At 63.0% G+C, this 55416-nt stretch carries 54 protein-coding genes, 5 tRNA genes, 1 pseudogene and 2 riboswitches (1 of these 62 only partly in view); of the genes and pseudogenes, 34 read left to right on the forward strand and 26 right to left on the reverse strand.

What is annotated here, in order from left to right; all coding sequences use genetic code 11:
* The first annotated feature begins 248 nt into the window (after window positions 1-248).
* Window positions 249-395, forward strand: a complete 147-nt coding sequence (locus tag J7E82_RS06965; RefSeq protein WP_214861905.1) for a hypothetical protein — start codon at window positions 249-251, stop codon at window positions 393-395.
* Between the two features lie 322 nt (window positions 396-717).
* Here the strand turns inward: J7E82_RS06965 and J7E82_RS06970 are convergent, their stop codons facing one another.
* Together J7E82_RS06970 and J7E82_RS06975 are read right to left on the reverse strand one after the other, a co-directional pair.
* Window positions 718-1323, reverse strand: coding sequence for a dihydrofolate reductase family protein (locus J7E82_RS06970; RefSeq protein ID WP_308113664.1), 606 nt, complete (start codon window positions 1321-1323; stop codon window positions 718-720).
* A 219-nt stretch (window positions 1324-1542) separates the two neighbouring features.
* A tRNA-Ser gene (locus tag J7E82_RS06975) sits at window positions 1543-1632 on the reverse strand.
* Between the two features lie 96 nt (window positions 1633-1728).
* On the opposite strand from J7E82_RS06975, the gene J7E82_RS06980 reads away from it, so the two are divergent.
* From J7E82_RS06980 to J7E82_RS06990, 3 genes are read left to right on the forward strand one after another with little or no spacing between them, the layout of a single operon-like run.
* Window positions 1729-2745, forward strand: coding sequence for a zinc-binding alcohol dehydrogenase (locus J7E82_RS06980; protein ID WP_374223598.1), 1017 nt, complete (start codon window positions 1729-1731; stop codon window positions 2743-2745).
* A 3-nt stretch (window positions 2746-2748) separates the two neighbouring features.
* Window positions 2749-3147: a 6-carboxytetrahydropterin synthase gene (locus tag J7E82_RS06985; protein WP_214861907.1), complete on the forward strand. Its 399-nt coding sequence runs from the start codon at window positions 2749-2751 to the stop codon at window positions 3145-3147.
* 15 nt (window positions 3148-3162) lie between these two features.
* Complete coding sequence (locus J7E82_RS06990) at window positions 3163-4218, forward strand: glycosyltransferase family 4 protein (protein ID WP_214861908.1); 1056 nt, start codon at window positions 3163-3165, stop codon at window positions 4216-4218.
* Between the two features lie 19 nt (window positions 4219-4237).
* Here the strand turns inward: J7E82_RS06990 and J7E82_RS06995 are convergent, their stop codons facing one another.
* The 3 genes from J7E82_RS06995 to J7E82_RS07005 all read right to left on the reverse strand — a co-directional run bounded on the left by J7E82_RS06995 (window position 4238) and on the right by J7E82_RS07005 (window position 7036).
* Entirely contained in the window at window positions 4238-5275 is a 1038-nt protein-coding gene (locus J7E82_RS06995) for an NAD-dependent epimerase/dehydratase family protein (RefSeq protein WP_214861909.1), read from the reverse strand.
* Between the two features lie 75 nt (window positions 5276-5350).
* Window positions 5351-6508 (reverse strand): aromatic acid exporter family protein, encoded by a 1158-nt coding sequence (locus J7E82_RS07000; RefSeq protein ID WP_214861910.1) that lies wholly within the window; start codon window positions 6506-6508, stop codon window positions 5351-5353.
* A 15-nt stretch (window positions 6509-6523) separates the two neighbouring features.
* The gene (locus tag J7E82_RS07005) at window positions 6524-7036 is read right to left on the reverse strand and encodes a nucleoside deaminase (protein ID WP_214861911.1); all 513 of its coding nucleotides are present in this window, start codon (window positions 7034-7036) and stop codon (window positions 6524-6526) included.
* Window positions 7037-7150: 114 nt separating this feature from the next.
* On the opposite strand from J7E82_RS07005, the gene upp reads away from it, so the two are divergent.
* Entirely contained in the window at window positions 7151-7786 is a 636-nt protein-coding gene (gene upp, locus J7E82_RS07010; protein WP_214861912.1) for a uracil phosphoribosyltransferase, read from the forward strand.
* 53 nt (window positions 7787-7839) lie between these two features.
* A complete protein-coding gene (locus J7E82_RS07015) occupies window positions 7840-8301 on the forward strand; it encodes a glyoxalase superfamily protein (protein WP_214861913.1) in 462 nt (153 codons plus the stop codon).
* A gap of 203 nt (window positions 8302-8504) precedes the next feature.
* Here J7E82_RS07015 and J7E82_RS07020 read toward each other — a convergent pair whose 3' ends face one another.
* Entirely contained in the window at window positions 8505-9290 is a 786-nt protein-coding gene (locus tag J7E82_RS07020) for a hypothetical protein (protein ID WP_214861914.1), read from the reverse strand.
* A gap of 4 nt (window positions 9291-9294) precedes the next feature.
* Window positions 9295-9465: riboswitch (cyclic di-AMP (ydaO/yuaA leader) on the reverse strand.
* Window positions 9466-9850: 385 nt separating this feature from the next.
* Between J7E82_RS07020 and J7E82_RS07025 the strand changes: the two genes are divergently transcribed.
* From J7E82_RS07025 to J7E82_RS07030, 3 genes are all read left to right on the forward strand, one after another.
* Window positions 9851-10294 (forward strand): hypothetical protein, encoded by a 444-nt coding sequence (locus J7E82_RS07025; RefSeq protein WP_214861915.1) that lies wholly within the window; start codon window positions 9851-9853, stop codon window positions 10292-10294.
* A 53-nt stretch (window positions 10295-10347) separates the two neighbouring features.
* Window positions 10348-10470, forward strand: coding sequence for a hypothetical protein (locus tag J7E82_RS21000; RefSeq protein WP_285289706.1), 123 nt, complete (start codon window positions 10348-10350; stop codon window positions 10468-10470).
* A gap of 109 nt (window positions 10471-10579) precedes the next feature.
* Window positions 10580-10741, forward strand: a complete 162-nt coding sequence (locus tag J7E82_RS07030; protein WP_214861916.1) for a hypothetical protein — start codon at window positions 10580-10582, stop codon at window positions 10739-10741.
* A gap of 262 nt (window positions 10742-11003) precedes the next feature.
* Window positions 11004-11185: riboswitch (cyclic di-AMP (ydaO/yuaA leader) on the reverse strand.
* Window positions 11186-11273: 88 nt separating this feature from the next.
* On the opposite strand, the gene J7E82_RS07035 is transcribed toward J7E82_RS07030, so the two are convergent.
* Window positions 11274-12761 carry a HAMP domain-containing sensor histidine kinase gene (locus tag J7E82_RS07035; RefSeq protein ID WP_214861917.1) on the reverse strand — a complete coding sequence of 496 codons (1488 nt, stop codon included), beginning with the start codon at window positions 12759-12761 and terminating at the stop codon, window positions 11274-11276.
* Window positions 12762-12765: 4 nt separating this feature from the next.
* Window positions 12766-13506 carry a response regulator transcription factor gene (locus J7E82_RS07040; protein ID WP_214861918.1) on the reverse strand — a complete coding sequence of 247 codons (741 nt, stop codon included), beginning with the start codon at window positions 13504-13506 and terminating at the stop codon, window positions 12766-12768.
* A gap of 644 nt (window positions 13507-14150) precedes the next feature.
* On the opposite strand from J7E82_RS07040, the gene J7E82_RS07045 reads away from it, so the two are divergent.
* Window positions 14151-15023 carry a winged helix-turn-helix domain-containing protein gene (locus J7E82_RS07045; protein ID WP_214861919.1) on the forward strand — a complete coding sequence of 291 codons (873 nt, stop codon included), beginning with the start codon at window positions 14151-14153 and terminating at the stop codon, window positions 15021-15023.
* A 114-nt stretch (window positions 15024-15137) separates the two neighbouring features.
* Complete coding sequence (locus J7E82_RS07050) at window positions 15138-15668, forward strand: histidine phosphatase family protein (protein WP_214861920.1); 531 nt, start codon at window positions 15138-15140, stop codon at window positions 15666-15668.
* On the opposite strand, the gene J7E82_RS07055 is transcribed toward J7E82_RS07050, so the two are convergent.
* Window positions 15669-16577, reverse strand: coding sequence for a LysR family transcriptional regulator (locus J7E82_RS07055; RefSeq protein WP_214861921.1), 909 nt, complete (start codon window positions 16575-16577; stop codon window positions 15669-15671). It abuts the gene before it with no gap.
* A gap of 72 nt (window positions 16578-16649) precedes the next feature.
* Here J7E82_RS07055 and J7E82_RS07060 point away from each other — a divergent pair, with 72 nt between their 5' ends.
* The 4 genes from J7E82_RS07060 to J7E82_RS07075 all read left to right on the forward strand — a co-directional run bounded on the left by J7E82_RS07060 (window position 16650) and on the right by J7E82_RS07075 (window position 19040).
* Entirely contained in the window at window positions 16650-17657 is a 1008-nt protein-coding gene (locus tag J7E82_RS07060; protein ID WP_214861922.1) for an EamA family transporter, read from the forward strand.
* A gap of 120 nt (window positions 17658-17777) precedes the next feature.
* Window positions 17778-18035: a hypothetical protein gene (locus J7E82_RS07065; protein WP_214861923.1), complete on the forward strand. Its 258-nt coding sequence runs from the start codon at window positions 17778-17780 to the stop codon at window positions 18033-18035.
* A complete protein-coding gene (locus J7E82_RS07070; protein ID WP_214861924.1) occupies window positions 18032-18463 on the forward strand; it encodes a hypothetical protein in 432 nt (143 codons plus the stop codon). Before J7E82_RS07065 ends, J7E82_RS07070 begins: the two co-directional genes overlap by 4 nt.
* A 97-nt stretch (window positions 18464-18560) precedes the next feature.
* Window positions 18561-19040 (forward strand): hypothetical protein, encoded by a 480-nt coding sequence (locus tag J7E82_RS07075; RefSeq protein WP_214861925.1) that lies wholly within the window; start codon window positions 18561-18563, stop codon window positions 19038-19040.
* A 6-nt stretch (window positions 19041-19046) separates the two neighbouring features.
* Here J7E82_RS07075 and J7E82_RS07080 read toward each other — a convergent pair whose 3' ends face one another.
* Together J7E82_RS07080 and J7E82_RS07085 are read right to left on the reverse strand one after the other, a co-directional pair.
* Complete coding sequence (locus tag J7E82_RS07080) at window positions 19047-19628, reverse strand: hypothetical protein (RefSeq protein ID WP_214861926.1); 582 nt, start codon at window positions 19626-19628, stop codon at window positions 19047-19049.
* Window positions 19629-19758: 130 nt separating this feature from the next.
* Window positions 19759-21219: an NAD(P)/FAD-dependent oxidoreductase gene (locus tag J7E82_RS07085; protein WP_214861927.1), complete on the reverse strand. Its 1461-nt coding sequence runs from the start codon at window positions 21217-21219 to the stop codon at window positions 19759-19761.
* A gap of 152 nt (window positions 21220-21371) precedes the next feature.
* On the opposite strand from J7E82_RS07085, the gene J7E82_RS07090 reads away from it, so the two are divergent.
* A complete protein-coding gene (locus tag J7E82_RS07090; protein ID WP_214861928.1) occupies window positions 21372-22100 on the forward strand; it encodes a FadR/GntR family transcriptional regulator in 729 nt (242 codons plus the stop codon).
* Window positions 22101-22184: 84 nt separating this feature from the next.
* Here J7E82_RS07090 and J7E82_RS07095 read toward each other — a convergent pair.
* A tRNA-Arg gene (locus J7E82_RS07095) sits at window positions 22185-22258 on the reverse strand.
* A 278-nt stretch (window positions 22259-22536) separates the two neighbouring features.
* Between J7E82_RS07095 and J7E82_RS07100 the strand changes: the two genes are divergently transcribed.
* On the forward strand, window positions 22537-24363 hold the full coding sequence (locus J7E82_RS07100; RefSeq protein ID WP_214861929.1) for a phosphoenolpyruvate carboxykinase (GTP): 1827 nt from the start codon (window positions 22537-22539) through the stop codon (window positions 24361-24363).
* Between the two features lie 130 nt (window positions 24364-24493).
* Here the strand turns inward: J7E82_RS07100 and J7E82_RS07105 are convergent, their stop codons facing one another.
* The 3 genes from J7E82_RS07105 to J7E82_RS07115 are packed head-to-tail and all read right to left on the reverse strand — an operon-like array spanning window position 24494 to window position 26887.
* Window positions 24494-24943 carry an Rrf2 family transcriptional regulator gene (locus J7E82_RS07105; RefSeq protein WP_214861930.1) on the reverse strand — a complete coding sequence of 150 codons (450 nt, stop codon included), beginning with the start codon at window positions 24941-24943 and terminating at the stop codon, window positions 24494-24496.
* Between the two features lie 19 nt (window positions 24944-24962).
* A complete protein-coding gene (locus tag J7E82_RS07110; protein WP_214861931.1) occupies window positions 24963-25460 on the reverse strand; it encodes a hypothetical protein in 498 nt (165 codons plus the stop codon).
* A gap of 8 nt (window positions 25461-25468) precedes the next feature.
* Window positions 25469-26887 carry a phosphomannomutase/phosphoglucomutase gene (locus J7E82_RS07115; protein ID WP_214861932.1) on the reverse strand — a complete coding sequence of 473 codons (1419 nt, stop codon included), beginning with the start codon at window positions 26885-26887 and terminating at the stop codon, window positions 25469-25471.
* 157 nt (window positions 26888-27044) lie between these two features.
* On the opposite strand from J7E82_RS07115, the gene J7E82_RS07120 reads away from it, so the two are divergent.
* On the forward strand, window positions 27045-29207 hold the full coding sequence (locus J7E82_RS07120) for an ATP-dependent DNA helicase RecQ (RefSeq protein WP_214861933.1): 2163 nt from the start codon (window positions 27045-27047) through the stop codon (window positions 29205-29207).
* Between the two features lie 214 nt (window positions 29208-29421).
* A complete protein-coding gene (locus J7E82_RS07125; protein ID WP_214861934.1) occupies window positions 29422-30849 on the forward strand; it encodes an MFS transporter in 1428 nt (475 codons plus the stop codon).
* A gap of 60 nt (window positions 30850-30909) precedes the next feature.
* On the opposite strand, the gene J7E82_RS07130 is transcribed toward J7E82_RS07125, so the two are convergent.
* Together J7E82_RS07130 and J7E82_RS07135 are read right to left on the reverse strand one after the other, a co-directional pair.
* Window positions 30910-30998: transfer RNA gene (locus J7E82_RS07130), tRNA-Ser, on the reverse strand.
* 57 nt (window positions 30999-31055) lie between these two features.
* Window positions 31056-33308: a prolyl oligopeptidase family protein gene (locus tag J7E82_RS07135; RefSeq protein ID WP_214861935.1), complete on the reverse strand. Its 2253-nt coding sequence runs from the start codon at window positions 33306-33308 to the stop codon at window positions 31056-31058.
* Between the two features lie 62 nt (window positions 33309-33370).
* Here J7E82_RS07135 and J7E82_RS07140 point away from each other — a divergent pair, with 62 nt between their 5' ends.
* Window positions 33371-35308: an FAD/NAD(P)-binding domain-containing protein gene (locus J7E82_RS07140; RefSeq protein ID WP_214861936.1), complete on the forward strand. Its 1938-nt coding sequence runs from the start codon at window positions 33371-33373 to the stop codon at window positions 35306-35308.
* Window positions 35309-35349: 41 nt separating this feature from the next.
* Here J7E82_RS07140 and J7E82_RS07145 read toward each other — a convergent pair whose 3' ends face one another.
* Together J7E82_RS07145 and J7E82_RS07150 are read right to left on the reverse strand one after the other, a co-directional pair.
* Window positions 35350-36135, reverse strand: a complete 786-nt coding sequence (locus J7E82_RS07145; protein ID WP_214861937.1) for a VOC family protein — start codon at window positions 36133-36135, stop codon at window positions 35350-35352.
* 209 nt (window positions 36136-36344) lie between these two features.
* Window positions 36345-36432 (reverse strand) — tRNA-Ser (locus tag J7E82_RS07150).
* 110 nt (window positions 36433-36542) lie between these two features.
* Between J7E82_RS07150 and J7E82_RS07155 the strand changes: the two genes are divergently transcribed.
* The 8 genes and pseudogenes from J7E82_RS07155 to J7E82_RS07190 form a co-directional block, all read left to right on the forward strand.
* Complete coding sequence (locus J7E82_RS07155; RefSeq protein ID WP_214861938.1) at window positions 36543-37526, forward strand: NAD(P)H-quinone oxidoreductase; 984 nt, start codon at window positions 36543-36545, stop codon at window positions 37524-37526.
* A gap of 21 nt (window positions 37527-37547) precedes the next feature.
* Window positions 37548-38132 carry a PadR family transcriptional regulator gene (locus tag J7E82_RS07160; RefSeq protein WP_214861939.1) on the forward strand — a complete coding sequence of 195 codons (585 nt, stop codon included), beginning with the start codon at window positions 37548-37550 and terminating at the stop codon, window positions 38130-38132.
* A gap of 186 nt (window positions 38133-38318) precedes the next feature.
* Entirely contained in the window at window positions 38319-40607 is a 2289-nt protein-coding gene (locus J7E82_RS07165) for a carbon starvation CstA family protein (RefSeq protein ID WP_214861940.1), read from the forward strand.
* Window positions 40607-40798, forward strand: a complete 192-nt coding sequence (locus J7E82_RS07170) for a YbdD/YjiX family protein (protein WP_214861941.1) — start codon at window positions 40607-40609, stop codon at window positions 40796-40798. Before J7E82_RS07165 ends, J7E82_RS07170 begins: the two co-directional genes overlap by 1 nt.
* Window positions 40799-40859: 61 nt before the next feature.
* Window positions 40860-41318: a GNAT family N-acetyltransferase gene (locus tag J7E82_RS07175; RefSeq protein WP_214861942.1), complete on the forward strand. Its 459-nt coding sequence runs from the start codon at window positions 40860-40862 to the stop codon at window positions 41316-41318.
* Between the two features lie 25 nt (window positions 41319-41343).
* Window positions 41344-41994 carry a bacterial proteasome activator family protein gene (locus J7E82_RS07180; RefSeq protein ID WP_214861943.1) on the forward strand — a complete coding sequence of 217 codons (651 nt, stop codon included), beginning with the start codon at window positions 41344-41346 and terminating at the stop codon, window positions 41992-41994.
* Window positions 41995-42002: 8 nt separating this feature from the next.
* Entirely contained in the window at window positions 42003-42452 is a 450-nt protein-coding gene (locus J7E82_RS07185; RefSeq protein ID WP_214861944.1) for a hypothetical protein, read from the forward strand.
* Window positions 42453-42528: 76 nt separating this feature from the next.
* Window positions 42529-43089: pseudogene (locus J7E82_RS07190) on the forward strand (aldo/keto reductase); the annotation flags it as partial.
* A gap of 83 nt (window positions 43090-43172) precedes the next feature.
* On the opposite strand, the gene J7E82_RS07195 reads toward J7E82_RS07190, so the two are convergent.
* Window positions 43173-44876 (reverse strand): family 16 glycosylhydrolase, encoded by a 1704-nt coding sequence (locus J7E82_RS07195; protein ID WP_214861945.1) that lies wholly within the window; start codon window positions 44874-44876, stop codon window positions 43173-43175.
* A gap of 262 nt (window positions 44877-45138) precedes the next feature.
* Window positions 45139-45211: transfer RNA gene (locus J7E82_RS07200), tRNA-Thr, on the reverse strand.
* 208 nt (window positions 45212-45419) lie between these two features.
* Between J7E82_RS07200 and J7E82_RS07205 the strand changes: the two genes are divergently transcribed.
* Window positions 45420-46166, forward strand: coding sequence for an HAD-IA family hydrolase (locus tag J7E82_RS07205; protein ID WP_214861946.1), 747 nt, complete (start codon window positions 45420-45422; stop codon window positions 46164-46166).
* Window positions 46167-46195: 29 nt separating this feature from the next.
* On the opposite strand, the gene J7E82_RS07210 is transcribed toward J7E82_RS07205, so the two are convergent.
* From J7E82_RS07210 to tmk, 3 genes are read right to left on the reverse strand one after another with little or no spacing between them, the layout of a single operon-like run.
* Window positions 46196-47773: an alpha/beta hydrolase gene (locus J7E82_RS07210; RefSeq protein ID WP_214861947.1), complete on the reverse strand. Its 1578-nt coding sequence runs from the start codon at window positions 47771-47773 to the stop codon at window positions 46196-46198.
* 35 nt (window positions 47774-47808) lie between these two features.
* Entirely contained in the window at window positions 47809-48957 is a 1149-nt protein-coding gene (locus J7E82_RS07215; protein WP_214861948.1) for a DNA polymerase III subunit delta', read from the reverse strand.
* Complete coding sequence (gene tmk / locus J7E82_RS07220) at window positions 48954-49595, reverse strand: dTMP kinase (RefSeq protein WP_214861949.1); 642 nt, start codon at window positions 49593-49595, stop codon at window positions 48954-48956. Before tmk ends, J7E82_RS07215 begins: the two co-directional genes overlap by 4 nt.
* Before the next feature lie 71 nt (window positions 49596-49666).
* Between tmk and J7E82_RS07225 the strand changes: the two genes are divergently transcribed.
* Both J7E82_RS07225 and J7E82_RS07230 read left to right on the forward strand, forming a co-directional pair.
* Complete coding sequence (locus J7E82_RS07225; RefSeq protein ID WP_214861950.1) at window positions 49667-50851, forward strand: PLP-dependent aspartate aminotransferase family protein; 1185 nt, start codon at window positions 49667-49669, stop codon at window positions 50849-50851.
* Between the two features lie 10 nt (window positions 50852-50861).
* On the forward strand, window positions 50862-51203 hold the full coding sequence (locus J7E82_RS07230; protein WP_214861951.1) for a DUF2516 family protein: 342 nt from the start codon (window positions 50862-50864) through the stop codon (window positions 51201-51203).
* Between the two features lie 45 nt (window positions 51204-51248).
* Here the strand turns inward: J7E82_RS07230 and J7E82_RS07235 are convergent, their stop codons facing one another.
* Window positions 51249-52061 carry a class I SAM-dependent methyltransferase gene (locus J7E82_RS07235; RefSeq protein WP_214861952.1) on the reverse strand — a complete coding sequence of 271 codons (813 nt, stop codon included), beginning with the start codon at window positions 52059-52061 and terminating at the stop codon, window positions 51249-51251.
* Window positions 52062-52123: 62 nt separating this feature from the next.
* On the opposite strand from J7E82_RS07235, the gene J7E82_RS07240 reads away from it, so the two are divergent.
* A complete protein-coding gene (locus J7E82_RS07240; protein ID WP_214861953.1) occupies window positions 52124-52870 on the forward strand; it encodes a phosphoglyceromutase in 747 nt (248 codons plus the stop codon).
* 84 nt (window positions 52871-52954) lie between these two features.
* On the opposite strand, the gene phoU is transcribed toward J7E82_RS07240, so the two are convergent.
* A complete protein-coding gene (gene phoU / locus J7E82_RS07245) occupies window positions 52955-53617 on the reverse strand; it encodes a phosphate signaling complex protein PhoU (RefSeq protein WP_214861954.1) in 663 nt (220 codons plus the stop codon).
* A 192-nt stretch (window positions 53618-53809) separates the two neighbouring features.
* Between phoU and J7E82_RS07250 the strand changes: the two genes are divergently transcribed.
* Both J7E82_RS07250 and J7E82_RS07255 read left to right on the forward strand, forming a co-directional pair.
* The gene (locus J7E82_RS07250; RefSeq protein ID WP_214861955.1) at window positions 53810-55072 is read left to right on the forward strand and encodes a cell wall metabolism sensor histidine kinase WalK; all 1263 of its coding nucleotides are present in this window, start codon (window positions 53810-53812) and stop codon (window positions 55070-55072) included.
* Window positions 55069-55416, forward strand: the 5' portion of a protein-coding gene (locus J7E82_RS07255) for a response regulator transcription factor (RefSeq protein ID WP_214861956.1). It continues 333 nt past the right edge of the window; the window shows 348 of its 681 coding nt (coding positions 1-348); it begins with the start codon at window positions 55069-55071; its stop codon lies off the right edge, out of view. The genes J7E82_RS07250 and J7E82_RS07255 overlap by 4 nt, the downstream gene beginning before the upstream one ends.

The following is a 55416-nucleotide window of genomic DNA, read 5'->3' on the forward strand; positions in this document are numbered from 1 at the left end:
CCACGGATCGGTGGATCAAGGTTTAGTGCTCAGCCAGTCAACGATGCCGGTCCAGAGTTCCTGTGTCTCCATGGGGCGAATCTACGCCCCTTTGTCATCAATGGACACGACTCCGGGTGGGCTGCGGGAAAGGTCCTTTAGGGGGCGTTCGCCGGAAGAACCCTAAACGACCGTTCAGGTGCCCGAAACGGCTAACTAGGTCCGGCAGGACGGGGATCGGCATCGGCATACCCTCTCCGGACGGAGTAGTGAGGACAGACATCATCATCGATCCCACCTCAGGACTGGTGATCGGGGAACAGGACGTACTGCTGAAGGACTATCCGGGCTCTCCCGCCGGAACCGTCTCGACCTGGACATCCGTGAAGACATCTATAGTGAACTCCGCCCCCTAAGAAACTCCAAGAAACAAGAGCGGCCGCGTGGAAAGCTAACTTCCAAGCGGCCGCTACGCTCCTACGATTCACAGCTAGCCCCCGAAAACTATCCCGGTAGGGTTCCCCCATGGACCACCGCGGAGCTGTTCGCCACGACTGACCACATGACCAACGGGCGCATGGCAGGGCCCCAAATCTCACATGCCTCGAGCTCTAGTTCCGTCAGGCTGGACGACGACCCTGGGCGGACTGCCCTAGGCAGCAGACTCGACCTTGAAGGTCCTGCGCCAAGGACACAGTGACCGTCCTGCTGCGCAGGAGGCCGGCGGCGCCTGCGGAGTTAGCTGACGCGGCGATAGCGGATGTGGGTGGCCAGCGGTGCGTGAAGCACCTCGGCGGGTTCAAAGCCGAAGGATTCAACCCCGTCGAAGATGCGCTCGCCCGACCCAAGCAGGACCGGTGCGAAGTCGAGGGTGAGCTCGTCGATCACGCCGGCGATCAGTGCCTGTCGGACGGTTGAGGCCCCTCCGGCGATGTCCACGCCGTTGTCCCCGGCAGCCTGGCGTGCTGCGGAGTAGGCCGCGTCGAAGCCCTCGGTGACGAAGTGGAAGGTCGTCCCGCCATCCATCTGGATCGGGTCACGTCCGTGATGGGTCAGCACGAACACCGGCGCGTGGTACGGCGGTTCGGGGCCCCACCACCCGGTCCATTCCTCATTCCAGTCCCCGCGGATCGGGCCGAACATGTTCCGACCCATCACATACGCGCCCCGCGGGCGCATGAGCCACTCATTCGCGACCTTGTCGGCATCGTTGGCTCGCGGGTCGCCGATGTGCCAACGGTGCAGCTCCAGCCCCCGCTTGCCCAAGGGGTCCTCGCGGCTCTGGTCCGGACCGGCGACGAAGCCGTCCAGCGAGATCGACATGTGGCAGGTGGTGTCCGGCACCGCGAACCTCCTGAGTGATTGCGGCTTGCATGAGGTCGTATGGGTATTCTGGGGGCAGCGACAGGCCGCTGTCCAACAATGGGCCAGAAGCGGCCAGAGACTGGCCATAATCTGAGCCCATGCCTGGCCCAACAACCGCCCACACTGCGGAGCAAATTTCTGGGTAAAACAAAACCCCCGCTTCCCTTTGTTTGTAAGGGAAGCAGGGGCCTCGCTACGTGGCGGTGACGGTGGGATTTGAACCCACGTTGGCTTTTACACCAAACAACATTTCGAGTGTTGCACCTTCGGCCGCTCGGACACGTCACCAACCTCACTAGGGTACCGGAGCAAGGCCGACTTCCCCAAAACGAGACTGTGTGCTTCCCTCCCACAGTGCGCCCGGCTAGATTCATAAGCAGGATGATGAACTCAGGCAAAGACCACCCGCAGCAGACAGCGACCGCCTACTGGACCATTGGCCCGTGCAAGGGCGAACTGCGCCAAGAGGAGATCCGCCAGCCCGCCGAGGGGCAGGCCTTGGTGCGCGCACTCTATTCGGGGATCAGCAAGGGCACCGAGCTCGTAGTTCATGGGGCACACGTACCTGCGAGGGTGGCCGAGCAAATGCGTGCCCCCAACCAGGAGGGCAACTTCCCCGGACCCGTGAAGTTCGGCTATTTGTCCGTCGGCGTCGTCGAGGCCGGGCCCAGGGAGTGGTTCGGAAAGACCGTCTTCTGCCTGCACCCACACCAGGACCGCTACGTCGTCTCCGTTGAGTGCCTCACGCTCATTCCGGAGGGAGTGCCGGCACGCCGTGCCATCCTGACCGGCACCGTGGAGACAGCCATCAACGCCCTATGGGAGGGCGGGCCCCGCATTGGTGACCGCGTCGCCGTCGTCGGTTCCGGACTGGTGGGCGGCACAGTGGCGGCCCTCCTGCGGTCGTTTCCGCTGTCCCGCCTGCAGATCGTCGACGCCGACCCGGGCCGCTGGGAACTTGCGAACGCCTTGGGGGTGGACTTCGCGCTGCCCGACGACGCCGAAGCAGACTGCGATATTGTCTTCCACTGCTCGGCGTCGGAGGCTGGACTGTCCCGCAGCCTGCAGCTAGCAGGGGACGACGGTGAGATCATCGAGATGTCCTGGTACGCGGACAGGGCCGTGACGATCCCCCTCGGGGAGGATTTCCATGCCCGCCGGCTCTCCCTTCGGGCCAGCCAGGTAGGCTCCGTCGCGCTCTCCCGCCGGCACCGCCGCACCACCCGTCAACGCCTGGATCTTGCGGTCTCAGTGCTGCGCGATCCGGTGTTTGACCATTTCCTCACGGCTGAGTCGCCCTTCACAGACCTTCCCGATGTAGTGCAGGCCCTGTCCGACGGACAGATCGAGGATCTATGCCATGTCATCACCTATCCGCAAACCGACCACGAACAGGGGTAATACGTGTTCAGCCTTACTGTGCGCCGCCATTTCATGATCGCCCACAGCCTTCCCCGCGAAGCCTTTGGCCCTGCCCAGGGATTGCATGGCGCCACCTTCGTGGCCGAAGTGACTTTCCGACGTGCACGACTGAATGATGACGCAATCGTCCTGGACATCGGGGTGGCGGGGAAGGCCCTGGACGCCGTACTGGAGCGGTTGGACTACAGCAACCTGGACGAGCACCCCGACTTCGAAGGCAAGCTCACCACCACGGAGGCACTCGCACAGTACATCGCCGAGGCCGTCGCGGGCACTATCGGGGGGAGCGACGACGGGAGCGCGCTTGAGGGCATCGACGTCGTCCTCCGCGAGAATCCCGACGCCTGGGCAGGCTACTCCCTGCAGTTGCGAGCCGAGTAGCGGAACGGGGGAGTCATGACGGTCCTTCGCCTGATAGTTCCCGGGAACGTCCAGCACCGTTCCGGCGGCAACATCTACAACGCCAGGCTCGCCGAGCACGTGGCCGCCGCCGGGATCACCGTCAGGATTCAAGAGGTCGACGGCGATTGGCCGGTCGGCAGCGAGGAGGACCGACGGCGGCTGGGCGCCGTACTCAGCGACGCCGGGAACGACGTCGTCCTGGTGGACGGCCTCATCGGCAGTGGCGCGCCGAAGGAAATCGAGCAGGCGGCGGCACGCGGGAACCCGCCATGGATCCTGGTGCACATGGCCCTGGCCGACCACCCTGAACTGGAAAAGCGGGCACTAACGGCGGCAGCCGGCGTCATCTGCACCAGCTCCTCGGCGTGCCGGAACCTTCAGGAGCTGCATGGGCTCGACAACGCCCATGTTGTTGTTCCGGGTGTGGACCTTCTGGACATATCCAGCACAGGCGAGCCCTTGGACAAGCCGTCAGGCGCGCCCCCGCACCTGGTCGTCGTCGCGGCGCTTCTCCCGCACAAGGCCCAGCTGCTCGTGGTCGAGGCGTTCGCCAGGCTGCGTGACTTGCCGTGGACGGCGGCCCTCGTCGGGTCAACCACGGCAGATCCGGACTACGCGTTGGCGGTGATCGATGCCATCTCCCGGCACGGACTCCAGCATAGGATAGAAGTGACGGGCGAACGGTCCGGCGAAGGGCTGGAGCAGGAGTGGCGTAGGTCCGACCTCAGCCTGCTGGTGTCCACGGTCGAGTCATTCGGAATGGTCGTCACCGAATCGATTGCGCACGGCGTCCCCGTATTGGTCCGTGCGGGCATCGGAGCGGTCGAGGCCCTCGGGCCAACAGGTGCGGGAACCGCCGTCGAGCTTGACGATGATGGCCAAGGAACCGGAGCCGGCCCCGAACAGCTTGAAGCCGTGCTCCGCACCTGGCTCACTGATCCGAAGATGCGGCATTCCTGGCGGGCCGCCGCGCTCCAGTCCCGGGACTCCCTGCCGAGCTGGGAGGACGCAGCAGCGAAAGTCCTTTCGATTCTGGACTGCGGGGCCTGACGGAAGCCGGCTTGAGCGCCTAGCGCTCCCTGAGGGGCGGCGAACCCTCCACGCCCGCGCCGGAGCCGAGGCCGTAAATCACTTCCTTGATGGCCTGCAATGAGGAGCGGCTGGGGCTCCAGCCCAGTTCCTTGCGTGCCCTTGAGGTATCCATAAGAGGTGCGCCCGCCGCCATATCCACCCATCCCGGGTCTGTGGGCTGCAGCCGTAGACGCCAGCTGAGGTCGACGACGGCGCGCAGCAGGGCGACCGGTATGCGCAGTACCCGCCTGGCACCGAAGAGCCAGCCGAGGGCGTTCGGGTCCAGGACAGGTTCACCCGCAACATTGAACGGTCCCGACGCGCGCTGTTTCAGGACGCGCCAATAGGCGTCCGCGATATCGTCGGCGTGCGCGGCCTGGAAGACAAACTCGTTCGGAACGGGAAGCAGCGGCAGCCGCGGCCGTGACGGAATGAACCGTGGAATGATGCGGCCAAGGAAGAACTTGCCCACTTCGCTGCCGGCGTCACGCTGGAAGATCAGGCTGGGGCGAAGCCGGGCAACGGCAACATCCGGATGCTCGGCCGCGAACTGGTTCAGCAGCGCTTCCTGCCGTGCCTTGTGTTCGCTGTAGTGGGATCCAGGAATACCGTCTACCGGCCAGTCCTCGCCGACCCTTTCGTTCTTGTCAGCGGCCCTGGAGTAAGCGCCCACCGAGGAAGCGCAGACGAAATGGGGAACCCCCGCCCGCCCGGCTGCCTCCAAGGCATTTGCCGTGCCAGTGACGTTGGTCCGGAACAGCACGTCCGGCTTGCGGTTGGGTTGCACCACCCAGGCCAGGTGCACCACGGCGTCGGCGCCGGCGAAGGCGCTTTCAAGGCGCGGCAGCTCCTCAACGTCTCCCACATCGATGTCGTGCCACTCCACATTCAGGTAGGGCGGCACGAGCGATTCCGGGTGGCGCCGTGATATCCCCACGATCTGCAGGTCTTCGCCTTCCTCGGACTTGGCCGCTGCCAGCCGCCTCAGCAGGGCGGTCCCGGCGTTGCCCGTTGCCCCCGTAATTGCGATGCGCATACAAATTCCCCCGTGTCGGACGGATCCCTGTCACCTGACCGTAGCGTGGGCACCTCCCACTGTCACGGAACCCCGTCAGTCCGGGTCGCCGTCGTCCGCCCGATTGGACACCACACTGATGATCCGCCGCAGGCTCATGGCCACAGATGCCGCCGCATTGACCGGCGCCTGCCGGCTGGCGACATCGGCGACACTCTCGCTGAGTTTTTCGACGGCGTCCCTGGTCTGCTCGAGGAGCTCAGGAATTTGGTCCGGCTCATTCCATTGCCCGATGAGTCCAGCGGTACTGTCCAGAGCATCGGAGAGGTCATTGATCACGTCAGGTGGAATGAAGGTACCCGCATTTTTCTCCCAAATCACGCTGGCCAGGACATCGGTGATGTCTTGCACATGGAACGTAGCCCGTTCCACGTAGCGGAGATCGCGGAGGTCCCGCTGCAGGTCGATCCGGTGCCGCCTGCTCCTCGGATTGGCCTTGGCGCTGAGCTCGGCGTCATGGACGGCCTTCCGCACTTCGGAGGCCGTAGCTGCCAGGTCCTGGCTTCGGCCGGCCCAGTCTTCATGGTTTGGAGGCCAGGACTCGCGCATGGCGGCTGCCATGTCCGCGAGCTGGCGGGAGAGCGCCTGCCGATGCGCGGCTACGGAGCGTCCCACCCCGGCAAGATGAAGCGGAGGAAAGATCAGCCAGTTCACGGCAAAACCGATCGCTACGCCGGCAGCCATCTGGAGGATGTAGGCAAAGGAGAAGCTCTCGGCGTTGGCCCCGCCGATCACCAGGACGAAGAGTGCGGCCATGGGCACCCAGTCCGAGGCCGCACCCATCCGTGGGATGCCCCCGATCAGCACGCCAATTCCGACGACGGCGGCGACCGCCAGGGCGGTGGGAGGGGTGAAGCTGGTGAAGACAAAGGCCACACCGATGCCCAACCCCAGCCCGAGCAGGCTCTGCAGCCCGTGCCTGGCCGTGTCTGCCACCGTAGGATACATGCTGACCAGGGCCCCGAGCGGCGCATAGTAGGGATAGGATGCAGCAGGGCCAGGCATCAGGGGCGCGACGTACCACGCCAGGCCGGCGGCCAGCGCGGTCTTCGCGGCAAACATCAGCCGGTTGAGCGTGACCGCGTGGCGAACCGCACCGGCGCTCGCACGCACGGCCGTCCTGCTCGCGCGTGCTGCCGTCCTGGGCGAGCTCAGGTAGGCAAACTTCGGATCAGTTTCTTTCCCGGAACGCATATCCCCAGTGTTGCATCATGCGATGGTCGGCTGGCTGGTTCCTGGTCGGTGGGCGGCGAAGAAGTCCCTTAGTAAGGCGGCACACTCGGCTTCCCGGACCCCACCGTAAACCTCTACCCAGTGGTTGAGGCGGCGTTCCCTGAGGATGTCGAATACCGAGCCAGCCGCGCCGGCCTTCTCATCCCAAGCGCCGAACACCACGCGGGGGATCCGCGCCAGCACTGTCGCTCCGGCGCACATGGCGCAGGGTTCAAGCGTGACCACCAGTGTGCAGTCCGAGAGCCTCCAGCCGTCGCCGCCGGCCTCGCTCTGCTTCAGGAGGGCTGCGGCTTCCCGGATCGCGACCATCTCGGCGTGCGCCGTAGGGTCTCCCAAAGCCTCACGTTCGTTACGCCCGGAACCCAGGAGTTCGCCGTCGGGACCTATGACGACGGCGCCGATCGGCACGTCAGCTGTTTCCAGGGCCCGTCGGGCTTCAGCCAGGGCAAGGCCCATCCATTCGAGATGGCGGGGGTCGGCGGGTGTCATGCCTCAATGATAGTTTCGAAGAATTCGGCCGCTTCCTGAACCTGCTTCCTCAGGCCACTTCTGGACCGATTCCCCGACGGCGGGGCGCCACCTTGCGGGTGATAGTTTTGACAAATGCGCACATTCGTCGTGGACCACCCCCTGGTCGCCCACAAGCTCACTGTCCTGCGGGACAAGAAAACCTCCTCGCCGGTCTTCCGCCAACTGACCGAGGAGCTTGTGACCCTGCTGGCCTACGAGGCCACGCGGGACGTCCGCACCCAGCCTGTGGAAATCGAAACCCCGATCACGCGCGCTATCGGAACGGCCTTCACCAAACCCACCCCACTGGTGGTGCCCATCCTGCGCGCCGGGCTGGGCATGCTCGAGGGCATGACGAAGCTGGTTCCAACCGCTGAAGTGGGTTTTCTGGGAATGGCCCGGGACGAGGAAACCCTGGACATCATCACCTACGCCGAGCGCCTGCCCGAGAACCTGACGGGGCGGCAGATCTTCGTGCTTGACCCGATGCTCGCCACTGGCGGAACCCTGAGCGAAGCCATTAAGTTCCTGTTCCGGCGCGGCGCCTCGGACGTCACCTGCATCTGCCTGCTGGCGGCCCCGGAGGGCCTGGCCAAGCTGGAGGAGGAGCTCGCCGACGCCAACGTGAAAATCGTGCTGGCTTCCATTGATGAGAAACTCAACGACAAGGCCTACATTGTTCCAGGCCTTGGCGATGCGGGGGACAGGCTCTACGGCCTGGCCAAGTAGTTTTTCCGGCGCCATCTATCGCTGTGGCCTGGGCGCAGCTAGCCTGTGGTCCCATGGATTGGAAACTCGAACTTGTCTACGTCCCTGTGTCCGACGTCGACCGTGCCAAGGATTTCTACGTCAACAAGGTGGGCTTCAACGCAGACCACGACCACAGAGTCAATGACTCCCTGCGCTTCGTCCAACTGACTCCGCCGGGCTCCGGCTGCTCCATTGCCATCGGCGAAGGCATGAGTGATGCACCGCCCGGCACAGCGCCAAGCCTCCAGCTGGTGGTGAATGACATCCAGGCAGCCTATGAGCAGCTCAAGGGAAATGGTGTGGACGTCAGCGATATCGAGGTGCTGGACTGGGGACATTTCGTTTACTTCGCGGATCCGGACGGCAACAAGTGGGCCGTGCAGTACATACCGTACCGGGACTCCAAGGCTTCCGGTGACGAGCGCGGTGGCGCGTTCGACGTCGACTCTGCAGACATTCCCGAAGGGCATGGGCGTCCGGAAGATTACATGTAGCAGCCCGGCCTGCTTAAGACGCCGACTGCCCGTCCCTACAGACTACGGGCAGTCACGCTGGTGATGCTCTCTCACGTCTCGCGCGTTTTGAGGTGATGCTCTCTCACGTCTTGCGGGTAACCGAAAGCTCTCCCTTGCGGGATCTGCGAGAGGGTCGCCAAAGACGGCGCGGCAAGTGCGAGAGGGTCAGTACCGACTGTGGTTTAGTACCAGTTGTTGGCGTAGTGGAAGCCCAAGGCGTTGGCGGGGGAGCCGTAGCGTTCCTTGATGTAGTTCAGGCCCCACTCAATCTGGGTCCGGAAGTTGGTTTCCCAGTCTGGGGCAATCGTGGCCATCTTCGACGCGGGCAAGGACTGGACGATGCCGTAGGCCCCGCTGGAGGCGTTCACCGCGGTGGTGCGCCAGTTGGATTCCTTTTCCCAGAGGATGCTCAGCGACTGCATCTGGTCCTGGCCCCACCCGTAGCTGGCGAGCCTGCTGGCGGCGTAAGCCTTTGCGGCGGCAGGGTCGTCTACGGCCACCGGTGTCGGCGGGGCAGGCGGGGCAGCCGGAGCGGGTGCTGCCGCGGCGGGTTCCGGAGCGGGAGCTGCCGGCGCGGCGGGAGGAGCCTCCGCTGCGGCGGGCGGAGCTGCCGGAGCTGCCGGGGCTGGGGTTTCAGTCGCCGGGGGCTCCGGAGCCGCTTCCGGGGGAAGCGCCTGCCCAGGGCTCGCCTCGGTTGTTGCGGGGGAAGCATCTGACGCCTGCTGGACCGAAGATTCGCTGGAGATGGCCTGTTCGGCAGCCTGAGCGGCCGAGGCTACACCCAGCAGGACAGCAATCGCACCGGCCATTACTGCCATTCGCTGGCCCATAACGCGGACTGAAGTGGCCTTTTGCAGGGGGCCGTGCACTTTGGGGGGACGGTGGGACGTGGTGTTGAACGGCGCAACCGACTCGGCGCGGTGGCGCACAGCGCGCTCAGGGCGCGACTTATCCATGGAAGGGGACATGGTGATTGCCTCTCAACGCCTGCGGAGTTAGCTGTCGGGTTCGGATGAGGTCATCCGGCCGCACGTTGATCATTGGCGGCTTCACCCCAAGGGCCCATGCACTTTGTGCAACGGCCCGGAGACTCTGGGTCCCCCGTCTCTGCCTTCATGTTGGGGAATCCGGGATGCGGCAGAGCTCGGCGTCAGCCCGGACGTGGCCCGATAGAGATGGGCCACCCTTTCGACGGTACCGGAGCCAGGCCCTTAAGTCACATTTAGGTAACGGACATCACGACGACGGCGGGTCGCCTTGCGTCCCGAGTCGCAGCTCCCTTGGCGGTTACTGTGCCGCCAGGGCCGCCAAGGGAGCCGCAGTGCGTCAGTACCATTTGTTGGCATTGCGGAACTTCAAGGCATTGGCGGGGGAGCCGTAGCGTTGCTTGATGTAGCTCATTCCTCGGTCCACTTGGCCGGGGCGCCAGTTTTCCTCGCTGTTCCACAGAACATTCAAGGCATTCATCTGCTCTGCGCCCCATCCGTACGCTGCAAGGCGGTTACGGGCATAGGAACGGGTGTCGACGATGCCTCCCGCAGCGCCGCCCACAGATGCGGGTGGCGTTGTAGCAGTCGTGGGAGCGGGTGAGCTGGAAATGGGCGTCGAGCTGGGAGCAGGTGCCACCGTCGAGGTCGGGGCTGGCGCTGCCGAGCGGGTCGGCGCGGTGGCCGGTGCCGGAGGGGTCGATGAAGGGGCCGGCGCGGTTGAGGACGACGATGCCGGTGCTGATGACGCGGAGGCCGGAGCTGACGACGGCGAGGAGGGTCCGGCTATTTTTCCGGCCAGCGTGGGAACGTCAACCGGCTTGGGCAGGGCGGCGACCGATGGCAAGGCAGTGGCCTTGCGATCGGGAGTCGCCGGCTTACCGGGGGTGTTTGGGGCGGAGGCGGCAGCTGTCTGCGTTGGGGTTCCACTGGACGTGGCGGTGGGAGTAGCCGACACAGCGGACCTCGCCTGTCCCGCGCTGTAAGTGGGCACTGTTCCTGGCTTTGCGCCGGTCCCCTCCGACCCTCCAGTTCCATCATGCGCGGAGGATTCCTTGCCGAAAAATGGCAGTTCCGTGGCCTGGCTGGCGGTGCCGACACCCAACAGAACGGCGAGGGCACTGGCAACAACGGCCATTCGGTGGCTCATGACCCGAACTGAGGCCGCTTTCCTCAGGACGGCTTGGGGCTGCGAACTAAACGACGAAGCCAACTGAGGGCTGAATGAGGCACGGGCTTCACTGTTTGCGCCCGAGCCCTGGGTGGCTCCGGTGGGGTTTTCACCAGCAGCGGCCGGTGCACTGCGCCTGGACCTGGGGCGTAGTGGGGCTGTGGACGACGTTGCCGAGGCGGAGTTCTTCGGTTCCGTCACAGTGGCAACCGGAGCGGTGGGGGTCTCCGCCGTCGCACCCGGAGCGGTGGGAGCCGGCTGAGTCGGTGTGGCTGGGGAGGGATTTACCGGTGCCGCGCGCCGCGCCCTGGTGCGATGCGGGGCGGCGGGTGACGTGGCGGGGGAAGTGGGCGTCTCTTCGGCAGGAGTGGGCACCGCAGGTGCCACTTCGGTAGGAGCCGGGGCGGGCCTTGGCTTTTCCGCAAGCGAGTCCGCCGTCGCAAGTGGTTTGGTGGCGAATGGCACAGGTTCTGCACGGTGCCGCGCGCCCCGAAGAGGGCGCGACTGATCCAGGGAACGGGACATGGTTGCCTCTCAACGCCTGCGGAGTTAGCTGTCGGGTTCGGAAGAGGTCAACCGGCCGCACGTCAGACGTGACGGCTTCACCCCAAGGGCCGCTATCAAGCGGCCCGAAGACTCGTGGGTCCCCCGTCTCTGCCTCAGTGTTGGGGCTCCGGGATGTGGCAGAGCTCGGCGTCAGCCCGGACGCGGCCCGGTCAAGATGGGCCACCCCATGACCGTACCGGAACGCTCCCATTAAGTCACGTTTAGGTAACGGAGGCCAGCCGGTGCCGCTAGTTGGCCTCCGCCAGTGCCGGCAGGCGGAGTGCGAATTCGGTCCTGCCCGGGCGCGATGTCACCGCTATGCTGCCGCCGTGTGCCTGGACTATCGACTCCACGATCGACAGGCCCAATCCGGAAGTCCCCTCGCCGCCCGAGCGGGCGGCATCTGCACGCGCAAAGCGGGAGAAGATCATTTCCTGGAACCCGGATTCGATGCCAGGCCCGTTGTCCGTCACGCTCAAGACGGCTGCGCTGTCGGCGGAGCGCGTCACAGAAGTGATCACCGTAGTTCCCGGCTCGGTGTGCTTCCGTGCATTTGAAAGCAGGTTGGCCAGGACCTGGTGGAGCTGGGTGGCATCTCCACGGACACTAACGGGCTCGTCAGGCAACTGCAGCTGCCACACATGTTCAGGTGCCATGACTTTCTCGTCACTGACGGTCTCGATCACCAGTTGGGTGAGGTCGACGTCGGCCACCTTTAGCGGCTGCCCTTCGTCCAGTCGAGCCAGGAGCAGGAGGTCCTCGACGAGCGAAGTCATGCGTTCCGCCTGGCTCTGGACGCGGGCGAGCGACTTTTGCCCGTCCGGACTGAAGTCTTCAGTTATCCGCATGAGTTCCGTATAGCCGCGGATAGCTGTGAGCGGAGTACGGAGTTCATGGGACGCATCGGCGACGAACTGGCGGACCTTGGTTTCGCTTTTCTGGCGCGCCTCCAGCGCGCTGGAGACATTATTGAGCATCAGGTTCAGCGCATGGCCAACGCTTCCCACTTCCGTTTGGGGATTGGCTGCCGACGGCGGTACACGTACCGCAAGGGCCACCTCTCCGACCTCGAGCGGCAGGCGCGAGACGTTTGTGGCCACTTCCGAAAGTTTCTCGATGGGCTTCATGGTTCGCCGGATGAGGACTGTTCCGGCCAGGCCAATCAGGACCAGTCCGCAGAGGGAGACAATCACCATGGTCCATACCAACGAGGACAACGTGCCCTGCTTGGCCGCCAGCGGAAGTCCTGTGACGATCACATCGCCATAGGGAGTCTCCACTGCTATCAGCCGATAGGCACCGGTGGACAGCGTGCGGTCCACGGGCGTTGCGTTGTGTTCCAGGCTGAGAAGAACGGACTCGTCCTCTTGGGACAAAGCGGCCCGGCTTGCGCTGGGAGTGAGGACGCCCGCGCTGCTGATCTGCCCGTTAGTAAGCCTTGCCGTCAGGGTCCCGACGCCCTGGCCTTTGGCGTCAAGGGGGTCGGGCCTGCTGCGGGGGTTGCCGAGGGGCGGGCGCCCGGCTTCGTTGGAGATCCGGGAGGCCTGCCCAAGGCGCTCATCGAGTTGCCGTGTGAGGAAGGAATCCATGGACGCATAGCTGAACAGGCCGATTGCGCCGGAGATTGCCACCAGCAGTGCCATTGCAACGAGGATCAACTTAGTGCGGAGGTGCCACGTGGACGGGCTTAGCCAACGGGGGCGGATCTTGGGAGCGGCCCCGGAAAGTTCGGACATGATGCTAGTCCGCCGGCTTGATGACGTAGCCGGCGCCGCGGACGGTATGGATCATGGGCGGGTAGCTTGCGTCGATCTTTTTCCGCAGGTAGGAGATGTACAGTTCGACGATGTTGGCCTGGCCGCCAAAGTCGTAATTCCACACGCGATCCAGGATCTGGGCCTTGCTGACTACCCTCTTTGGGTTTTCCATGAGGTAGCGCAGGAGCTCGAACTGCGTTGCTGTGAGGGAGATGTCCTCCCCGGCACGGATGACTTCGCGCGTGTCCACATTCAGCCGCAGGTCGCCCACAACCAGCTCGGCTGAATCCATGGTCGCCACTCCGGAGCGCTGGACAAGGCGATGGAGACGTAAAAGGACCTCCTCCATGCTGAAGGGCTTGGTCACATAGTCGTCCCCGCCGGCCGCGAGCCCGGTGATACGGTCCTGCACGGCATCCTTTGCCGTCAGGAACAAGGCAGGCACCTCGGGCGCGAAGGCCCTGATCCTGCTGAGCAGCTCCACGCCGTCGAATCCGGGGAGCATAACGTCCAGTACCAGCACGTCCGGGCGGAAATCACGGGCCAGCTTCACAGCCTCGGGTCCGTCGCCGGCAACGGCTACTGACCACCCTGCCATCCGGAGTCCCATGCTCATGAGCTCTGCGAGGCTCGGCTCGTCATCCACCACAAGGGCACGGATGGGGGAGCCGTCCGGGTGGGTGAGTTCGGGAAGATTGTTGGTCATGGAGTGCGATGAGGCCATGGAACAACTCTCCGATCTGCCGGTATGCCGGCGCTTTGCCGACGCTGTGAACGAGCTGTGAGTTCCAGCGTAGTCAGGTGGAAGCCTTCAGCTCCTTGGAGAGGGCTCGGCCGGGCTTGTAGCAGATGCTTTACCCCAAAAAATCCACTCCGGGACGATTCAGAAGTGGACAGGAAGGTTTCCGGATGGCGGGATTTCAGGATCGGAACGATTGATGAATGCAAATTGAGTAATAGCCAGAACCAGGAAATTAAGTTCGAAAAAACAGTATCTTCGCCCGATCGTTCTATAACTCCATTCGAATTTTCTACTGTCGATAGAATTGTGATCCGCAGCACAATAGCCCTATTTGTCTCAGGATGTGGACTGTTCGACACTTTGTTACTTGCAAGTTCCCTTTGTTACGTTGCACACTTCAAATGTGAACAAGGACTCAACAGCAACTGCAGCCGCAGATTTCAGGCCCAGCACGCCAGCTGGCGTTCAAATGCGCTGTTGTCGAATGCAAGCCTAACTTCGTACCCCTAAGAGTTTCAGGCATTCGCCCCTGCCCAGTGTCGGGCGCCCCATCCCCAGCCTCATTGCGGGGACAATCAAGCATTCGAAGCCGCGATGACGGCCATTCACTTTGAGGTAAGCACTCCATGTCAGTTGCATCCGGATACGTCCACATCTCCGTCCGTAACGCCAACAAGGCCGCCTCCAATGCGGGACTTCGCCAAGGCTTCGGCGCCAGGCCGGCCTACGCTCCGCCTGTAACACCGGGCAACGGCTACCAGGCGCCCGGCTACGTGCCCCAGGGCTACAACCCCAACTCGTATGGCCAGCTGCGCGCTGTCCAACCGGCCGAGGCCGCCCCCGTCACGGCTCCCACTCCCGTCGTGGCTCCCGCAGACCGCTCCGTCCGTCCCGTGGCCAACGACAACGTCGCCCGCGGCTTCGTGCTGTACATGGGGATCGATGAGGACACGGCCGCGGCTGCCGGAACGTCCATTGCCAAGCTTGCCCAGGAGATTCGGGCCTACGCCCAGTCGCTGGTGGCCGGCGCTGAAAGCTACGCCGCCGTCGCTGTTGCGCCGGCCAGCGCCCAAGGTTCCGCGCTCGACGTCGTCCGTTCAACCTTTGGGGACCCGACCGTTGGAACCCGCCAGCGCACCGAGGCCGCCCGTCCGCAGCCGGCCCAGGAGCCCCGCCCCTCCGGCGTTCTGATCGACCTAGCACGCCGCGAAGTCCACCTCGACGGCGAATCGCTGAACCTTACGTTCAAGGAGTTTGAGCTCCTGAACTACCTCGTTGAGAATGGCACCCGTACCGTGGGCCGTGACGAACTGCTCGAAGGACTGTGGCGCAACGCCGAAGAGGTGCCGAACGAGCGCACCATCGACGTCCACATCCGCCGCCTCCGCTCCAAGCTGGGTCGCCTCGCGAACACCGTCCGCACTGTCCGCGGCCAGGGCTACCGTTTCTACGAGCACCCGGAAGTCATTGTCTGGGCCGCTCCGGAATACTCGATCTAGTCTCCATACGCATCTCGACGGCGCCCGTTCCCTCTTGGGAGCGGGCGCTTTCGTGCGCGCTTGGCGACCGAGCATGTGGCCTCCGCGGCTGATGGGCGGCTATAGGCTGGGGGGATGAGTGACCATCACATTCGGCGCCTCGTTATCATGCGCCATTCCAAGGCTGATTGGCCTTCGGGCGTTGCTGACCATGAGCGCCCTTTGGAGGAACGTGGTCACCGGGAGGCGCCGCTGGCCGGAAAATGGTTGCTCAAGCACAACGTTGTTCCGGACTTCATCCTGTGCTCATCGGCGCTACGGACGCGTCAGACGTGCACCTGGGTGTGCGCCCAGTTAGGCGACAAGGCGCCGACGCCGAAACTGGAGGACGGACTGTATGCCGCGTCCGGGCGGAGGATGCTGAGCGTCATTAACCATGTGCCGGATACAGTGACGACGCTTATGGTGATTGCCCACATGCCTGGCGTACAGGACCTGGCCATGGAGCTGGCATCGCGTGATTCAGACCATGATGCCTATATGGATGCAGCCACGCGCTTCCCGACCAGTGGCTTGACGATTTTGGAAGTGGAAAAGCCCTGGGCCGAACTCGATGGCCAGGACGCCAGGCTGACGCATTTCGTAGTTCCCCGAGCCAAGCACTAGCTAATCGCCTTCTGTCCCTGCCAGTTCACGAAGCAGCCTGACAACGTGCTGGATTCCAGGGCTGGATGTCATGGTCTTGCGGTAGACGATGCCCACCTGCCGCACCTGCCGCGGGTTGACCAGCGGAACAGCCACGACCCCCAACGGGAGGACGGGCCGCCCCAGGCGAGGGACGAGTGCCACCACCACATCCTGCTCCACGAGGGCAATGTGCGTGGCGAAATCGGGGTCGTACACCTTGATATTGGGGACGTGGCCAGTGTCCGCGAAAATCCGGAGCAGTGCTTCGTTGCAAATCGCGCCATGCGGAGTGCTGACCCAGCGTTCCTCAAGGAGGTCAACCGGCTCAAGCGAGGAGCGGCCGGCCAGTCGGTGTCCGCTGTTGAGCAGGACATCGGCGACGTCTTCGCACAGCCATTCAAGGGTCATGTTTTCCGGAATGACCAGCGGCACTGAGTTCCAGTTGTGCACCACGCCGAGTTCGGCTTCTCCGCCAGCCACCCTCTGGACTGCCTCGCGGGGGTCCTCCGCAAGGACGCTGACGTCCAGCTGGGTTTCGGTCGCGGCCAGGCGGCCAAGCAGCGGGCCCACAAGGCCACGGCACGCCGTGGAGAACGCCACCAACCGCAACACCCCGGAAGGTTTGTCGGGATCGGCCAGGAGGGTCGCCTGCAACTCTTCAAGCTCGCCCAGGATCCGGCGGCCGTATTCTGCCAGTGCCAGTCCGCGGTCGGTGAGGAGGATGCCGCGGCCGTGGCGCTCCAGGACTGCCACCCCAGTTTGTTTCTCGAGTTTCTTGATCTGCTGGGACACTGCCGAGGGACTGTAACCCATGACGTCCGAGGCCGCGACGACTGATCCTTGTTGCTCCACGATGACGAGGGCCCGGAGCGCGGCAATATCAATCATGAAGCAAATCTACTTGATTCACCCTACAATTCAATGCTGGTGCTTCATTCGCTTCAGTGTCAGATTGGGAACATGACCCCTCGCCACTCCATGCTCGCCGTCCTCGTCGCCGTTCTGTGGGGCCTGAATTTCGTAGCCATCGACTTCGGCCTCCACGCCAATGGCCGCGAAGTTCCGCCCTTGCTTTTCGTCGCCCTTCGCTTCGTCCTCGTGGTCCTCCCGTTCATCTTCTTCGTGAAAAAGCCGGAGGTGAGCTGGAAGGTGATTCTCGGCGTCGGGCTCTTTATGAGTGCGGGCCAGTTCGGGCTCCTGTACCTGGCGCTGGCGATGGGCATGCCGGCCGGACTTGCTTCGCTTGTCCTACAGGCCCAGGTGCTCCTCACTGTGCTGATGGCGGCACAATTCCTGGGGGAGCGTCCCAACCGGCGCCAGATTTTCGGTGTTGTCCTGGGGGTGGCGGGACTCGCGGTGGTAGCAGCGGGCCGGAGTCTTGTCGCGCCGGTGCTGCCGCTGCTTATTGTCCTCGCCGCGGCTCTGTCGTGGGCGGCCGGCAACGTCATTGCGCGCAAGGCCAAGGCGGCGTCCGGGCTCGGACTGGTGGTCTGGTCGGGCGCGGTGGTGCCGCTTCCCCTCGCCGGCTTGTCCCTCATCGTGGATGGAGCCGATGCAGTGATGGGGACGTTGCTGGATCTCCAGCCAGCCACGATCCTGAGCGCGATTTACACGGCAATGTTCGCGTCCCTGGTGGGTTACGGCATCTGGAACAGGCTCCTCAGCCTTTACCCGAGCTCAGCCGTGGTGCCGTTTACCCTTCTTGTGCCCGTTGTCGGCATGACGGCGGCCTGGCTAATGCTCCAGGAGACGCCGACGCCGGCAGAGATGCTCGGCGGGCTGCTGCTCCTTGGCGGGGTGGCCACGGCCGTCCTGCAGGGGAAGCGGTCGGCCCCGCCGTTGACCGCTGCCCACATTCCGGAGGAGGGGCTCGAAGGCGCTGAATCCGGCATCGGAGGAACGACCTCCCGGAAGCTTCATCTGGGCAAGGAGAACCTGCATCTGGACAGGGACAGGAGTACGGCGTAGTTTCAGATACGGAGCCGGGACTAAACTCCCGGCCCCCTTTCGTCCGTTCTGCACCGGCCGAAAGAGCCGTCACTGCTGTCACCCGGTGGCACATGATGCAGAAGCGGAAATGAGCCACAGATGGCCACCTCGCACTTCGAACTGTTCCTTGAAGACACGACTATTCCGGACCCTGACACCGACTGCCCTCTTGGCCCGGATTGTCTTTACGGCCTATACGTCAGCTGGTGCGCGCTTCAGGGCGTCGAACCCAGAACCGACATAGCTTTCCGCGCGGGCATGCACCTCTGCGGCATCGATATCCACGACGCGCGCCTGCGTATGACAGGCCCTGCCGCCGCCGATTACATCTTGTCCAGCTACCCACCTGCGGCATGACCATGTCCATCAGTTCCAGCGACTTCAACTCCAGGCCTCCAATACCCCATGCCCTGCCGCTCCATTGCGGCAGATGCTACAGCGACTACCACCTGGTCATAGGGGCCATCGATGACCTCAACGCGCCCTCCCCAACGTTGGTGGAGGTCTCCTACATCTGCACCAAGTGCATGCTTGCTTACAGGCATCCGGCAGATGTTGCAGACATAGCAAGACTGCTGAATCGGCTCGGGGAAACACCTGATGTTCTCGTTTTCGGTGGCCACTACATCCACTGTGGACAGCCGATGAAAAGGATCGGGTCAGAGGTCAGAAGTATCAATGTCCGCGAGTCGACCGATCAAACATCGGGTGATTCCCTGAGCGTTTACCTCGCAACGCGTGTTCTTCGCTGCGCCTGCGGCTTTCAGATGGAACTGCCCGACTAGCTTCGGGAATTCCCCGGTTCCCTCCCATGGTTACTGTTCCGATTCCGTTGTTTACTGGACGTATCCGGAGCAGCCAGACGAAAAGGGGCGGATCACCGTGGATATAGGTCAGCTTGTATGGATTATCGTCGCGATCGTTGTAGTTTTGGCGGTCATCGCGCTCGTGATGTTTCTCGGACGCAAACAGCGTGCGGGGGCGGCCAGGCAGAAGGCCGCCGAGATGAGGGACCAGGTCCGGGAAAAGGAAATCGAGGTGCAGGAACGCGAAGCCAGGGCCGCGCGCGCCAAGGCTGACGCACAACGCGCCGAAGTTGAGGCCCAGAAACTTCGCAGGGAGGCGGAGGCCCAGGAGCACGATGCCCAGGGCGTTCGCGAAGAAACGCAGGAACGCCTCCGCAAGGCGGATGAGTTGGATCCTGACGTCAAAACCGGCCAGCGCAGGGATTCAATGCGTGGCGAACGGGCTGATGATCGGTCCGGTACTCAAGTGCGGGCCGACCAATCCCGAGCCGATACAGCGCGCCGGGACGATGGCAAACCTGATACGCCGCGAACGGAGCATCCTCGCACACCCTAACGTTCTTCAGCGGCGCGGGGCGCCCTTACGCTGCCCGGCTGCCCCTTTGCCCTGTCCTGCCGTTCCCTTGCCCTGCATGGGGCCGACCGCCGTCGGGCGTTTGGACGTTGAGGCGGACTGCGGGACCGAACGCTGTGCGGCCCGCGGGACCGTTCTTGGCGCAGTCCTGCCTGACGGTCGGCGCTTTTCAGGCTGCCTGCCGCGGGTCCTCCCTACAGGACGGACGTCCTTCCTTCGCCGCCCGGGCCATACAGCTCCCGCGAAGAGCACCAGCAGTGTGGCGAAACCGGCGGCAACGGCCAGATAGAAGTAACTGTCCGAATCCTGCGTGCTGACCGCGATTCCCGTGGCATTAGCATCCTCGTTGAATGCGAGCCCCCACATTCGAAGGAAGGCAATAGCGAAGCCCACGAACAGGCTGGAACCGATCGCCCCCAAAACAAGGGCAAAGTAGCGACGGCGTGACAGAACCTCTGCTATTGATGCCAGATAACCAACTGCAACGACGCCGAGGAACGTGAACATGGCGGCCTCTTCAAGGGTGATGGCAGTGAATACCAAAAGACCCGTGGCAACGCATGCCGACACGATCGCAAGTTTGCCGCTGTTCCCCATGTGACACATGAGGTTAATCATCGTCGACCGCGGAGCCGGTCCCCGGGAGTGGGAGATTGCGGTTGCATACCGTTATCGGAGCAAGTCCCCAAGTTTGGTACGGCTACAGCCCGTATTTCTCGAGCAGCCGCAGCCACACTTCGCTCATTGTGGGGAAGGCAGGAACGGCATGCCACAAACGACCCAAAGTCACCTCGCCGACGATTGCGATTGTGGCCGCATGGAGCAGTTCTGCGACGCCCGGCCCGGCAAACGTTGCCCCCACCACGACGCGTCGATCCTCATCCACCACCAATTGCGCCCAGCCCTTGTAGTCAGAGGCGTAGAGCTGGGAGCCCGAGACGTTGATGGGGAGCTCAACGCTGCCTGCCCTGAGGCCGTTCTCCCTTGCCCGCTCCAGCGACGGACCCACCGATGCGATCTCCGGATCTGTGAAGACCACATTGGGAACGGCAAACTCGTCCGCGGTACGGGCTGCAGGGCTCCAGGGCGGCGCTGCTCCACGCAGGTTGCCGGCTGCTCGCGCCGCGATTGCATCACCGGTAGCCCGGGCCTCGTATTTGCCTTGGTGGGTAAGAAGAACCTTTCCTGCCGCATCGCCAGCAGCATAGAGCCAGAGACCATTGGTGCCGTCGCTAGCGGAGCCCTCCACAAGCCCGGTGGAATCCGTGGCGAGCCGAGGGTGCTTGCCGTCGTCGAGGTCCACGCCCACATTTTCGAGGCCGAGGTTCTCCACGGCAGGTCGCCTGCCTGAGGCCACCAGGAGCCGGTCCGCGATCACGGTGCGGCAGTCGTCGAACGCAAGGGATAGGGAACCGTCGTCGTTCTGCCCAATCTGCCGTGGCTCCTTTCCGAGCCGCAGTTCGACGCCGTCCGCCCGGAGCCCTGCCGCCACCAGCTCAGCTGCCTCTTCCGGAAAGGCGCGCAGCAGTCGGCCCCTGGCCACGATGGTCACAGCGGAGCCGAGCCGTGCGAAGGCCTGGGCAAGTTCGACGCCCGCCACGCCGCCGCCCAATACCGCAAGACGGCGGGGCACCTCCTTGGCCGACGTGGCTCCTCGCGTTGTCCAGAAGGGAACGCTCCGTATGCCTTGGACATCGGGGATGACGGGGGTTGAGCCCGTTGCAATAACTACAGCATGCCGGGCCTTCAGCGCGTAGCTATTGCCGTTAATGCCGTCCACCTGCACTTCGCGGGGTCCCGTGATGCGGGCCCGCCCGCGAAGCAGCTCGATCCCTGCGTTGTCGAGCCATTGGATTTGGCTGTCGTCCTGCCATCTATTCGTGAACCAGTCTCGCCGGCTGAGCACCGTGTTGGCATGCAGGGTGCCGCTGATGGCCTCCGCTGCGCCGGGTACCGCTTGGGCAGCGTGAAGTACGCTTCCCGGCCGCAGAAGTGCTTTTGACGGAATACACGCCCAGTAGGAGCATTCGCCGCCTACCAGTTCCGCTTCAATGACTACTGTGGTGAGCCCTGCCTGCGCCACACGGTCAGCAACGTTTTCTCCGACGGCGCCCCCGCCGACCACTATCACATCAAATTCCCGGGAGCTCTCCTCAGACATGGGAGAAGCCTACGCCTGCGATGGCAGTGGCTCAGATGCTTCCATTTCGCAGAATCGGGCAGTGTCCTACATACCGGGACATGGGACATCCAATATTCTGTTCAGACCATGCCCTACCCGGCGCCGGGCGGGCGCAACTGAACGGAGGGTCCATGGCGACCTCACGCATCGTTCCGCAGGCGAGGTTCAGTGCCCAGGCAAGATTGCGGGCACTGCAGTCAGAGATCATGGAACTCATCCTTGATCGGAAACTTGAAGCCGGCGATCCTCTCCCCACAGAAAACGAGTTGTCCCTCGCTTTGGGCGTTGGCCGAAATACCCTGCGTGAATCGCTGAAGGTCCTCCAGGCCCTGGGCGTCATTGAGATTCGTCACGGTTTCGGCATGTTCGTCGCGCCAAGCAACCTTGAGGCGCTCGCCGATGGCCTGTCCTTTCGTAGCAGGCTTTCCCTGCGTCATCGGGGCGTGGAAGCATTACAGCTTATTGAAGTCCGGCGGGCGCTCGAATCAGGACTGATCGGCGGATCCATTGACTGCATGACCGCGGAGCAGCTTGCCGCCATTGACGAAGCGGTCACACTGATGGAGGAGCTTGCGGCGGCGGGGGAGGACATGATTGCAGCCAGCGCGCAGTTCCACAGGAGGTTGTTCGAGCCCCTGGATAATGAGTTGTTGATGAGCCTTTTGGATGTCTTCTGGAGCGTCTACAGCAAAATTCCGGCTGAGTTAGGGATGGATGATGAAGGGCTTCCGGAAACGGTGGCGGTCCATCGAAAGATTTACGCTGCTGTCGCCTCGAAGGATAAAACCCTTGCAGCTGAGCTGCTCGACACGCATTTCGACGGTATGCGGCGTCGGGTCGCGGAGGTCGTATCCGCCTAGTTCAATGCTACGGAAGGCTTGCCGCAAAGCCGGACACAATGCAAAAGGCTCTGGAATCTTTGCGATTCCAGAGCCTTCATTCTGTGCGCCCAAAGGGATTCGAACCCCTGACCTTCTGTTCCGTAGACAGACGCTCTATCCAGCTGAGCTATGGGCGCATTTCGTGTCCTTGGGAGTCGCTGACCCCCTCGAACCTCAATAAACTTTACTGGAGATGCCGCAAGGTTCCAAATCGAGAACTGTGTAATGTGGCGAACTAGACCGGTCTATGTGACCTTCCTCACGAATTTGGCGCTTTTTGATTTCAGAAACCTTGAATTCTCGGGGTTTGCCTCTTGTCACCCCCGGAGATCCCACGTCTGATCTCGAATTGGTCTGGTCCGCGGCCCCCTAGCATTTAGGACACAGACCACTTACCCCGACGAAGGGAAACGCAATGGGCGATCTGGCGCGACTGCCGCTGCTTGAGAAGGCACCCACCACGCATGCAGGCCTGCTGGCATGGGTGGAAGAAGTTGCTGAGCTGACCCAGCCGGACCGAATCCACTGGGTGGACGGCAGCGACGAGGAGAACCAGCGACTGACCGACGAGCTTGTTGCTGCAGGGACCCTGCGGAAGCTCAACCCGGAAACCTTCCCGAACTCCTTCGCGGCGTTCTCTGATCCGGCTGATGTGGCCCGTGTCGAGGAGCAGACCTTCATCTGCTCTGAAAATGAGCGCGACGCCGGCTTCACCAACAACTGGATGGCTCCGGCCGAGATGAAGAAGAAGCTTCGCGGACTCTTCTCCGGCTCCATGCGCGGACGCACCATGTACGTCATTCCCTTCGTCATGGGTCACCTTGATGCCGAGGATCCCAAGTTCGGCGTTGAAATCACCGACTCCGCCTACGTGGTGGCCTCCATGCGCATCATGGCCCGCATCGGAACGGATGTCCTGGACCGCATCACCCAGACCGACGCGTTCTTCGTACCGGCGCTGCACTCCCTGGGAGCCCCGCTTGAGCCGGGCCAGGAGGACGTTGCCTGGCCGTGCAACCCGGACAAGTGGATTGTCCACTTCCCCGAGGAGCGCTCCATCTGGTCCTTCGGCTCGGGCTACGGAGGAAACGCCCTGCTCGGCAAGAAGTGCTACGCCCTGCGCATCGCCTCCGTCATGGCACGTGACGAGGGCTGGCTGGCCGAGCACATGCTCATCCTCAAGCTCACCTCGCCGGAGCAGAAGACCTACTACGTCTCCGCTGCCTTCCCCTCCGCCTGCGGCAAGACCAACCTTGCGCTCCTGGATCCCACCATTGAAGGCTGGAAGGTCGAGACGCTTGGGGACGACATCACCTGGATGCGTTTCGGCAAGCAAGGCGAGCTCCGCGCCGTCAACCCCGAGGCCGGCCTGTTCGGCGTCGCCCCTGGCACCGGCTGGGGTACCAACCCGAACGCCATGCGCGCTATTGCCAAGGGCAACAGCATCTTCACCAACGTTGCCCTGACGGATGACGGCGGCGTGTGGTGGGAAGGCATGACGGAGGAAGTTCCGGCGCACCTGACCGACTGGCAGGGCAATTCCTGGACACCGGAAGCCGGAACCCCGGCAGCCCACCCGAACTCGCGGTTCTGCACCCCCATCGATCAGATCGACATGCTCGCGGACGAGTACTTCAGCCCTGAGGGCGTGGAACTTTCCGCCATCCTGTTCGGCGGACGCCGCAAGACCACAATCCCCTTGGTGACGCAGGCCCGCGACTGGTCCAACGGCATCTTCATGGGTGCCACCCTGTCCTCGGAAACCACCGCTGCCGCGGCAGGTGCCGTCGGCGTCGTGCGCCGCGATCCGATGGCCATGCTGCCCTTCATCGGCTACGACGCAGGGGACTACCTGAACCACTGGGTCAACCTGTCGGCAAAGGCCAACCCGGAGCGTCTGCCCAAGATCTTCCTGGTCAACTGGTTCCGCCGCACCAAGGACGGCGGCTTCGCCTGGCCCGGCTTCGGCGACAACGCCCGCGTCCTCAAATGGGCCATCGAGCGGCTCGAGGGCAAGGCCGAGGCCATTGAGACTCCCATCGGTTTCGTTCCGACGGGTGACTCGATCGACCTCACTGGGCTCGACATGACTCCTGCCGAGGTGGAGGATGCCGTACGTGTGGATCCCGAGGAATGGGCCACCGAACTTGCCTCCATCGAAGAGTGGTTCGCGAATTTCGGCAGCTCCCTGCCGCCCGCCCTGGAGTCTGAACTTCAGGGGCTCAAGGAGCGCCTGAGCTAGGCTCCCAAGAAGAAGTACGACGGCGGTTCCCACCTTCAGCGGAAGGCGGGGACCGCCGTCGGGCGTTTAATACGGCGTTTAGCTAATGCCGGGCGCTTAACGCCGGCGGCGGTCTAGGCCAGCGGTTCTCTTACAGCCCGGGTCGCAGGCCTATGGCTTGGAAGACAGGCTCCATTTGTGATGATCCGGGCAGGGCGGCGACGACGACGTCGTCGAGTTCGCGGTAGAAGGCCTCGCGAGCGCGGGCCAGGGCGACCCGAAGCCTGCACTCATGGATCATGGGGCAGTTGCCGTGGATGGAAATACAATCGGCCGGATCGATCCGGGTGTTCAATTCCCGAAGGAGCTGGCCCACGGTGGCCTGACGCCCGGCAGGGCTGAGCCGGGAGCCGCCATGCCGCCCGCGGGCGACGTCGATCATGCCCAGCTCGCGCAGCTTCGCAATGGCCTTGCTGACGTGGTTATAGGGCGTATTGATCGCGTCGGCGATGCTCTGCGTCGTCAGCAGGCTGCCCTCCGGCGCGGCGGAAAGCACCATCATGGCCCGAAGGCTCACGTCGGAGAAGGCAGTGATTTTCATGGCACCAGCTTATGGCGGACTAGTCCGCCCAAATGATCGGTTCGTTTTCATCTGCGGCCAGTTCCCCGAATTCCCAGCCGCTGTTGTTCCCAGGAGCATATGGCAGAACGGCGGCAAAGACCGAACCGTCCTCGTGTTCCGCCGCGACATGGATCGCATCCGAGTCTTCCTCTACCAAGGTGATGTCGCAGACCAGCGCAGCGGCCCGGAAGTCTCCGCGATTTTGTCGCAGGAGCTCCGCGAGATCGCTCAGCATTGCATTGGCATCGAACTCACTTGCTGATTCGGGTTCCGCTGCTGACTCGGGTTCCGTTGCCAGCTCGGGTTCCGCTGCAGGCTGGGGCGCGACGGCGAGTATTCTCACATCGCCGTCGTTCTCCACGACCAGGGCGAAAGGCAGGAACCAGCCATGGTTCTCCAGCTGCTCGCGGGCAGCGCCGATCCCCGTGCCCAAGAGATTCTCCATATCGAGGGCAGTTTCTTCGGGGACCGTTTCACGCCACGGTTGCTGACTCATGGTTCAGCCTATGCCCGGACGATGGCCAGCACGCGGTCGCGGATTCGGGCCATGGTTCCTTCATCCTGGGCCTCAGCGTTGAGGCGCAGGAACGGCTCCGTGTTGGAAGGGCGAAGGTTGAACCACCAGCTGCCGTCCCTTGCAGTGAACGTGCTTCCATCCATGTGGTCGATCTCGATATCCTCATTGGCGAAGTTCTCGCGCACGCGCTCGACGGCGGCAGCCTTGTCCTCAATCTCGGAGTTGATCTCACCGGAGGACACGTAGGGCTCATACTGCCGTCCAAGCTCAGAGAGCGGCTGGTCCTGCTCGCCGAGGGCTGCAAGCACATGCATGGCGGCCAGCATTCCAGTGTCGGCGTTCCAGAAATCGCGGAAGTAGAAGTGTGCGGAGTGTTCGCCGCCGAACACAGCGCCCTCCTCAGCCATCACTGCCTTGATGAAGGAGTGGCCAACACGGGTCCGGACAGGGCGGCCGCCGTCCTGGATCACGAGTTCGGGGACCGCCCGTGAGGTCAACAGGTTGTGAATGATGACCGGCTGCTCTTCACCCATAGCCTGTGCACGGGCGATTTCACGCCGCGCAACCATGCCCGTGATGGCGGAGGGAGAAACGGTTTCGCCCTTTTCATCGATTACAAAGCAGCGATCCGCATCGCCGTCGAAGGCAAGGCCGATGTCCGCACCATGCTGCACCACTGCAGCCTGGAGGTCGCGGAGGTTCTCCGGCTCGAGCGGATTTGCGGGATGGTTGGGGAAGGAACCGTCCAGCTCGAAGTACAGGGGGATGATTTCCAGGGGCAGCTTGGACAGCAAGGTGTCGCCCAGAACCGCCGGCGTAGTGAGGCCCGCCATGCCGTTACCGGCATCGACCACAACTTTCAGCGGCCGGCTCCCTGAGAGGTCAACCAGCTTGCGCAGGTACTCCGCATAGTCCTTCAGGACGTCGCGGACGCTTATGTTGCCCCGAATAGCGGCTTCCGGAATGGACCCCTGGTTCAAGTATGTTTCAGCGAGGGCCTGTATTTCTTTCAGGCCCGACTCGGATGAAATGGGCTGGGCACCGGCTTTGGCCATCTTGATGCCGTTATACTTGGCCGGATTGTGGCTTGCCGTGAACGTGGCGCCAGCGGCGTTCAGGGCACCGCACGCGTAGTAAAGTTCGTCGGTGGAAATCAGGTCAAGGAGCTGAACGTTCGCGCCACGAGCAGCGGCTCCGTTCGCAAAGGCCTTGCTGAACTCCGGCGACGACGGACGCATGTCACCGCCCACAAGGACTGTCTCTCCCGCGAGGTCCAGGGTGTCAACGAAGGCCGCTCCGACTGCCTCGACGATTTCGGCCGTAATGGATTTACCCACGATGCCCCGGACGTCGTAAGCCTTGAAGGAGTCCGATAGGTCGAAAGTCTTAATCTGCTCGCTAGTCACGCTGTTCATCCTACTGTGAGCACGCTCCCGGATTATCAATAAAGGCCGCCCTGTGAATAACTGAGCCGAATCCAGGTAGCTGGACAGTGTTCCTAACTTTTCCACATGCAGCCGCAGGGTGGTTTTTCCTGTCAGAGGCGACTGGGATACTGAAGCAATGGCCAATAACCAGGAATCAGCAGCAGTACTGTCCGCAACGCGACGCGATGCTTTGAAGGTCCTGCGCGAACTGGTGGGCAGGCCCGAGGCGGATTTCCATGAAGGTCAGTTTGAAGCAATAGAGGCGCTTGTGGATGGTGGTCGCCAGGCCTTGGTGGTCCAGCGCACTGGCTGGGGCAAGTCCGCGGTCTATTTTGTCTCCTCGCTGTTGCTGCGCCGCCGTGGCGCAGGACCTACCCTTATCGTGTCTCCGCTCCTGGCCCTCATGCGGGACCAGGTTGCTGCGGCCGCCCGGGCAGGGGTACGGGCGGTGGCCATCAACTCGGCCAACCAGCTCGAATGGGACAACGTACTTGCACAACTGGCGGCGGATGAGGTGGATGTCCTTCTGGTTTCTCCGGAACGATTGACCAACCCCTCATTCCGTGAGACTCAGTTACCTGAGCTGATTCGGCGGACCGGACTCCTTGTCATTGACGAAGCCCACTGCATCTCCGACTGGGGGCACGATTTCCGCCCGGATTATCGTCGTATCTCGGATCTCATACGGCAACTACCCGAAGGCGTCCCGGTGCTTGCCACGACGGCAACGGCAAATTCAAGGGTCGTGCATGACATTGAGGAGCAGCTCGGTCGGGGCGTGCTGACTATCAGGGGTTCACTTGGCCGTGAATCCCTCCGGCTTGGAGTGCTCACCCTGAACGACTCAAGGGAGCGCCTGGGCTGGCTGCTCACGCACCTGGGACAGATGCCGGGCAGCGGCATCATTTATACATTGACTGTCTCGGCCGCTGAAGACACGGCCCGGCTATTGGCTGAGGCCGGACACCATGTCCTGGCGTACACGGGCAGGACGGACCCCGCTGATCGCGAGAGGGCCGAGCAATTGCTGAAAGGCAATCAGGTCAAGGCGTTGGTGGCTACCTCTGCGTTAGGGATGGGCTTTGACAAGCCGGACCTGGGTTTTGTCATCCACTTGGGCGCACCGTCATCCCCTGTGGCGTATTACCAGCAGGTTGGCCGCGCAGGTCGAGGTGCTGCCAATGCCGATGTGCTGCTCCTCCCGGGCAAGGAGGACCGTGACATCTGGCAATATTTTGCAACGGCATCGATGCCCTCCGAGGAAAAGGCCGCCGCCGTGCTTTCAGCGCTCTCCGAATCCGGCGCGGCGCTGTCCACCGTGGCCTTGGAATCGAGGGTGGATCTCCGCCGCACGCCCCTGGAGCTCCTCCTTAAGGTTCTCGCGGTTGACGGCGCGGTGGAGCGAGTAGGGGGCGGTTGGCGCTCGACGGGACGTCCGTGGGATTACGACGCCGAACGTTATGCCAGGATCGCGCAGGCTCGTGTGGATGAGCAGGATTCCATGGTCATCTACCAGGACACGGCCGGTTGCAGGATGGAGTACATTACATCGGTTCTCGATGACGATTCCGCCCGAAGCTGTGGCCGCTGTGATAACTGTGCCGGTCGATGGTTCCCCCTTGAGATCGATACAACTGCTGCGGATGCTGCCGGCCGAACCTTGAGACGTGCGGGTGTCGCACTTGAGGCCAGGCTTCAATGGCCAAGCGGTATGGAGCGGCTTGGCGTGGCGGCCAAGGGAAAGATCAAACCCGATGAAAGCGTCGCTGAGGGCAGGGTTCTTGCGCGGCTGACCGATCTGGGGTGGGGCGGATCCCTCCGCGAGCTTTTCAGCGCGGGCGCCTTGGATCGGAGCCTTGAGCCCGCAATGCTGCAGGCGTGTGTGCAGGTGCTGCGGGAATGGGCAACGGGTGGTCCCCGTGTCGCAAGCTGGAGCGGTTCGGGACGACCAGCGGCTGTGGTCAGCATCCCCTCGAGAAATAAACCGGAGCTTGTGCAGTCTCTGGCCCGGGGCATCGCAGAAATTGGACAACTGCCTTACCTGGGAGAGCTGACGCTGCAGCATGGCGGACCAACAGGAGGCAGGGGAGGCAACAGCGCCTATCGGCTGGCCGGGGTCTGGGAGCGCCTCGCCGTTGGTCACGACCTACAGGGCGCCTTGGAGCCCTTCCAGGGGGAGAGCGTGCTTCTGGTGGACGATCTGGTGGATAGCCGTTGGACGTTGACTATCGCCGGACGTGCGTTGAGGAAGGCAGGGGCGGGAGCCGTGCTGCCACTCGTATTGGCACAAGCAGGATAAGGGGCAGGCCGGATAACCACCGGAATCCACAGGCGGCCCGCCAGCCCGATGTAACACTGCTCTTCGATGTAACACTGCTCTTCGATGTAACAGTGGTTCCAGGATGGCAGGCTGGAAGACGTCGCCCTAGGATCGTGGGAAACCCTTTTCTTGCGAAACGGCAAACGGCTCCGGCCCCAATAGGCCCTTTCGCAGAACCGTCCAGAGCGGAGTCATGAGTAAAACTTCGAGCCCTGCGGGCGTGAGCGATGCTGACCACTCTACGTGGCAACCCAAATTGGCTCTGCTCGTGGCAGCGACCTTCTTCATGGAGTTCCTCGATGGAACTGTGTTGACCACCGCGATCCCCAGCATCGCCGCAGATTTCAAGGTGGCCTCGGCGGATGTCAACATCACGATGACCGCCTATCTCATGACTGTTGCGATGGGAATACCCCTTAGCAGTTGGCTGGGCGAGCGGCTCGGCGCGAGGCGTGTCTTCTGCTTCGCTATCGCGCTATTCACCGTGGCCTCGCTGTCCTGTGCACTCAGCCCGGACCTGGCCACGTTGACCATCAGCCGAATAGTCCAGGGGATGGGCGGAGCCATGATGGTGCCAGTAGGGACGCTTGCGGTGCTCCGGGGAACCCCCAAATCCGACCTCCTGCGCGCCACCGCCTACCTCGTGTGGCCTGGGCTGCTGGCGCCAGTACTTGCGCCTCTCGTAGGAGGAGCCCTGACCACCTACCTTTCCTGGCACTGGATCTTCCTGATCAACATTCCACTGGGCCTCGCCGCCTTCGTGGCGGCCCTGCGCCTGGTGCCCAGCGGCCACGGAGACAGGGCGCGCAGGCTTGACTGGGTTGGGCTGGCACTCACCACGCTCGGCGTCGGTGCCCTGGTGGTGGGCTTGGAAGGTGTTGGTGGTCACGGGGGAGAATGGTGGCCCACCGTGTCGATCGCGGGCGGACTTGCATCCCTGGCTGCAGCTGCGTGGTGGATGCTAAGGACCTCCGCTCCCTTATTCGACCTGCGGGTTTTTCGAACACGCACTTTTCGTGCGATGTCCACCGGCGGATTTGTTTACCGGCTCACGATCAGTTCGATTCCCTTCCTGCTGCCTCTGCTGTTCCAGGACGGCTTCGGCTGGGACCCACTGAAGGCAGGCGCCGTTGTTGCCGCCGTATTCGTCGGAAATATCGGGATCAAACCCGCTACGACGCCCATCATTCGACGCTTCGGATTCAAACCTGTCCTCGTCTTCGCCTCACTGGCTTCGGCCACAACTTTCGCCGCCTGTGCGCTCCTAAACCCAGGCATGCCGGAACCACTCATTTTCGCCCTGCTGATATTCAGCGGAGCGTTCCGGTCGATCGGATTTTCGGCCTATGCGTCCGTGCAGTACTCAGATGTGGTTCCCGGCCAACTGCCGTCAGCCAACGCAATGTCCGCAACTCTTGTACAGCTCGCGCATGGTGCGGGTATCGCTGTTGGGGCACTGCTCCTGCGGCTTTTCGAGGCGGCACCTTTCGCCGGGTCCGACGAAATCGGACCCTACCGCTGGGCATTCCTTGCGATGGCCGCCCTGATGCTGCTCAGCACGATTGACAGCCTGACGCTCCCTCGGCATGCGGGCGCGGAAGTCAGCCGCGCCAGGAACTGAGGCCGGCCGCTTCGACGTCCGGAAACGCAAAAGGCCCCGGTCCAGGACCGGGGCCAAACGCGGAGACGGGGGGATTTGAACCCCCGGTCGAGTTTAACCCCGACCCTTCATTAGCAGTGAAGTCCATTCGGCCGCTCTGGCACGTCTCCAATTGCTATTGCTAGCCCACCAAGGATACGCAGAATGGGGCACACAGTGCAAAACGGTCAGGCCTCTCCGGCAAGGGCCCGCCACAGGAAATGCTGGCTGCGAGCCTGAAGCGCCGCTGCCTGCCGATTGTCTGAGGCTCCTGCATGGCCGCCTTCAAGCGCTTCATGGAACCAGACGTTGGGGATGCCCATTGCTTGCATTCGTGCGGCCATTTTCCGCGCCTGCACCGGCCCCACCCTGTCATCAGAAGTCGCGGTCCAGATAAACGTCTCCGGATAGTCCACGCCGTCACGAAGGAGGTGATAAGGGGAGAACGTGCGGATGAATTCCCACTGCTCGGGATCATCGGGGTTTCCGTATTCCGCGATCCACGAATAACCGGCAGACAGCTTCGTGTAGCGGCGCATGTCCAGGAGCGGAACGCCGCAGGAGATCGCGCCGAAAAGCTCCGGGTACCGGGTCAGCATGTTGCCAACCAGGAGCCCGCCATTGGAGCCGCCAACACAGCCCAATCGCCCACGGCTTGTCACACCGCGGGAAATAAGGTCCTGGGCGACAGCGGCGAAGTCCTCGTAGGCACGGTGCCGCTTCTCCTGAAGCGCGGCCCGATGCCAGGTTGGGCCGTATTCGCCGCCGCCTCGGATGTTCGCGACGACGTACACCCCGCCCCTCGAGTGGCCGCCCGAACCGTCCGCGTGGGCGTCAGTGCGCCGTTCAAGCCACGCCCGGCCGACAATTCCGCTATAGGCAGGCGTTCGGGAGACCTCGAATCCGCCGTAGCCCGAGAGCTGTGTGGGATTCTGGCCGTCCAGCACCAGGTCACGACACGCAATCTGGAAATAGGGGACGCGCGTCCCGTCCTTGCTGACGGCGAAGTGCTGCTGGACTTCGTATTCGTCCTCATTAAAGAATGACGGCGCAGTCTTGATGACGGCGTGCGTACTCGCCACCGGGCCGGCTGTGCCGCCGGCCTCTACGGGATTCAGGTCGTCGCGGCTCAGGGTGCCGCGAGTTAGTGTCGTGGGGGTCGTGAAACCAGTCGCTATAAGCCAATAGTCGTTCCCGGCGCCGCCGTCGTCTTCATCGTCGACGGCGTACGCGTTCACGTCATGCAGGGGACGGCACGCGTCAAGTGCGGAAACCTGCCAATTGCCCGTCTCATCCGGACGGGACGGATCCAGGACCCTGATTTCCGACGACACATCCCGCAGCAGGTTGAGCAGGAGGAAATCGCGGGTCCAGCTCCAGGATTGCAGGGATGTGTGCTGGTCGGGCGTGTAGAGCACAAGCAGTTCGCGTTCCCCGGCCAGGTAATCCGAGAACTTCGCCGCCAGGAGCGATCCGGCCGGGTAGGTGCTTCCATCGAGTTCCCAGTCCTGTTGGGGGCGGAACAGCATCCATTCCCGGTGGGCACTGAGGTTCACGTCAGTGGGGACGTCGATGGCAATCCATTCGCCATCACCCAGGACGAATGTGGTGCGGTTGTAGAAGTCGATCAGGTCAACGGCGAAGGTCCGTTCGAATCCGGGCGTGGAGTCGTGGGCAAGGACTGCCATCATGTGGTCCTCCGGGATCTCGAAGAGCCGCTCTGCCGCTTGCAGCGTCTGCCCGCGCTGGAGCTTCACGCCCGTCCTGGCATAGGAGGAGCTGGTCTTCGGGAGATCCTCGGCGGTGGTGGAGAGCAGGAGAGTGTCCTTGTCCAGCCACGCCAGGTTGCCTTTCGCCGTCGGAATGTCGAACCCGCCCGAAACCGGGTCGACAAAGGACCTCGTCTCGACGTCGAACTCGCGGTGGCGGTTCGCGTCACCGCCGTCGGGAGAGAGGGCAATCATCGCCATGCGATAGTCCTCGCCCTCCGGCGGCCGCAGGAAGGCGGCACCGTGGAAGACCCATTCCGTTCCCTCGGCAGCTGCCAGGGCATCTACGTCCAACAGCACATCCCACTCTGGGGAGTCAGTCAGGTAACTGTCCCAGGTGGTGCGGCGCCACAGCCCCTTGGGGTTGTCCTTGTCCTTCCAGAAGTTGTAGTAGTGGTCACCTCGCTTGTTGACCATCGCGATCCGGTCGGTTGAATCGAGGACCTCGAGGATCTTTTCCTCAAGCTTCCCGTACTCGGCATCATTCAGGAGATCCTCGGTGCGCGCATTCTGTTCGCGGACCCAGGCCAGCTGCTCCTCCCCATGAATCTCCTCGAGCCAGATGTTCTCATCAACAGGTTCGGGGGCAACAACCGTGGTTTCGTTCAACGCGGGCTCCAGGGGACTTTCATTGTTGGACACGGGCGTCTGGTCAGCTGCTGTGGTGGTCATCGCCCCATCCTAGGATGCCTTTCTGAGAGGTTAGCAAGTCACAGGAAGCTAGGCTGGAGGGCGTGGGAAAATCGCAGAGTATTCGGGTAGCGCTAATTGGTGCCGGTCCGCGCGGCACCAGCGCCCTGGAGCGGCTGCTGGCCAACTGGGCTTCGTTAACGTCCAAGGACGGGACCCCCGGGCGAAGGCTGAGATTGGATGTCATAGACCCATATCCTGCAGGTTCGGGACACGTATGGCAGCCCAACCAGTCACGGCTTTACCTGATGAATACGCAGTCGTTCTACCCCACAGTGATCCCCGAGGAACCGGAGCTGGCTCCTGCCCTGGCGGGCGGCACCTTCGAAGCGTGGAGGCAGTCGCGAAGGGTCGACGGCACTGGACTGACGGCCGACGAACGGGCTGAACTTGCCTCCCTTGAGGCCCATCACTTCCCTAGTCGCGCCCTGTATGGACGCTACCTGCGTTCAACACTGGAGGCCCTGCTCGCCATGCTGCCCGACGGCGTCGACCTTGCCTTCCACCAGGCCAGTGCAGTTTCCGTTCGACGAACTGAAGAGCGGTTCGACGTCGGGCTGGCAACCGGCAGTTCGATTCCCGCCGATGCGGTAGTGCTGTCCCTTGGACATCTGGAGTCCACGCTGAACGCTGAACAGAGATCGTTCGGCCAGGCCGCGGACCGGCTGGGCTTGCGATACTTCCCGCCTGCGGCCCCGGCCGACGTCGACTGGTCGCAGGTTCCGGCGAACGAGCCGGTGCTCGTCCGTGGCATGGGCTTGAACTTCTTCGACGTTATGGGCCAGCTGACGGAGGGACGAGGCGGGAAGTTTGTCGAATCGGGGAGTGCCTTGGAGTACCTTCCCTCAGGCGCCGAGCCCTTGATCCTGGCGGCCTCGCGCCGTGGAACCCCCTATCGGACCAAGGCTGAACTTGACCGCTATTACCCTCGAAACGTCAAGCTCCGCTACCTCACCGACGCGGCCCTGCAGCGTTTCTCCGCAGCAGGGATCCAGCCCGGATTCGATCATGACCTTTGGCCACTCCTGCATCGGGATGTTCTGTGGGCCTACTATTCGACGCTTGTAAGCTCCGAGTCCGGCGGGGTCAACAAGCAACAAGAGTTCCTGCGTTCCCTCGACGTCGCGCTACGTCCGCATTCCCACAGGGCGGGGCATTGGGAGGCAAGAGTCGCGGATATCGTGCACAAGTACGTCTCCGCAGATCTCATCCTGGACCTTTCCGGGCTGGCTGCCCCGCTGGCCGGGAGATCCTTCCCTTCCCGGACGGAACTGGACGCCGCCATCGTGGACTACCTGGACGACGATGCCCGCCGGTCGGCGCTAGGGGAGTCGGACCCCGTGAAAATGGCCATTGGCGCTCTCCATGCCGGCCGGGCCGTTCTCAAAGATGCAGTGGCAGATGGCGGCATTACGGACGAATCCTGGGTCGGTGAATTGCGCGGCTGGTTCGAATCCTTCATTGAGGGACTCGCCAGCGGTCCACCAGCCATCCGTGCCCAGCAACTGGCAGCGCTCGCTCGAGCAGGAATCGTGAGCTTCATCGGCCCCGACCCAAAATTCAGCGTCGACCATCGCGCGGGTAGGTTCACTGCCGCCTCGCCCTGGGTTCATGACGGGCCTGTGTCAGCGCGCACCATGGTGGAGGCGCTGGCGCCTGCCAACCGTGTTGCGGCAAGCGATTCCGAACTTGTGCGCCAGCTTTTCGCCGACGGGCTGGCCCGCCCGAAACTGATGATGACGGCTGAAGGAACGCCGGTCCAGACCTCCGGGCTGGATGTAGAGCCGCACCCGTATCAGGCAGTCGGGGCCAACGGTGCCGTAACAGCCGGCCTCTATGTCCTTGGGCTGCAATTGTCCTCTACCCAATGGGGCACAGCTATCGCCGCTGAGGCCTTTCCGCCCGAGGGTCCTGCCTACACGAGTGCCCAGCGAACCCTGCGCGACGCCGATGAGATCGCCCGCCACATCCTCGGAGCCTAAACCCCCGCCCGGCCCGCGTGAAACACCCCTCCCCGGCGTTCTTAGTCTGCCTGCCCGGGGTCCTGGTTGATTTTGAAGATGGCGCCCGTGGGGTCAGCCAGCGTTGCCATGCGCCCGAACGGTGTGTCCTGCGCGGGCTCGATGAGCGTGGCGCCCAGCGCGAGCGCAGACTCAATGGTGGCGTCGGCATCGTCGACGCCGAAATATATCTGCCAGTTGGACGGCACCTGCTCCGGGAGGAACGCGGACGCGTCCATAATGCCGGCCTTGGCATCGTCGCCTGCCCCCAGGGTGGTGTAGCGGAATTCGGGGGTGTCACTCATGACGTCCGTTTCCCAGCCAAACACCTTCTGGTAGAAGGCAACGGCGGGGTCGTAGTCCTTCGCGTGGAGCTCATGCCATACCGGCGTTCCGGGTTCGGCCGCGGCTTCGTAGCCCTGGTGCCGGCCAAACTGCCAGGCACCGACAGGGGCTCCGGTTGCATCCCCGAACATCGCCATGTGTCCCTGTTCCGGTACCTCCATGGGTTCGAGGAAGACCTGGCCGCCGTTCGCGGCTGCCGCTTCGGCGGTGGCGTTGATGTCATCAGTGCGGAGGTACGTCGACCAGACATCGGGCATCTGGGCCATGTCCTCCTGCTTCTGCATAATCCCCGCGACCATGTTTCCGTCCTTGAACGCCGTGATGTAGCCGCCGTACAACTCCTCGTCACCGGCTTCATAGGTCCAGCCAAAGAGTGCGGAGTAGAACGTCTTGGCTCTTTCGGTGTCCGAGGTCATCAGGTCGATCCAGCAAGGTGCGCCGGGGGTAATTTCTGGTTTCGGCATAGTGTGGCTCCTGGTTTGATCCGGTTGATCCGACAAGGTGGGGTCCAGCGACGTGCGCCGCGGACGGTGGATATGCGGTGGAGACAGTCAGAACACTATGCCGGACCTCTGACAGTTTTCAATGCCTGCGCCGTGAGTTCCAGGTGAACCTTCCATGGCAGCAAAAAGGCCCCGGTTCCTGAACTAGTCAGAAGCCGGGGCCCACTGCGCGGAAGGTATGGGATTTGAACCCATGAGACGGGGTTGCCGCCTACTGGTTTTCAAGACCAGCTCCTTCGGCCGCTCGGACAACCTTCCCTGACTAGTAGTGTTTCATAGGGAGTTGGCTGCAACAAAAAATTCCCGGCATTTTGGTGTAGGAAATGGGAAGTCGTTGCAGGAATGGGCCAGGAGAAGGGGAGCTTGCCATGAAAGCCGTCTTTATTTCGCAGCCGGGCGGACCGGAAGTGTTGGAGATCCGCGACGTTCCCGCTCCGGTGCCCGGCCCCGGCGAGGTGCTCATCGACGTCGTCGCTGCCGGCCTAAACCGGGCTGACGTGCAGCAGCGGCGCGGTTTCTATCCGCCGCCGCCAGGCGCTTCCGAGATTCCGGGACTTGAGGTGTCAGGACGCATTGCCGCTTTCGGCCCCAACGTCGGGAAGCCTTTCTCGGTCGGCGACAAGGTGGTAGCGCTGCTTGCGGGCGGCGGATATGCCCAGCAGGTGGCGGTGCCAGCCGAACAGGTCCTGCGAGTGCCCGACGGCGTCGACCTCGTCACTGCGGCCGCCCTGCCGGAAGCAGCAGCCACCGTATATTCAAACCTGGTCATGACGGCGCAGCTGCAGGCGGGCGAGACGGTGCTCATCCACGGGGCAACCGGCGGCATCGGAACCATGGCCATCCAACTGGCCAAGGCCCTGGGAGCGAAAGTGGCGACCACAGCAGGTTCGGAAGAGAAGGTTGGCACTGCCAAGGCTTTCCTCGGAGCCGATATCGCCATCAACTACGCCGAGAGTGACTTCGCCCAAAGCCTGAAGGAGCTAAACGGTGGAAAGGGCGCCGACGTCATCCTCGACGTCGTGGGCGCCAAGTACCTCAAGCAAAACCTTGAGGCCCTTTCCGAGTACGGGCGCTTGATCGTGATCGGCCTCCAAGGCGGAGCCAAAGGGGAACTCGATCTTGGCCTGCTGCTCAGGAAGCGCGCAGCGATCATTGGCACGGTGCTTCGCCCCCGATCCGTCGCCGAGAAGGGCATCATCATGAATGCCGTCCGCGACTCCGTCTGGCCGCTTGTCAGCGAGGGGCGCATCAAGCCGCTGGTAGCGAAGTCATTTCCGCTCCAGCAGGTCCAGGACGCGCATGAGTACTTCGACTCCGGCGAGCACGTGGGCAAGGTCCTGATGCTCCTCTAGGGAGCCTGCTCTAATAGGACCATGTCGATCCGTAACAGCCTGCTCGCGCTCCTGCACGACCAGCCCCGCTACGGATACCAGCTTCGCGCCGAATTCGAGGACCGCACCGGCGCCATGTGGCCCCTGAATATCGGTCAGGTCTACACCACCTTGGACCGTTTGGAGCGTGACGGGCTGGTTTCCAAAATGGGCGACGACGGCGACGGCCACGTCGTCTACGGCATCACCGAAGCGGGACGAATGGAAGTTCGCGAGTGGTTTCCAGCCGCCGTCGGACGCCGGACTCCACCGCGCAATGAACTCGCGATCAAACTAGCGCTCGCGGTGACCTTGCCAGGAGTGGATGTCGCCCCTGTCATCCGGGCACAGCGTGCAGCATCGCGGGCAGCACTGCAGGACTACACAAAGTCCCGTCGCGACACGGTTGCCAACCAGCGGCCAGCAGACACCGCCTGGCTGCTGGTCCTGGACTCACTGATCTTCCAGACCGAGGCCGAGCTTCGGTGGCTTGACCTGTGCGAGGCCCGCATGGCGCAGTTGCAGCAGAACCGATCATTCAAATCCACAGGCAAGGCCAGCGGCGGCGAAACGGCCCGCCGACCGTAGCCCCCGACGTGAGGATCAGCACACCCGTCGCATCAATGGCACCGCTCACAGAATTGTGTTCCAAGATCCCGGCGTAGCTCCGCTTTTATGTCGCAACCCATTGGTAGGGTGCTCTGCAGCACGCCACGCGCAGCGCTCGCAAGGGCACTCGCGGCACACCAGTCGCACCAGGCTCAAGGAGGAGACATGGGCAAAATGCCCGATGGAACGCAAAGCACGGGAACGGTGGACGAGCAGATGGAGCACGATCCGACGCTCCCAGCTCCTGCCGTGGAGGATTCCGTCAGGGAGGCGGAGGAGCGGAAGTGGACACCCTTGCGGATCGGGGTCTGGGTGGCAATTTCCCTCTTGGGCGGAATCGCCTGGTTCATGCTTGCCATTGTTCGTGGCGAGGCGGTCAACGCGATCTGGTTCGTGTTCGCGTCTGTCTGCACCTACCTCATCGGGTACCGCTTCTACTCCAAGGTGATTGAGCGTTACCTGTTGAAGCCCAACGACAGGAGGGCGACGCCGGCCGAGTACAAGGCTGACGGCAAGGACTATGTCCGCACCGACCGAAACGTCCTCTTCGGCCATCACTTCGCGGCCATCGCCGGTGCGGGGCCACTGGTCGGACCGGTCATCGCCGCCCAAATGGGCTACCTGCCCGGCACTATCTGGATCATTCTCGGCGTGGTGCTGGCCGGTGCCGTCCAGGACTACCTGGTGATGTTCTTCTCCATGCGCCGAGGCGGCCGATCGCTGGGCCAGATGGCGCGCGAAGAACTCGGCGTCGTCGGCGGCACCGCCGCACTGATCGCCACGCTCCTGATCATGATCATCATCGTGGCCATCCTCGCCCTTGTGGTGGTCAACGCACTTGGCGAAAGCCCCTGGGGCGTCTTCTCCGTCGGCATGACTATTCCGATTGCCCTGTTTATGGGCGTCTACCTTCGCTTTATCCGGCCGGGCAGGGTCCTGGAGGTTTCCATCATCGGTTTCGTGCTTCTGCTTGCGGCGATCATCGGCGGCGGCGCCGTGGCCAGCACGGAATGGGGTGCGGCCTTCTTCCACCTGGACAAAGTCACTATTGCGTGGGGCATCATCATCTACGGTTTCATCGCCGCCGTCCTTCCCGTCTGGCTCCTGCTGGCACCCAGGGACTATCTGTCCACCTTCATGAAAATCGGGGTCATTGTGATGCTGGCGCTGGCCATCGTCGTCGTCCGTCCCGAGATCACGGTTCCGGCCATCAGCGAGTTCGCGAGCCGTGAAAACGGCCCCGTGTTCTCAGGGGCGCTGTTCCCGTTCCTGTTCGTGACTATCGCCTGTGGTGCCCTGTCCGGCTTCCACGCGCTCATTTCCTCCGGCACCACCCCCAAGCTGATCGAGAAGGAGCGCCAAACCCGCTTTATCGGCTACGGCGGAATGCTGATGGAGTCCTTTGTCGCCATCATGGCCCTGGTTGCAGCGATCTCGATCGACCGGGGAATCTACTTCGCAATGAACGCTCCCGTTGCCCTTACGGGCGGAACGGTCGAGTCCGCCGCCCAATGGGTGAACAGCCTTGGCCTGTCCGGAGTCAACATCACCCCCGGCGACCTCGCACAAACCGCCAATGATGTCGGTGAGCCCAGCATCGTCTCCCGTTCCGGCGGGGCCCCCACACTCGCCGTCGGCCTCGCCCACATCATGCAGCAGTTCATCGGCGGGACTGCCATGATGGCGTTCTGGTACCACTTCGCCATCATGTTCGAGGCACTCTTCATCCTCACCGCCGTCGACGCCGGAACCCGGGTGGCGCGCTTTATGCTGCAGGACTCCATTGGCAACTTCATCCCGAAGTTCAAGGAAGCCTCCTGGCGGCCAGGGGCCTGGCTGTGCACTGCCATCATGGTAGGTGCCTGGGGTGCCGTCCTGCTCCTGGGGGTCACGGATCCCCTCGGTGGGATCAATACCTTTTTCCCGCTTTTCGGCATCGCCAACCAGTTGCTTGCCGCCATTGCCCTGGCTGTCTGCATGGCTATAGCCGCCAAGGGAGGAGCGTTCAAGTATCTCTGGATCGTGGCCCTGCCGCTGGTGTTTGCCGCTGTCGTGACCATTACGGCCAGCATGCACAAGATCTTTTCCCCGGTTCCCGCTGTCGGCTACTTTGCCAATAATGCCGCCTTCTCCAAGGCTCTTGACGAAGGAAAGACGAGCTTTGGCACTGCCCGGACGGTTGAAGCCATGGAAGCAGTGGTCCGGAACACCATGATCCAGGGCGTGCTGTCGGTGATCTTCGTGGTGCTGAGCATCATTGTGATCATCACGGCGATCATCGCCACCCTTAGGTCTATTCGCGACGGCGGCGGGCACAGCCACGAAGACCCCGGCCGTCCTTCCCGCGTCTATGCCCCGGCAGGGCTGATCCCGACGCCTGCGGAGCGCGAGCTCATGGCCGAATGGGCCAAGGTCCCGCTCGAGAAGCGCCTGGAAACGCCGAGGCATCACTGATGAGGCGTGCGATTAGCGGACTTCGGAGCTTCGCCGCTTATCTTGGAGCGGTAATGGGAGCGGATGCCTACGGCAAGTACCTCGAGCACCATGCTGCCTCGGGGCACTCGGGCAGGCCGATGACCGAGCGCGAGTTCTGGCGGGATCGCACAGACCGGCAGGACGTGAGTCCCCAGGGCAGGTGTTGCTGACGTGCCACCACCGGCAGGAGACGATGATGACCGTCCAAAGGGGCCGGCTGAAACCCTGCTGATGAAGCCGGAAAAATTCTTCATCAGACTGCTTGAGCCGGGGGATGAAGCGGTTCTCAACCTCTTGGCTGAGCAGGACAATCTCTTCGATCAGGACCCGTCCGTGCCCCCGTCGGGTGCCCTGTCTGTCGACGGCGCACGGTCGTTCCTGTCCGACCCCTCCGTGCTGTTCTGGCTGGCGGAGCTGGGAACGGAGATCATGGGGTTCCTGCACTGCTACATCCAGCGGCACAGGACTGCAGGACCATGGGCAGAGCTCCTTCTGATGGAGATGGGCACCCGGGTTGACTGGCGTCGAAGGGGCGTAGGCCGCGCGCTTCTGGCGGCCATGGAGGACTGGATGCACGGGAGAGGTGTGAGGGAAGTATGGGTCCCGGCGAACACCTATGCAACGCCCTTTTACGAAAAATGTGGTTTCGCTAAGGACGAAGGCGAAATCCTGGTCCGTGCGGTGGGCTGACCCGCGGCCATGAGAGTATGAACGCATGAGCGATCAGGATGACACTCAGCAAGGCAGCACTTCCGACGACGAGCTCGTGGAGGGCACCCCGGTGGATAACCAAAAGGCGCAGGCCAGCACCAACGGGCCTGGCATCCCGGGCACCCCTGTGGGCAGGATCAAGGGCTCAAGCCTTCAGGACCTGGTTGATGAACCGGCGAAGGTGATGCGAATTGGCACCATGATCCGCCAGTTGCTTGAGGAAGTGAAGGCGGCGCCGCTTGACGACGCAGCCCGGGGACGCCTGGCGGAAATCCACGAGCGGTCCATCAAGGAGCTCGAGGACGGGCTGGCTCCGGAGCTCGTTGCCGAACTGGAGCGAATCAGCCTGCCCTTTCCTGATGCTGCCTCGCCCTCGGACGCCGAACTCCGCATCGCGCAAGCGCAGCTGGTCGGCTGGCTTGAAGGGCTGTTCCACGGCATCCAGACAGCAATCGCTGCCCAGCACGCCGCCCGGGAGCACGCCGCAGCACAATTGCAGATGCGGCAGTTACCGCCTGGAACCGTGATAGCCCCGGGTGTGATCATTGGCGAGAACGGGGAGCCCCAGAGGGCGTCGGCCCCTGACGGTGCGAACAACCCGGCGAAGGGGGTCCCGGTGGAAGACCCGGACCACGGCCCGGGTCAGTATCTCTGAGCCGCGGCTTGGGGTTCTTTGGGCCCGCCCGACAGGGGCGGAAGGACGACGTCGAATTGGGCAAGGGCCTGTGGCGGCGTGCCCACGATCGTTTTCATCGAGGCCTCGATCGGTACCATCAAGTCCTTGAAGGTGTGGAAGACGAGCAGCTCTACGACGAGCTCGTTCATATTGCCAATCAGCTCGCGGACTTGTCGCCGCGCGTCCGCCTTGTCTGCGTCGAGGCCCAGCGGCTGGTTCCTAGCGATGGACTGGACATCCCTGGTTCACTCGCGGGAGTTCATCGGGCCCTATCGAAGGCCGGAAATTCCCTGGCCACCACGGCTGAAGCTGCCGCCATGCTTAGGCTGGCCGTGGGACCCATACCGGTTGGCGCAGCGTCCGTGCACCGTCGTGCGGAAGCAGTCTTCGAACAAGTGGCTGAAGCCGAACGGCTGCTCTCCGAGGCCGGCGGCTAGCTGCAAGACAAGCATCCAGGTTCCGCTTCAGGAAATTAGCTGCAGACGCCGCTATTCCTAGGTTGCAACTAATTAGTCAATGGACCGTCTTGGGCTGGACACCCTTGACCTGTACCTCATCCACTGGGAGCAGCCCAGACAGGACAAGTACGTGGACAGCTGGAAAGCCCTCATAGAGTTGCAGAAGCGGGGAAGGGTGAAGTCCATCGGCGTCTCCAACTTCACCCCCGAGGGGTTGCAGCGCATCATCGACGAGACAGGCGTTGTGCCTGCCATTAACCAAGTCGAACTGCACCCGTTCTTCAACCAGTTGGAGCTGCGCGATTTCAATGCATCCAAGGGCATCCTGACTCAGGCCTGGTCACCGCTCGGCCAGGGGGGTGAGCTCCTGGCGAACTCGGTCATCGCGGAGGTCGCCGCAAAGCACGGGGCGAGCCCTGCACAGGTGGTCATTGCGTGGCACCTGGCCACCGGCAACGTGGTGATCCCCAAGTCCGTGACGGAATCCCGGATCCAGGAGAATTTCGCCGCGCTTGGCCTGATACTGGACGCCGCGGACATTGAAGCCATTAACGGCTTGGACCGCGGGAACGAGGGCCGAATCGGACCTGACCCTGCAGTTTCCGACTTCGCCTGAGGCGGAATGCCCCTGACGCGGAACGCAGAAGGCCCTCGGTTCCTTGGAGCCGAGGGTCCCGGCACCCCTAAATAATCGGCACGTCATGGGGCAGGACGGGAACCCGAATCGGTTTGCATTCCGCCCGAAACGGGCCGGAATTCCCACTTGTACGAACCGTCAGCGTTCAGCGTAAGGCGCAAATGCCCCCATGTGTCGCTGAACTTCTTTTCCACGTAGGCGGGATTGCTGGTAAAGGCCCGGAGACCGATTCCGCCCGTCGATACCTGGAACTGCTGCATCCCGTTGGCCACGCACTGATCGGCGTTGTTCACCGGGCACGTGCGCTCATAGTTGTGCTGGGAGCCGGACAAGAGAACCCGCACCCCGTTGTACCAGAACATGTCGATCCACGGCTTCGCCCGCGTGAAGCGGGTGTGACTGGATGTGTCGCTCGTGAAATACGGATCGTGGTAGACGGCCAACAGGTGCTTACCGGCAGCCTTAGCCCGCTTCAGGTCCGCGTCCATCTCAGCCGTCATGGCCTGCGCACGGGTCGTGTCGTAACGCCAGGTAGCGGTGGGGGCAATCAAAATGTGCCAATTGCCCCTGTCGTACGCATACCACTCTAGGGCGTCTTGGAACCGTCCCAGCGTCGTGTTGGTTGCGCTCTTGGTGGTCGCGCCAGCGCACTCGCCGTTCATGAAGCGGTCTACGTCATCATTCACGCCGGGCTGCACATCGTGATTTGGTCCCGTGGTCCAGAACGTCTTGGCAACGGCACCGCCCCACAGCTTGTTCCAGTAGGACGTGAGCTCGGAACAAGTGCCCTTGTCGTACTGGAAATCACCGAGCGCGAGGAAGTGGTCCAAAGTGCCTGCGTTCAAATCCGCGACGATGCTGGCCGCGTTCTTACCGCTGGGGGAAGTCGTGGACGTGTTCCCGCTGGGGTTCATATCACCAGCTGCCGCAAACGTAACGCTTTCGCCGCGAAGCGTTGTAGTCGTGGTTGCGGGAATGTCATAGACGCGCACCCAATCCACGCGCATTTCCCCGGGCCCGTCAGGTGTGCTGTCCGGGAACCAGTCGAGTTGAAGCGTCTGATGCATGGGCCCGGGAGGCAAGTGCGCCGGGTTCGTATCCCGGAACCATTCCACGCCGTCCACATATCCGACAATCCCCCTGTCAGTCCACTCAATCGCGTAGTTGTGGAACTGGGACACGTCGAGGGGCTTAGACCCTGAGGTCTGCGAATTCCCGCACGAGTAGTGCTGGAAGAACTTGATCACATTCCAAACGCCCGTAGTTTCCGCGTAATTAATTTCGCCGTCACACGGCCAGTTCCCGCTATCCGGCCAGAGAAGCGACACAATATGGTATTCATTGTCGCCCGAGCCAGCCGCGCGGACTTCCCAGCGGCCATACTTGCGCCTGTCGAACTTAGCGGACATTCCGGCAGTGGTGCCGTCCGGGGTTCCAGTTATCACCATCTTGGAACCGTCAACCACGACCTGCTGCGGGGAACGGATTCCATTACCCGCGTGCCCGACACTGTCGTAGACGTTCCACTTCGCCGGGTCAGGCGCCCCGGTGTAGTTGAATTCGTCCCCAGCTACAGGCGTTCCCCAACTCTGCGTAGCGGCGGCAGTCGTGCCGTCGCCCGAAGGCGCGGGGCTCGTCGTGGTCGGCGCCGGGGCCGATGCGGTAGTGCTGGATGGTGCCGGGGGTGCCGTGACGGTTTCGGCACAGCCAGTGAGTGCCAAAGCGGCAGTCCCCAGAACTGCCGCGACTTTAGCCTTCAATGACATGACTACCTTTCAGAGTTTGAAAATCTAGTTTGCCCCATTTTTCCAGTCAATGGTCACGTTGGGACGATGGGGAAGTTAGTTCCTGTGTCGATCCACGCAATGGGGGTCACTCGTCAGACAGTGGCAAATTGGACCAGCGGGCGAACGATTCCCAAAAAGGTCTACCGGAAGCAATGGGCCATAGCTACCCGCGGTCCATACGAATGGCTTGAATCAGGACAAAAAAAGCCCCCGGCCAAGAGGGCCGGGGGCTGTGGTATCGAGCTTCCTACCAGAATCGAACTGGTGACCTTCTCATTACGAGTGAGACGCTCTACCGACTGAGCTAAGGAAGCAACGCATAAATTGCTCGGCGATGCCGGGCCAATCACGCAAGACACAACTCTAATGGAGCCAACGCGCCTCGGTCAAAACAGGACAAATTCCCCGCGCACGCCTGCGTTGTCAGGAAGTTCACTCACCGGACCTTGGTTATTCAGCCATCCGTTTCACCCTGCCGTCATCCTAGAAAACTACTGCGGCCTCAAGGATGGGCCGCTTCGAATGAAGGGTAGGCCAGGCGTGGACTTTGCACTATGGGACGAAACTGCGAACCACAGCGTTCGGCGGCTCAGTCTCGCTGTCTTGGACATGGTGGGAACCACCATTATCGACGACGGGCGGATGGAACGCGCCATGTCCCGGGCCCTGGCTGAGCAGGGGATAGAGCCCGGTTCCGCCGGCTTTGAGAGCATGCTGGGCTATGCCCGTGACACGATGGGCTTTTCCTGGACGACAGTCTTCGACCACCTTTTCGAGGACAAGCTGCGGGCGCGCGGCGCAAACCGGGCGTTCGAATTGGCCTATGACGAGCTGATTTCCCACGGCGGAATCCGCCCGGTTCCCGGAGCCCTGGACACGATTTCCTGGCTGCAGGATGCAGGCATGAAGGTCTGCCTGGCCACGGGATTCGGCCGCCACACCCAAAACATGGTCCTTGAATCCCTTGGCTGGATGGGGATCGCCGACCTCAGTATCTGCCCGGCGGACGCAGGACGTGGCCGCCCCTACCCGGACATGATCCTGACGGCGGTACTCGCCTTGGACCTGGATGACGTCAGGGAGGTTGCAGTGGTGGGGGACACGACGTCGGATGTCGCCGCCGGGCTGCGTGCCGGCGCCAGCGTGGTTGCCGGCGTCCTCACGGGTTCACACTCCGAGGCGGCCCTTCGTGCCGCAGGTGCCACAGCAGTGATCCCTTCCATCAAGGCGCTTCCAGCCCTCCTGGAACCCAAGGCAGTACGGCGCTAGCTAACGTGTCAGGCGTGCAGCATGGAGTGTCAGCACTGGGTGTTGTCCGAGGGCTGTTTTCCGTCCACGAAGTAGCTGTCCACGGCGTCGGACACGCAGCCGTTGGAGCGTCCATACGCGGTGTGTCCTTCGCCCTTCCACGTGATGAGGGAAGCATTGCCCAGCTGCTTTCGGAGTGCAGTGGCCCATTCAACGGGTGTGGCCGGATCGCCTGTGGTGCCGATGACAACGATCGGTTCCTGGCCCGAGTACTCGATCGGCCCCGGGGTCCGTACGCTCTTATAAGGCCAGTCTTTGCAGCTGATGCCGCCATAGGCGAAGAAGTAGCCGAAGGTGGGGGAGTCCTTCTTGAGTCCCTCCGCATCGGCGCGCATCGCGGCAGTGTCCGTCACCGTGGGGTAGTCCAGGCAGTTGATGGCGTTGAAGGCGAAGGAGCTGTTACCACTGTATTTACCGTTCTGTTCACGGTCAGCTGCAATGTCCGCGACGCGGAGCATCTGGGTGACGTCGCCTTTCATGGCCAGGTCCAGGGCCTGGGTGAGCACCGGCCAGTTCTGGTCGTTGTAGAGGGGCGTGATGAGTCCGCTGACGAAGGTCTGGCCTGTCACCAGCCTGCCGTCCTTGGCTCGCTGCGGATTCTGGTCCACTGCATTGATAAGGTCGCGGACCTGCTGAACGCCGTCGTCGACGCTTCCGCTCAGCGGGCATTCCGCTTCCTGCAGGCAGTTGGTCACGTAGCTGCGCAGGGCCTTTTCAAAGGCCTTGGCCTGGCCTGAGGTCAGTTCCTCACTGGTGAGGGATGGATCGATGGCCCCGTCCAGCACCATCCGCCCCACCTTGTCGGGAAAGAGGCTGGCATAGGTGGAGCCTAGCGAGGTGCCGTACGAATAGCCCAAGTAGTTGATTTTGGAGTCATTGAGCACCGCGCGCAGGATATCCATGTCCCTCGCGGAACTGGTGGTGTCGATATGGCCAAGGGCGGGACCCGAGTTTGCTGCGCATTTCTCGAAAATAGCCTTGTTGTCCGCCAGCGCTGCTTCAAGGCCCTGGTCGGTTTCCAGGCGGTAGACCTTCTGCCGCGACGCGTCCCGCTCAGCATCGCTGAGGCACGTGACGGGCGCGGAGCGCTTCACGCCGCGGGGGTCGAAACCGACGATGTCGTAGCTGGACCTCAGCTTTTCCGTGAAGTTCGTCTGCCCGGCGTCTTTCACATAGTCATAGCCGGATCCTCCTGGACCGCCCGGATTGACCAGGAGCGAACCCTTTTTGGTGCCGGTGCTGCGCAGGCGAATCGCCGCTATCGAAATGTCCCCGGCCTCCGGCTTGTCATAGTCAATGGGCACCCGGACATTGGCGCACTGGAAGTTGGTCTCGCAGGAGGTCCAGCTCAGCTCTTGGCCGTAATACGTCTTCAGCGCGTCCGGTGCCGATTCGACAATGGAGGGGTCGGCAGCCTGGGACGCATCGGTGGCGGCAGGGGGCCAGGAGAATGCGCAGGAAGTCAGCATAAGGACCGAGGCCAGCATTCCGGCGACAACGGCCAGACGTTGACGTGCAGTCCACGGACGTCGGGCAGAGCCTGACGGCCGGCGTCGATCAGACTTCATGCGGTTCTCCTAAAACTGGGGAATCGGGGTAACGGTTACTGCTGGATGAGGCTGGTGGCCATGGACTCCACCGCCAGCAGCGGCGCAACGTTGCTGGTTGTAATGCGGATGCGGGCCGTGTTGATGGCGTCCATGCGTGCAAGGGTGGTTTCGGGGGTCGATCGTGAGGCATACGCCTCGAGCTCGCCCTTCAATTCAACGTTGACGAGTTCCACAGCGTTCCCAAGCTGGATGATGAGCACATCCCGGTAGAAGGACAGCAGATCCGTCAATGTCCGATCGAGGGAATCCGTTACCGACCGCTTGGCCCGACGCTTTTGGTCTTCCTCCAGTTGCCGCACCTGGCTGCGCATGGATGGGGGCAGGGTGCCGGTTTCGGGAGCGCCCAAACTGGTAAGCAGGGCGGCCTTCTCGGCCGCATCGCGCTCGTCGTTGGAACTATTCGCCTCTTCAGTTGCGATCCGAACAAGCTTTTCAGCCATCATGACGGCCGCTGTAACGCCCCGCAGCGTCAGTGGGGACTTGACGGTTTCCAGCCGCCGCTCCCGAGCTTCCTCGTCCCTGGCCAATCGCCGCGCTATGCCGATGTGGCTCTGCGCAGCACGGGCGGCACGATCAGCGAGCTCCGGGTGAATGCCGTCCCGCCTGACCAGGAGTGCGGCCACGTCGGCCGCAGGAGGCAGGCGCAGGCTGACGGGCCGGCAGCGGGACCGGATGGTGACCAGGACGTCAGCCGGGGAAGGCGCGCACAACATCCAGACTGTTCGAGGTGTTGGCTCCTCGATCGCCTTCAAGAGGACATTGGTGGTGCGTTCCGCCATGCGGTCGGCATCTTCGACAATGATGATCCGCCAGCGCCCCGAGGCGGGGCGGTCTCCGGCCTTGGAGACAAGCTCGCGGGCCTCATCAATGGTGATGGTGACTTTTTCGGTGCGCACGAACGTGACGTCCGAATGTGTTTCGCCGAGGATAGTGTGGCACGCGTGGCATTCTCCGCAGCCACGAAGGGCAACGTCTTCCTGGTCACAGTTCAATGCAGCAGCGAAGGCTTTTGCAGCATTCGAACGGCCCGATCCCGGCGGACCGGTAAACAGCCAGGCGTGGGTCGGATTTTCACCCTGGGCTGCGTGGCGAAGCTGCGCAACCACCGCATCCTGCCCCTGGAGATCGTCCCAGACCGTCATCGGCGTTCCAGCAGCTCGGAAACCCTGTCCAGGATTTTGGCCGCCAGCTCTTCGATCTCCAGGTTGGCGGGAAGCACCAGATAGGAGTCGGCATGGGTGGTGGCCAGATCGAGGAAGGCGTCCCGAATCCGTGCATGGAACTGGTCAGGTTCCGATTCAAGACGGTCCTCCGCCGCCTCACCCGCCGTGCGCCGGTCCCGCCCGTCTTCGGGTTCGACGTCGAGCAGCACCGTCAGGTCGGGCTGCAGCCCGGCGGTGGCCCACTCATTCAGGGTGCGGACGGCGTGCGTACCGAGGTCGCGCCCCGCCCCCTGATAGGCGACTGAAGAATCGATGTAACGGTCCGTGATGACCACTTCGCCGCGCTCCAGGGCAGGCCGGATGACCTGGTTGGCGTGGGCGGCGCGGGAAGCGGCGAACATGAGGGCCTCGGTACGGGCATCGATATTGCCATGACCATGATCCAGCACGAGGGAACGCAGCTTCTCCCCGATGGGGGTGCCTCCCGGCTCGCGTGTACGCAGCACGGCATGGCCGAGAGTTTCAAGGGCCTCGGCCAAAAGGGCAGCCTGCGTGGACTTGCCGGCGCCGTCTCCGCCTTCAAAGGCGATGAAAAGTCCGGGGCTGTGGGTTGTCACTGTTCTAGGGTACCGAGAATCAATGACATCCTTCGTTTCGGGAGCCTGCACCGGCCACGTACGCTGGACCCATGAGCCTTTCGGAAGAGCGCGCGGCGCATTTGTCGCCGGAAACCGTAGTGGTGGCCGCCGGGCGCCCGGAGCGCAGCCACGACGCCCCCGTGAACCCGCCAATCGTGTTGTCCTCCACATACTTTGGGACGGGACCGCTTGGCGACCGTGACCGCGGCTACGGCAGGTACTCGAACCCTACTTGGGATCCGTTTGAGGAGGCTCTCGGAGAGCTGGAGGGGGCCGCCCTTCCCGGACTGCTCTATGCCTCAGGCCTTGCCGCCGTCAGTTCGGCACTGTCCCTGGTTCCGGCTGGTGGGGTAGTTGTGATGCCTTCCCACAGTTACTCTGGATCGCTCGTGATGGCGGCGGAGCTTGCGGACAAGGGATTCCTTGAGTTGCGAACCGTGGACATCGCGGACACTGAAGCCGTCAAGGAACAGCTGGCGCCGCAGGGACGCAAGGCCGCTGACATGCTCTGGCTCGAAAGCCCCACGAACCCCATGCTCGGGATCGCCGACATGCGCGAACTGTGCGGTGCCGCCCACCTGGCCGGCGCCGTCGTCGTCACGGACAACACGTTCTCCACCCCGCTCGTCCAGCAGCCCCTGGCCCTGGGCTCCGACGTCGTCCTCCACTCGGTCACGAAGTATCTGGCGGGCCATTCCGACGTCGTCCTCGGTGCCCTGGTGACGTCCAATCGGGAGTTGCGGGATATGCTGCTGCACCACCGGATCATTCACGGCGGCATCGCGGGTCCCTTCGAGGCCTGGCTTGCCCTCCGTGGACTGCGCACCCTGGCTTTGCGGATCGAGCGCTCCCAGGCATCGGCCGCAGTCCTGGCCGAACGCCTCAGCACCCATCCCCGCGTGGACAGCATCCGCTACCCGGGGCTTGATACCGACCCGGGCCACCAGCGCGCCAAGGCGCAGATGAAGGGCTTCGGCTCCATCCTCTGCATCCAGGTAGCTGGCGATTCCAACCGGAGCGGCGCCGAAGCGGCCGACGCCCTGGTCCGGGCGCTGGAACTCTGGATTCCTGCCACGTCGCTGGGCGGCGTCGAGTCATTGATAGAACGACGACGGCGGCATGAGGCCGAGCCGAAGAGCGTCCCGGACAATCTGGTCCGGTTGAGCGTCGGAATCGAAAACAGCGAAGACCTCTGGGCGGACCTTGATCAAGCCCTGAAGTCCCTGGACAGTTAGGCTTGGGTTCGTGGACGGAAAATTCCTGGCAGACGTCGTGCAGAGCGCGGTGTACTTCGTACTGGCCGTTGTGGCCTTCGGCCTTGAGCTGTGGGCGTTCGTAGACTGCCTGCGGCACAAGCCGGGCGCCTTCGAAGCTGCCTCCAAGCGCACCAAGACGTTCTGGCTGGCGCTGACTGGTATTGCTGCGCTGATCGGCGGCCTCTCGCTGTGGTCCGGTGGCGGGGGACTGGGCCTGTTCGGAATCGTGGCAGTGACCGTCGCAGGCGTGTACTTGGCAGATGTCCGGCCCGCCGTTTCGGAATCCGGGCGCGGCGGCAGCAGGAACATCGGACCCTACGGGCCCTGGTAAGCGACCGGGCCCCTGGTAACTGCCGGACCCTGGTAGCCGCGGGCACTAGCCCGGCGCCACCGACTCCCAGTCCACGGTAAGTTCCCCGAGACGCCAGCGCGAGGGGCCGTCCAGCAGCGGCCAGCCGCCGTCGAGCAGTGAACGGCACATGGCCGACCAGCGCTGCCTGTTGCCGAACGACGCAAGGGGAGCTGCTTCAAGCCACGCACGATCCATCGCCTGCAGGAACGAGTAAATCCTCTCACCTGGAACATTCCGATGGATCAGCGCCTTCGGCAGGCGTTCGGCGATCTCGGAAGGTAGCTCGAAGCTGCCGAAGCGCATCGAGATACTGAGACTGAGGATCCGTTCCGGATCCATGGCAACCCACGTAACTCGCCGCCCGATTTCGTCGCAGGTTCCGTCAACGAACAATCCGCCGGGCGACAGCCGTGACCGCACAAGGTCCCAGATCGCCGGAACGTCGGTTTCCTCATACTGTCGCAGTACGTTGAAGGCGCGGACCAGGACGGGGTCTCCGGGAACCGGAACCTCGAAGCCTCCCAAATGGAAGGACAATCCGGGACGGGCAAGGCGCGAAGCGGCATGCACCCGCGCGGGCTCTATTTCAATGCCGCAGACCCGGACGTTAGGCCTCACGGCCTGCAGCCTTTCGAAAAGTTCGACGGCGGTGGTCGGCGAGGCTCCGTATCCGAGGTCCACCACGAGCGGGTGCTTGGCTGCCCTAAGCCGCCGGGCCTGTGGGCCGGTAAGCCAGCGGTCCAGTCGACGCATCCGGTTGGGATTGGTGGTGCCTCGAGTGACGTTTCCGACAGGCCTGCCTTGCCGTCCCCGCACGCGTTCCGCTTTCTGCACCACCCTTCAAGGGTAGCCGCGTAACGCCCGGCAACGTCGCCAACTGCTCGGCTAGGATGACAATCATGACTTACAAGCTGATCTTGCTGCGCCACGGCCACAGCGAATGGAATGCCAAGAACCTGTTCACCGGCTGGGTGGATGTCGACCTGAACGATCAGGGCCGTGAGGAAGCAGCACGCGGAGGGGAGCTCCTGGTTGAGAACGACGTTCTCCCGGACATCCTCTACACCTCGCGCCTGAAGCGCGCCATCAACACTGCCAACATTGCCCTGGACAAAGCAGACCGCGGCTGGATCGACGTCAAGCGCGACTGGCGCCTCAACGAGCGCCACTACGGCGCCCTGCAGGGCAAGGACAAGGCGCAGACGCTTGCCGAGTACGGCGAGGACCAGTTCATGGAGTGGCGCCGCTCCTACGACACCCCGCCGCCGCCGCTGTCCGATGACAGCAAATTCTCGCAGGCCCACGACCCCCGCTATGCCGGCCTCGGAGACGCGCTGCCGCGCACGGAATGCCTCAAGGATGTACTGGTCCGCCTGCTGCCGTACTGGGAATCGGACATCAAGGAAGACCTCAAGGCGGGCAAGACCGTTCTGGTGACCGCCCACGGCAACTCCTTGCGCGCCCTCGTCAAGCACCTTGACGGCATCAGCGACGAGGACATTGCTGCCTTGAACATCCCCACTGGCATCCCGCTCGTCTATGACCTCGACGAAGACTTCCAGCCCCTCAACCCGGGTGGCACCTACCTCGACCCGGACGCCGCCGCAGAGTCCATCAAGGCCGTTGCCGCACAGGGCAAGCGGTAAACACAGGGAGGCTGAGCCAACGGCGAAGGCCGGACACCCCCAAGGTGTCCGGCCTTCGTCGTTACTACTAGTGGGAACGCGAGCTTAGCGGTCGCCGAAGCCCTGCGGTTGCCATTCGCCAGTTACAAGGTACGTTACCTTACGTGCGACGGACACACCGTGGTCGGCGAAACGTTCGAAGTAACGGCTTGCAAGGGCAACGTCCACGGTGGTAGCGGGGGATTCGTGCCAGCGCTCTTCGGCGATTGCCCTGAAGACGCTCAAGTGGAGGTCGTCGACGGCGGTGTTGAGCTTCAGGATGTCCCGCGCCATCTCGAGGTCGCGCGTCTCCAGAAGTTGGGTGACTTTGCCGGAGATTTCGATGTCATGCTGTGCCATCGCCTTGAAGGTATCAGTCAGCGAGGCCGGAATCACCGTTGCCGGGTAGCGCAGGCGGGCAAGCTGCGCCACGTGGCGCGCGAGATCGCCCATGCGTTCGAGGGATGCGCTCATACGCAGGGAGCCCACGATCATGCGCAGATCGCTGGCCACGGGCCCTTGGAGTGCCAGGATATCGATGGCGCGTTCATCCAGGCTCGTCTGCAAGAAATCGATTCGGGCATCCGCCGCGATGACGTCCTGCGCCAGGTCCACGTCCGCACCTTCGAAGGCTGTAGTTGCCTTTTCGATCGCCTCGGTGACCAGTTTTGAAATCTCGATGAGGTCGACGCCCACCTGGGCGAGCTCTTCCTGAAAAACCTTACGCACTAGGCGTCCTTTCCTTGCAAATCTGTCTCCGACCAAGGCGAGGGGAGGATCCCGCACCTGCCGCAGTCCAACCAGTAACAGTGCCAGTGGTCAATGAACGATTATGCTCCTTTAGATGAACGTTAGCTGAACCGCCCGCGGAATGGTGGGGGATTCATGTTTGGCCTGAAAACCAGCGCCTAAGCTAGAACCGTGGATCCAGTTCTAGTCGGTGTGATTGCGGGCCTTGTGGGCCTGGCCCTTGGCGTCTTTGGCGTGCTGGCCTTCCGGCTCAGTGAACGGCAGCGACGGATTGTCGACGTCGAATCCACGGAGTCCGTGCTTCCCGAAGGCGCCGCTGAAGTGCTTTCCGTCGTCGGCCGCGCCTTCGTGGTGGTGGACGCAATCGACGGCGTAGTCCGCGCCAGTCCCGCTGCCTACGCCTACGGGCTGGTCCGTGGCCACACGCTCGTTCACACGCAGCTCCTGGACATGACCGCGAAAGTCCGCCGCGACGGCGTGATCCTCGAGGAGCAGCTCGAACTCCCGCGCGGTCCGTTGGGCAAGGGCAGCATCGTGGTCCAGGTCAGGGCGGCGCTGCTCGGCTGGGAGTACATTGTCCTGCTGGCCGATGACCGCACCGAGATCACCCGCACGGAAGAGATCCGCAACGATTTCGTGGCCAACGTGTCCCATGAGCTCAAGACCCCCGTCGGTGCGATCTCGCTCCTCGCGGAGGCCCTGGAAGTATCTGCCGATGACGAGGAAGCCGTGAGGCGGTTCGCCAAGCGGATGCACAAGGAGTCTGCCCGCCTGTCCGCCTTGGTCCAGGACATCATTGAACTGTCGCGCCTTCAAGGAGCCAATGTTGCCCAGGAAGGCCGACCTGTTGACATCAATACGGTGGTTACCGAGGCCGTGGACCGCTCCCTGCTCCCGGCCGAAAGCAAGAACATGCAGATAGTGGTGGGCGGCCGCGTCGAGTCAAAGGTCTTTGGAGACCAGGATCTCCTTGTCACTGCCTTGCGCAACCTCATTGACAATGCCATCCGCTATTCGCCGGATAATACGCGGATAGGGGTGGGCGTACGCGCCAAGGAAGGCGTTGTTGCCATCTCCGTCACGGACCAGGGAGAAGGCCTCAGCGAAGAGGACCAGGAACGGGTTTTCGAACGGTTCTACCGGGTCGACGCCGCACGCTCGCGCCACACGGGAGGTACCGGACTTGGCCTGAGTATCGTTAAGCACGTGGTCTCCAACCATGGCGGAGAAGTCACGGTATGGTCCAGGCCGGGCCAGGGCTCAACGTTCACTCTTCGCTTGCCCGAGATGGAAGACCTCGACGACGAAACCGGACGGCCGGTACCCATGGCAGCAGCTGCCGCTCTTTCCGACGCCGGCACCGCTGCAAGCCCCGCAAACGCAATACAAGGAGAGGGCGTCCCGCACGCCCGTGAGCAAGGAGCCAGCGCTTGAGCAGGATTCTCATTGTCGAGGACGAGGAATCGTTCAGCGACCCCCTGTCCTATCTACTGGGCAAGGAAGGTTTTGATGTCGAAGTAGTGGACAACGGCACAGACGCGCTGGTGGAATTCGACCGCAACGGCGCCGACCTGGTGCTTCTGGACCTTCAGCTGCCCGGCACCCCCGGGACCGAAGTCTGCCGTCAGCTGCGCCAGCGTTCCAGCGTTCCGGTCATCATGCTGACCGCCAAGGACTCCGAAATCGACAAGGTGGTGGGCCTCGAACTCGGCGCTGACGACTACGTCACCAAGCCGTATTCTTCCCGGGAACTTGTGGCGCGGGTGCGTGCCGTTCTT

Source organism: Arthrobacter sp. ISL-30, assembly GCF_018613855.1.
In the GTDB taxonomy this organism is placed as follows: domain Bacteria; phylum Actinomycetota; class Actinomycetes; order Actinomycetales; family Micrococcaceae; genus Arthrobacter.

Bases quoted from the DNA above. Each gene is read 5' to 3' on its own strand.
- J7E82_RS06980 (WP_374223598.1), top strand. From the start codon at position 1,729: ATGAACTCAGGCAAAGACCACCCGCAGCAGACAGCGACCGCCTACTGG.
- J7E82_RS06990 (WP_214861908.1), top strand. From the start codon at position 3,163: ATGACGGTCCTTCGCCTGATAGTTCCCGGGAACGTCCAGCACCGTTCC.
- J7E82_RS06995 (WP_214861909.1), bottom strand. From the start codon at position 5,275: ATGCGCATCGCAATTACGGGGGCAACGGGCAACGCCGGGACCGCCCTG.
- J7E82_RS07000 (WP_214861910.1), bottom strand. From the start codon at position 6,508: ATGCGTTCCGGGAAAGAAACTGATCCGAAGTTTGCCTACCTGAGCTCG.
- J7E82_RS07005 (WP_214861911.1), bottom strand. From the start codon at position 7,036: ATGACACCCGCCGACCCCCGCCATCTCGAATGGATGGGCCTTGCCCTG.
- upp (WP_214861912.1), top strand. From the start codon at position 7,151: ATGCGCACATTCGTCGTGGACCACCCCCTGGTCGCCCACAAGCTCACT.
- J7E82_RS07015 (WP_214861913.1), top strand. From the start codon at position 7,840: ATGGATTGGAAACTCGAACTTGTCTACGTCCCTGTGTCCGACGTCGAC.
- J7E82_RS07020 (WP_214861914.1), bottom strand. From the start codon at position 9,290: ATGTCCCCTTCCATGGATAAGTCGCGCCCTGAGCGCGCTGTGCGCCAC.
- J7E82_RS07025 (WP_214861915.1), top strand. From the start codon at position 9,851: ATGCCTCCCGCAGCGCCGCCCACAGATGCGGGTGGCGTTGTAGCAGTC.
- J7E82_RS21000 (WP_285289706.1), top strand. From the start codon at position 10,348: ATGCGCGGAGGATTCCTTGCCGAAAAATGGCAGTTCCGTGGCCTGGCT.
- J7E82_RS07035 (WP_214861917.1), bottom strand. From the start codon at position 12,761: ATGTCCGAACTTTCCGGGGCCGCTCCCAAGATCCGCCCCCGTTGGCTA.
- J7E82_RS07040 (WP_214861918.1), bottom strand. From the start codon at position 13,506: ATGGCCTCATCGCACTCCATGACCAACAATCTTCCCGAACTCACCCAC.
- J7E82_RS07045 (WP_214861919.1), top strand. From the start codon at position 14,151: ATGTCAGTTGCATCCGGATACGTCCACATCTCCGTCCGTAACGCCAAC.
- J7E82_RS07050 (WP_214861920.1), top strand. From the start codon at position 15,138: ATGAGTGACCATCACATTCGGCGCCTCGTTATCATGCGCCATTCCAAG.
- J7E82_RS07055 (WP_214861921.1), bottom strand. From the start codon at position 16,577: ATGATTGATATTGCCGCGCTCCGGGCCCTCGTCATCGTGGAGCAACAA.
- J7E82_RS07060 (WP_214861922.1), top strand. From the start codon at position 16,650: ATGACCCCTCGCCACTCCATGCTCGCCGTCCTCGTCGCCGTTCTGTGG.
- J7E82_RS07065 (WP_214861923.1), top strand. From the start codon at position 17,778: ATGGCCACCTCGCACTTCGAACTGTTCCTTGAAGACACGACTATTCCG.
- J7E82_RS07070 (WP_214861924.1), top strand. From the start codon at position 18,032: ATGACCATGTCCATCAGTTCCAGCGACTTCAACTCCAGGCCTCCAATA.
- J7E82_RS07085 (WP_214861927.1), bottom strand. From the start codon at position 21,219: ATGTCTGAGGAGAGCTCCCGGGAATTTGATGTGATAGTGGTCGGCGGG.
- J7E82_RS07090 (WP_214861928.1), top strand. From the start codon at position 21,372: ATGGCGACCTCACGCATCGTTCCGCAGGCGAGGTTCAGTGCCCAGGCA.
- J7E82_RS07100 (WP_214861929.1), top strand. From the start codon at position 22,537: ATGGGCGATCTGGCGCGACTGCCGCTGCTTGAGAAGGCACCCACCACG.
- J7E82_RS07105 (WP_214861930.1), bottom strand. From the start codon at position 24,943: ATGAAAATCACTGCCTTCTCCGACGTGAGCCTTCGGGCCATGATGGTG.
- J7E82_RS07110 (WP_214861931.1), bottom strand. From the start codon at position 25,460: ATGAGTCAGCAACCGTGGCGTGAAACGGTCCCCGAAGAAACTGCCCTC.
- J7E82_RS07120 (WP_214861933.1), top strand. From the start codon at position 27,045: ATGGCCAATAACCAGGAATCAGCAGCAGTACTGTCCGCAACGCGACGC.
- J7E82_RS07125 (WP_214861934.1), top strand. From the start codon at position 29,422: ATGAGTAAAACTTCGAGCCCTGCGGGCGTGAGCGATGCTGACCACTCT.
- J7E82_RS07135 (WP_214861935.1), bottom strand. From the start codon at position 33,308: ATGACCACCACAGCAGCTGACCAGACGCCCGTGTCCAACAATGAAAGT.
- J7E82_RS07145 (WP_214861937.1), bottom strand. From the start codon at position 36,135: ATGCCGAAACCAGAAATTACCCCCGGCGCACCTTGCTGGATCGACCTG.
- J7E82_RS07155 (WP_214861938.1), top strand. From the start codon at position 36,543: ATGAAAGCCGTCTTTATTTCGCAGCCGGGCGGACCGGAAGTGTTGGAG.
- J7E82_RS07160 (WP_214861939.1), top strand. From the start codon at position 37,548: ATGTCGATCCGTAACAGCCTGCTCGCGCTCCTGCACGACCAGCCCCGC.
- J7E82_RS07165 (WP_214861940.1), top strand. From the start codon at position 38,319: ATGGGCAAAATGCCCGATGGAACGCAAAGCACGGGAACGGTGGACGAG.
- J7E82_RS07170 (WP_214861941.1), top strand. From the start codon at position 40,607: ATGAGGCGTGCGATTAGCGGACTTCGGAGCTTCGCCGCTTATCTTGGA.
- J7E82_RS07175 (WP_214861942.1), top strand. From the start codon at position 40,860: ATGAAGCCGGAAAAATTCTTCATCAGACTGCTTGAGCCGGGGGATGAA.
- J7E82_RS07180 (WP_214861943.1), top strand. From the start codon at position 41,344: ATGAGCGATCAGGATGACACTCAGCAAGGCAGCACTTCCGACGACGAG.
- J7E82_RS07195 (WP_214861945.1), bottom strand. From the start codon at position 44,876: ATGTCATTGAAGGCTAAAGTCGCGGCAGTTCTGGGGACTGCCGCTTTG.
- J7E82_RS07205 (WP_214861946.1), top strand. From the start codon at position 45,420: ATGAAGGGTAGGCCAGGCGTGGACTTTGCACTATGGGACGAAACTGCG.
- J7E82_RS07210 (WP_214861947.1), bottom strand. From the start codon at position 47,773: ATGAAGTCTGATCGACGCCGGCCGTCAGGCTCTGCCCGACGTCCGTGG.
- J7E82_RS07215 (WP_214861948.1), bottom strand. From the start codon at position 48,957: ATGACGGTCTGGGACGATCTCCAGGGGCAGGATGCGGTGGTTGCGCAG.
- J7E82_RS07225 (WP_214861950.1), top strand. From the start codon at position 49,667: ATGAGCCTTTCGGAAGAGCGCGCGGCGCATTTGTCGCCGGAAACCGTA.
- J7E82_RS07240 (WP_214861953.1), top strand. From the start codon at position 52,124: ATGACTTACAAGCTGATCTTGCTGCGCCACGGCCACAGCGAATGGAAT.